This is a genomic window from Nitratireductor alexandrii (assembly GCF_004000215.1).
GTDB lineage: Bacteria > Pseudomonadota > Alphaproteobacteria > Rhizobiales > Rhizobiaceae > Mangrovimarina > Mangrovimarina alexandrii.
On the sequence record NZ_RBVY01000011.1, the window covers coordinates 1 to 57,671 of the forward strand.

Consider the following 57,671-nt stretch of genomic DNA (forward strand, 5'->3'; position numbering starts at 1 on the left):
GACTCTACCAAAATCTGGAGGAGATTCAGGGGCTCAGGTCAGGCGACGCCATGACGGCCAGGGAGGGCGAGCGGCTTTTCGTGGGAAGAGGTCAGGCCTCCTGCGAGGCGCGGATCTGCGCGACGGGCCCGCCCGGCGTCGACCTGGTCCCGGCCCTGGATTGCGCCCGTTTCGCGTCCGTCTCCGTCATCGCCCGGGTGACGGTCGACGCGATGTCCTCGATCCTCGGCGACTGCATGATGGAATAGTGGTCGGCATCCATTTCGACGATTTCGATCCCTGGAGCGAACGCTTTCCACTCGTCCCGCATGTTCCGGGCGTCGGGCCGCCGGGCCGCCGCAAATAGCAGGAGCCTTCCGCCGAGGGCGCGGGGCGTGTGGTTGTCGAGGGCCCTGGAGCCGGCGTTGAAAACCGCATAGACCGCCTTCATCGCGGCCGCGTCGGTCGGCACGCCGTTTTGTTCCAAGCGTTCCGTCAACCACACGATACGCTCGTCGGCGGATAACGGCTCCAATTCCTGTTTCTCGCCGCGAAGCGGCAGGCGGGCGACGGCAGCCAGGTCGTTCACGAAACCGGCGAAGCGTTCGGCCGGACCCGCCGCGGCGGGCGCGTCGGGCACGGCGCTGTCGATCATCGCGGCCAGGCCCTGGGTTTCGCCTTCGGCCTCGAGGCGGCGCGCCATCTCCTGCACGACCAAGCCTCCCAACGACCAGCCGATCAGATGGTAGGGACCGTCCGGCTGGACGGCCCGGATCTCCCTTATGTAGCGGACAGCCATGTCTGCAATCGAGTCCAGAGGCGCCTGCGTCGCGGAGGTCAGCCCCGGCGCGCGCAATCCGTAGACGGGGCGAGTGGAGCCCAGGGCCTGGGCGAGCCCGACGTAACACATGACGTTGCCGCCGATCGGGTGAACGCAGAACAGCGCGGGACCTTCACCGCCCTGCCGGATCGGTGTCAGGATCGCATCGGCGCGCTCATCGCCGTCGCCGCGCAGCAGATCGGCGATGCCCGCCACCGTGGGGTGGCTGACGAGCGTGGCGAAGGAAAACCGCCGCTTGAAACGCTGTTCGAGCTTGGCCATCAGACGCATGCCGGCGAAGGACGAACCGCCGAGCGCGAAGAAATCGTCTTCCCGTCCGATCCCGGACGTGCCGAACGTCTCGCGCCAGAGTTCGGCAACCGCCTGCTCCAGCGCGTCCCGTGGCGGCGCCGACGAACGCTTGGCGGTCTCGCGGACGCCGAAATCGGGTGCCGGCAGGGCCGAACGAACGACCTTGCCGTTGTCGCTGAGCGGCAAGCTGTCGAGAGACACGATATAGGTGGGCACCATATAGGCCGGCAGGACCGCGCGAAGCCGCTCCCGCAACCCGGCCGGTTCCACCTGCGTGCCGGCCGTTTTGGGCACGACGTAACCGGCGAGGTGTCGCGTCCCGGCGCTGTCGGTGACGGCCACCACCACCGCTGCGGCGACCTCGGGGATGGCGAGAAGAGCGGCCTCGACCTCGGCGCATTCCACGCGATAACCCTGAATCTTGACCTGAAAATCCTTGCGTCCCAGGAATTCGATCTCGCCGTCGGCGAGATAGCGCCCCATGTCGCCGGTGCGATAGAGGCGCTCGCCGGTGGTCGGGTGGCGAATGAAGCTGGCCGCCGTCTTGGCCTCGTCGCCCAGATAGCCGAGCGCGACCCCGATCCCGCCGATATAAAGATCGCCGGGCACCCATGGCGGGCACATGGCGAGATCGGCGTCCAGAACGTGGATGGACTGATGGTCCATCGCGTGGCCGTAGGGAACGGAACGCCATTCGGGATCGACGTCGCCGATCGGATAGAGAACCGACCAGATCGACGCCTCGGTGGCGCCGCCCAGGCTCCAGATCTCCGCCCCCGGTGCCGCCGGGCGGATCTGCTCGGGCAGGGTCAGCGGGATCCAGTCCCCGCTCAGCATGACCAGACGCAAGGACGGCATGACCGGGCCGCCCGCACCCTCGACCGCGAGCTGCATCAGCGCCGGGACCGAGTTCCAGACCGTGACGTCGTGGCGCCGCACAAGGTCGCGCCAATGCGAGGCATCCTTGGCCCGTTCGGCATCCGGCATGACGATCGTCGCGCCGGCGGCGAGCGTTCCGAAAATATCGTAAACCGAAAGATCGAAGCTGAGCGACGAAAGGGCGAGTATCCTGTCGGCGGGCTTCAGCGCAAAGCGGCCATTGAGATCGACGATCGTGTTCCACGCGCCGCGGTGATCGATCATGACGCCCTTGGGAACACCGGTGGAGCCCGACGTGAAGATCACGTAGGCGAGGTCGGTCGCCTTTGTCTCCGTGCGCCACGGCGCGTCCTGGCTGTCGTCGCGCACCAGATCGACGCAGACGCGCTGAACGTCCTGCGGCCAGGCAAGCGCGCGCTCAAGGGCGGTTCGCGTCAGGACGAATTTCGTCTTGCTTTGCGCGAACAGCACGTTGCGGCGTTCGGCCGGCAGGTCCGGATCGACCGGAACATAGGCGGCGCCCGCATAGAGGACGCCGAGAACGGCGACGATCTGTTCCCAGCCCTTGGGCAGCGAGATCGCGACCCGATCGCCGCGCGCAACGCCGCGCCGACGCAGCTCGCCGGCCGTCGCGACTGCCAGGCGCCGCAATTGCGCATAGGTGAGGCGCCGATCGGCGGCGATTACCGCGACGTTTTCGGGATGCTCGGCCGCCTGACGCTCGAACGCCGCTTCCAGCCGCTCGGGCGCGGCGGAAGGGACGATGGCCGCCGCCGGCGCCGCCGGCTGATATGGTTTGGGATCCCGTTCGTTCCACTGCGCCTCATCGTCTGCCAGTTTCAAGAACAGGTCGAGATGCGCCCGGCACAGTTCCTCCACGAAGCCGGCGGGGAAAATCTGTTCGACATAATCCCAGTTGAAGATCACCGATCCGTCGTCGCCGAAGTGCATCTGATGGTCGAGATAGACCTGCGGAACCTGGAGGCGCGCCGTGTCGTGATCGATGCGCACCCCGGGATGACCGGCGGTCTCCGGGTCGGCGGGGGGCGTGACCGCGGTGAAGGTGACCGGCACGCTCATGCCCGGCCCGGTTCCGGCGCGCTGCTGCATCGCGCGGGAGATGTCGATACCGCTGACTTCGATCCGCTCGGCATCGCGCCAGAACTGGCGCTGCAGGGCGCGCACGCGCTCGACAAACGAGCGGTTTCGCGAGGCGTCGACCTCAAGCAGGATGGTGGTCCCGAAATTGCCGAATGTGTTGGCGGCTTGCGGCAGGTGCCGGAAACGTCCGGAAGACAGAACGGTGATCGCGAAATGATCGCTGCCGGCGTAGCGGGAGAGCACTTCGGTATAGACGGCGCAGGCAAGCAGGCTGGGCGGAATCCGCAGCCGTGCGCAGATCTCGACGATTTTCGTCCAGTGCGGGCCCGACATGGTCCGAGTGAGATGCCGAAACCGGGGATGCCGGTCGCGGGATAGTCCTCTCGTCAGAGGCAGGGACGGCGGACCCGGGAAGTCGTCCAGGCGCGGTCGCCAGTAATCCCACGCGGCCTGCCAGCCCGGTCCCCGCCGGACACGGTTCTGCGCCTCAACATAGTCGGCGAAGGACATCTCGACCGGCGCAAGGGCGCCGGCGGGGTCGGCGCACAGGGCAAGCCATTCCCGCAGAAGAAGATGGAAGCTCCAGCCGTCCATCATCCACAGCGCGAAGCGCATGTGCAGGCGCAAGCCGGCCTCGTCCCGCGTCGCGCGGATGTCGAATTGCGGCCATATGTCCGGCGGCATCTGCCCGGCGTTGATGTCGGTCCGAAGCGCCTCGAGCCGCTCCCGCCGCCGCGCTGCGGGAAGGTCTCTCAGGTCGAGGGTTTCGATCTGGTAGGGCCCGACATCGTCGAGAATCCGTTGCTCGCCCGACGGCAGAATCACGGCCCGCAGCATGTCGTGTCGTCGAAGGATCCGCTGAAGGGCGGGCGTCAGTTCGGTTTTGAACCCTACCGGAACGTCCACTTCGACATAGTAGGTGGCGGGGGTGCTGAGGTCGAGTTCAGCGCCCTGTCCGACCCAATATGCCTGTTGAATGCCTTCCAGAAGAAACGGCGCTCGCTCACTCTTCACGCACTTCGCCGACGCCGCTGCTTCAACCATTCCATGCTCCTCCCGGTTCCGCATCGCCGACGCCGCGAGGGTTGGCGTCAGACCTTGATGGTTCTATTATATTAGTGTAACGCTGTCGAGGGAGGAAGGGTGGTTGGCACGCCGGAAGCCCACGGCAGCTCGCCCTTAGAAAGATCGACCGGTGCGGCGTCGCAAAGGTTGCAAGGACCGGCGGGCGTAGGCCGGGCGGTTGATCGCCAAGGGAGAGGTTTCTCGATGCGGAAAGGCCTGGACGCCGGCGAGCTTCAGACCGGTCCGTGCGCGGATGGCGGGTCTTATGTCGCCGAAGCGTTCGAAAAGACCGTTCACCGTGCGATCCAGCTTCATGGAGGCTATCCCGACAACTGGGTTCCCGAGCGGTCCGGCACCGACCACGATGTCGTCGTCGTCGGGGGCGGCCAGTCCGGCGTGGCGGTCGCTTTCGCGTTGCGACGCGCCGGGATAACGCGAACCGCCGTCATCGACGCGGCCGACGAGGGCGGGGAAGGCATCTGGCTCAATACGGCGCGCATGAACGCGCTGCGATCGCCCAAGCATCTGCCCGGGCCGGAACTGGGCATACCGGAATTGGGATTCCGGGCCTGGTACGAAGCGCGTCGCGGCGAGGCGGCCTATGCAGGGATGCAATCCATCTCACGGATCGACTGGGCCGACTACCTGCGCTGGTACCGCAAGATGGTTGGAGTATCGGTGCGGTTCGGGACGCGGCTGGAAGGTGTCGAGCCGGCGGAGCAGGGATTGCGGCTTCGTCTGTCGATCGGCGGCCGCCCCAAGGCGGAAGTCTGCCGCAAGCTCGTCCTGGCGACCGGCTTCGCCGGCAGCGGAAGCGTCAATATGCCTGGCTTCATCGCGCAATCGCTGCCGGCCGATCTTTATGCGCACGCGGAGGAGCCGATCGATTTCGGTGCGTTACGAGGGCAACGCGTCGCCGTATTCGGCGCGGCCTCGTCGGCGTTCGACGCCGCGGCGGCCGCGCTCGAAAAGGGCGCGGCTTCGGTGGACCTGTTCTGTCGCCATGACGACCTCGAACGCCTGTCTGTGATGCGGATGCTATATTATCCCGGTTCGGTGGAGCATTTCCGGCTCCTGCCCGATGCCGAGCGGTGGACGATCATGAGCGCGCTGTGCCGGCGCGCCCAGGGACCGGTGCCCGATACGGTGCGTCGCGCCGCGCGCTTCGACACGTTTCACCTCCATCTCGGCGCGTGCGATCCGATTCTCGATACGGATGGCGTCGCGGTCACGCTTCGACTTGGCGGGCACGACACGATTTTCGAATTCGACTTCGTCATCGCCGGAACGGGATACAGGGTCGATCTTTCCGCGCGTCCCGAATTGGCAAGCATCGTCGACCAGATCGCGCTATGGCGCGACCGCTACCAGCCACCGCCGGCAGAGGCGCATGACGATCTCGCGCGCCACCCCTATCTGTCGCCGGGCTTCGCTTTCACCGAGAAGCGGCCCGGCAGCGCGCCCTATCTCAAGGACATTCATTTCTTCGGCGCCGGCGCCCTTCTCAGCAACGGCCGCAATCCCGCAGAGGTCAGCGGATTTCGCCACGGCATACCACAGCTTGTTTCGGCGATCGGCGCGGACCTGTTCACGGCCGATGCCGCGCAGCACGTCGCGCGGGCTCTCGGTCCGTGTCAGCCCATACTCACCGGACAGGAATACCGCGATCGCATTTGGACCGGACGCGATTTGCGGGCGGCGAAACCGGCAAAAAACGCCGTCCAAGATCGTAGGTCGGAGGCGGACGAGTTTCGGCACGACGCAATGGAGCGATGACGATGAACGAGACCACGCGCGCAGATCAGGCGGTTTTGCAGGAGCGCGTCCTGGAACAGGCCCGCGCGATCCTCAAATGCGAGGACATCGGGCCGCAGAACTATTTCCTGGAGGTGGGCGGGGATTCTCTGGTCGCGCCGATCCTTGCCAACAAGATCGAGGCGGAGTTTGGCGTGCGGCCCCAGCTCGAAGACATCTTTACCAGATCGTTCGGCGAGTTGGCCGAACTCCTCCGCGCCGCGTAAAGCCGATCTGCTTGTCACGGACGTGCAGATCGGCTCCACCTTGTCGGCTTAGCGCATGTCTAAACGGCGGACCGGCTTCCGCTTCGCCTGGAAAGGCTCTGCAGCCGGTCGCAAGGCATCGGCCGCCGGCGCGCCAGCATCGACGGGCCCGCAGGGCCGCCGACGTGGCGCGTCAGGCATGCGCGCGTACGCTCTGCCGCTGCGCGCCCAGGCCCTCGATCCCGAGTTCCACCACGTCGCCGGGTTTCAGATAGCGCGGCGGTTTCAAACCCTGCCCGACACCGGGCGGGGTGCCGGTGGACACGACGTCTCCCGGGTGCAGGGTCATGAACTGTGACAGGTAGCTCACGAGATGAGCCACGCCATAGACCATGGTCGCCGACGATCCGTCCTGCATGGTCACTCCGTTGACCGTCAGCCACATCTTGAGCTGCTGCGGGTCGGGGACCTCGTCACGCGTAACAAGCCAGGGTCCTGTCGGACCGAAGCTGTCGCACGATTTGCCTTTGGTCCACTGGCCGGACCTCTTGTTCTGAAAATCGCGTTCCGAAACGTCGTTGACGACGCAATAGCCGGCGACATGGTCGAGCGCCTCGTCCTGCGACACATGTTTTGCGGGCTTGCCGATGACGACGCCGAGTTCGACCTCCCAATCGGTCGCGCCGGATCCCCTTGGAATGACGATATCGTCGTCCGGCCCAGACATCGCCGACGTGGCTTTCATGAAGATCACCGGTTCGGGAGGAACCTCCAGCCCCGCCTCCGCCGCATGGTCGGCGAAGTTGAGCCCGATGCAGATGAACTTGCCGGTGCCGGCCACGCACGGACCGAGCCTTTGCGGTTTCTCGACCACCGGCAGGCGGGCAATGGCGACGTCCCGCGTCCAGGCGAGGTCGGCGAGCCACCGGCCGCCGATGTCGTCGACCACGCCGCCAAGATCACGAATGTGGCCGTCGTCGTCCAACAGGCCGGGCCTTTCGGAGCCGGCGGGTCCGTAGCGAAGAAACTTCATTCTTTTGGCCTTTCAGTACGTCGTGCGTCCACCGGACAGGTCGAACGTCGCGGCGGTGGTGAAGCTGTTCTCCTTGGAGACGAGCCAGGCGACCATCGCGGCGGCTTCGTCGACTTCGAGAAGGCGACCCCGCGGGATGCGCGAACGCATATAGTCGATGTGTTCGGGGGTGAGCTGTTCAAGGATCCGCGTCTGCGCCGTCGCAGGCGAGATGCAGTTGACCGCGATGTCGTATTCGGCGAGTTCCTTGCCGAGCGACTTCGTCATTCCGATCACCGCCGCTTTCGAGGCCGAATAGGCGGCGGCGTTGGGATTGCCTTCCTTGCCGGCGACCGACGCGATGTTGACGATGCGCCCGTAATTGCGCGCCTTCATGCCCGGAACCACGGCGCGGTTGACGTAGAAAGTGCCGTTGACGTTGATGTCGATAACTTTCTTCCACATCGCGATGTCGTATACGTCGAGCGGGGCCGCCGCGCCCGCGATGCCGGCCGAATTGACCAGGACGGAAATCCCGCCCGCGGCGTCTTCCGTCCGGTCGCATGCCGCCTTGACCGCGTCCCAGTCGGCCACGTCCACGATCTGCGTCGACGCCGCGTCGCCGAGCTCTCGCCGCGCTGCCTCGAGCTGCGCCTCGTCGATGTCCCACAAGGTGACCGTGGCGCCGGATGCGACGAAGCGCCTGGCCATCGCCAAGCCCAGCCCTTGAGCGCCGCCGGTGACGACGGCATGCTGGCCGTTGAGATCGATCCTGTTCATGTCGATGGTTCACTCCGCTCGGTTCTGCCTGAAGATTGGACGATGCGCATGGGAGGCTTGGCGGTCGGCGGGCCTCTCGCGTAGCCTGCGATGGCTTGATTTGATCTATTATATTAGTGTAACAGAACCCACAAGTGCCGCAGCGGCAAAATAAGGCGATTGCAAGGAGGGGCAGGGTGAAAGCGAGCGAGACACGCACCGTCGGACGTACGGGCTTGGACGTAACCGCGCTTGGCATGGGGTGTGCGTCGCTGGGCGGCCTCTACGCGCCGGTCGACGACCGGACCTGTCTGGCCACGCTCAAGGCGACCTGGGACTGCGGAATCCGGTATTTCGACGCCGCCCCCATGTATGGGCTCGGCCGTGCCGAACACATGCTGGGCCATTTTTTGCGGGAGCGAGTTTCGGCATCGCAGCCGGTGGTCAGCACCAAGGTCGGCCGTCTCATGGCCCGCGAACGCCCGGGACGGGAGCTGCCGCAGGCTGCCGAGAAGAATCCGCTCGACGCGGGATGGCGAAACGGACTGCCTTTCCACGAGGTGTTCGACTATTCCTACGATGCGATCATGCGCAGCTTCGACGACAGCCAGCAGCGTATGGGACGCGAGCGGATCGACCTCCTCTTCGTCCATGATATAGGCAGGCTGACCCACGCGGAGCGTGCGGACGCGCACTGGACGGCGCTGACGTCGGGCGGGGGCTTTCGCGCCCTGGGCGCGCTGCGCGAGGCCGGCATCATCAAGGGCTTCGGCCTCGGTGTGAACGAGGCCGAAGTGGTGCTCGATGCCATGAACGAGGCCCAGCTCGATTGCACGCTGCTCGCCGGGCGCCATACACTTCTGGAACAAAACGCCAATTCGCTGCTGGACAAGGCTCTCGACTGCGGTATGTCGATCGTGATCGGCGGCGTGTTCAATTCCGGCATCCTGGCCGCCGGGCAGTCGGGCAACCGCAAGTTCAACTATCAGGACGCGCCCGAGGATATCGCCAGGAAGACGGACAGGCTGGCGGCGGCGTGCGAGGCGTTCGGCGTGCCGCTTGCCGCGGCCGCGATACAGTTCCCGTTCAGGCACAAGGCCGTGACCTCCGTCCTGATCGGGGCAAAACATCCCGACCACGTGGTGCAGAACGTCGAGTGGTTCGAAAGGCCGCTGCCGGACGCGCTTTGGGACGCGCTCCACAGCGACGGGCTGATCGACGAGAGGGCGCTTGCCTGAACGCGGATGATGTCCGTAGCCGGCGTCAGTCGCCGGTGCGGCGCCGTCAGTCGCGCTCCAGCAGCCTGTAGTCCCTTCTGAAATACAGAAGCGGTTCTTCGCCTTCACCGAAACGCAGGCCCGTAACCCTGCCGATGAGGATTCGATGCGTGGCGACGCTTCGAGCCGCCACGATCCGGCAGTCGAAAACGGCGATCGCTCCGGCAAGGGCCGGCGCGCCGCTCGAGATCGTCTCCCATTCGGCCGCGGCAAACCTGTCCGTCTGCGACAGGCCGGTCATGCCGGAGAAGGCCGCGGCGAGCGGCCGATGCTCGCTCGCGAGGGTATTGAGTGCGAAAACGCCATTCTCGGCGAAGCGGTCGTTGGACCGGTTCTCGCGGTTGAGGCAGACGAGTACCGTCGGCGGGGTGTCGGACACCGAGCAGGCGGCGATGACGGTGACGCCGCGCCGGCCCGCGACCCCGTCGGTGGTCACGACATGAACCGCGCCGGCGAAGTTGGCCATCGCATCCCGGTAGGAGCGCGGCTCGATCTCGCCTTTCTTCAACAATTTTCCACCCGGACCGCCTGTCGCGGTACGATCAAATCGTCCGCTCGCCGGCGGGAAAAAGCCGGACCGGGTCGACCGGCGGCATTGGCGCGCGCCGTGCGCGATCTACATCGTGGCACCGAGGCTCCAGGGCACGAACTCGTTGTCGCCATAGCCGAGCGATTCCGACTTGGTCGCCCCGCCCGATGCGACGCGAAGGATCTCGGCAAAGATCTCCTCGCCTTTGCGGGCGAGCGAGACGCCGTCCATGACGTCTCCGCAGTTGATATCCATGTCCTCGCGCATCTTCTCGAAAATGACGGAGTTGGACGCGAGCTTGAGGGAAGGCGTGGGCTTGCAGCCGAAAGCCGAGCCTCGCCCGGTGGTGAAACACAGCACATTCGCGCCGCCGGCAACCTGACCCGTCGCGGAGACGGGGTCGTAGCCGGGCGTATCCATGAAGACGAGGCCGCGTTCGCGGATCGGCTCGGCGTATTCCAAAACGGCGCGAAGATTGGTCGTGCCGCCCTTGGCCAGCGCGCCGAGCGATTTTTCCAAAATGGTTGTCAGACCGCCAAGCTTGTTGCCGGGGGACGGGTTGTTGTTCATCTCCATGTCGTGCTTGGCCGTATAGGCCTCCCACCAGCGGATCCGTTCGATCAGCTTTTCGCCCACCTCCCGGGTTTCGGCTCGGGAGGTAAGCAGATGCTCGGCGCCATAGATTTCCGGCGTCTCGGACAGGACGGCGGTGCCGCCTTGAGCGACCAGAAGATCCACCGCGGCGCCGAGGGCGGGATTGGCGCTGATGCCGGAATAGCCGTCCGATCCGCCGCATTGGAGAGCCAGGACAAGTTCGGAGGCGGGTTGTGTCGTTCGTTCGGCGGCGTTGACGATGGGCAGCATCTCGACGATCGCCTTGACGCCGGCTTCGACGGTTTTGCGGGTGCCGCCGGATTCCTGGATGGTCATGGCGCGAAACGTCGCATTCTCCTCGATGCCGTAGGATTTCATCCAGCGCGGAATCTGGAACGCCTCGCAGCCGAGACCGACCATCAGCACGCCGCCGACATTCGGATTGGTGGCAAAACCCCACTGCGTGCGCTTCAGGACGTCGTAGGCCGGGCCCTTGACGTCGATGCCGCAGCCGGTGCCGTGAACCAGCGAGATGACGCCGTCGACGTTTGGATAATCCGCGAGGATGCCGGAGCGGTTGACCTCGTCGGCGATGAAACGGGCAACGCTGGCCGAGCAGTTTACCGATGTCAGCGTCGCGATATAGTTTCGGGTGCCGACCTTGCCGTTCTGTCTCTTGAAACCCTGAAACGTCGCCCTGTCGTCTTCCCGAAGCATGCGGGTGGGGCGCGCATTGGTGCCAAACGCATGGTCGCGCTCGAAGTCGCGCAGATAGACGTTGTGCTCGTGTACCCAGTCGCCCGATGCGATGAGCTGTCGGGCAAAGCCGATTATCTGGCCGTATTTCACGACGGCCTCGTCGGCTGCGATATCGCGCAGGGCCATTTTGTGACCGCGCGGTATGCGTGTCGCAACGACCACGTCCCCCGCTTTCTCGCCAGCTTCCAGCGGGCTCACCGCAAGGAGGATGTTGTCGGCTTCAAACAATTTAATAAATCGCGTCATCAAATGAACTCGGATTGGGGCCGTTTCGACCGTCGGGACGAAAGGGTGACTGAAATTAGAATATTAATATAATAGTACGCAGCCGGTCAAGCGATCTCAGGTGGTGCGAGAAGCTCGGGCACCGGTCATCTCCGGCCTGTGGCGCTTCTATGGCGGCCGCCGGGAACCGAGAAGAAGAGCGGGGATCGTTGCGCCCTCAGAAAGCCCGCCTCCCGATGCCGTCGGGGTTGCGGCGGATGCGGCCGTGTCTGTCCGGCCCGTTGAACGGCGCCGCGCGGACGATTACGGCGCCCGGATTCAATCGAGGTGAAAGACCTCTTCCATAGCGGCCCACCATTCGCCCTTGGCCCGCGTCGGCAAGGGCTCCTGCATGGGGTCGCACAATTGCCACCACCTACGCATTGCCGGCGATTCGCCCATCTTGGCCGCGTCCTTCGCGAAATCGGAGCCGTGATACTCCCAATAGGCGAAGAGCAGGTTCTCCGGCTGCCGCAGGAATATGGAATAGTTCCTGATATTGGCCCGGCCGATGACATCGAGGACCTCGGGCCAGACCTCGGCGTGAACCCGCTTGTATTCCGCGACGGCCTCGGCCTTCAGGGAAATGCAAAGCCCCATCCTCTTCATGCCGCGCCTACTCTGCTTCGGTTGCCGTCGACGCCACCTTGGCGCCCAGCTCTCCGGCGACTTCGATCGCGTTGTGAAGCGACGTCTCGAGATGATGTTCCATCGCCAGCGCGGCACCCTCGGCGTCCTGGCGCTTCAGGGCGTCGAGGATCGCTTCGTGTTGCTCGATCGTCTGTTCGCCATAACCCGGCTTGGGGATCGCCAGGTAGCGGCCACGATCCATCTGCGCCTTCGAGATGTCGACGGCCTTCCAAATCATCGGGAAGCCGCTGGTTTCGGCAATCGTGCGGTGAAACACGTCGTCGAGCTGTATGGCGCTGGCATATTTTCCCCGCGAGATCGCGAGGCGGTGGGCGGCGATGTTGTCCTCCAGCGCCTCGGCCGCCGCGGCGGTGAATTTCGGCGCGGCCCGCCTGGCGCTTTCCATTTCCAGCGCGCGGCGGATCACATAGGCTTCCTCGAGGTCGGCCCGGCTTATGGGCGCGACATAGGTGCCGGTCTGCGCCAGAACATTGATGAGACCTTCGTCGCTGATGCGCTTGACCGCCTCGCGCACCGGGGTTCGGGAGATGCCCAGCGCTTCGGCGATGGCGACCTCGTTGATCGGGTCGCCCGGCTTCAGCCGTCCGACCGCGATCATGTTGCGAATCTTCTGATAGATCTGATCCCGGAGCGGGAGCGCCCGGTTCAGGGTTTTCGGGTCGAAGTCCATGAAACCATCCAAGTTGCCGTTCGTGGGCAATGATCACCCTTATACTAGCATGTCAAACATTTCGGGAGGACGGCCTGTGCCAGGTCGACGGCGCCCCGAAACGCCTCGACGCGAAATTCAGCTTGTCACGACTGTTATATTAGTGCAATAGAGGCGGCGCCGGGAACCGATGCGCTGCGCGTCGGCCTTTTTCGGCCGTGGGGACGCTTCTCAACAGACCGACGGACATTCAGGAAGAAGCAGCCGCTTGAAAGAACTGTTATACTAACATAACATGCACGCGGTCGTTGTGGAGGCAGCGACCGGTTCTGCCAGGGAGGAACCAAGCCGGACATGACAGACGCTCATTGCGCCTTGGACATGAAGGGGATCACCAAGACGTTTCCAGGCGTGAAGGCGCTGTCCAACGTCAACTTCTCCGTAAAGTTCGGCAGTGTCCATGCCGTCGTGGGAGAAAACGGCGCGGGCAAATCCACCCTGATGAAGGTTCTGAACGGGTCCTATCCGCCCACGAGCGGTACGATCAGGGTCGGCGGCACGGAGGTGCGCATGCGCCGTCCCGCCGACGCGCAGGCGCTCGGCGTGCGAATGGTCCACCAGGAAATCAACCTGGTCCCGGATCTCAGCGTTGCGGAAAACGTCTATCTCGGCCGCATGCCCGGCAAATGGACATTGCTGCGCCGGCGCGAGATGGTCGCCAAGGCGACGGCCGTTCTGGAGGAACTGGGCGCGGCGATAAATCCGCGCGAGCGGCTGGGCAATCTGTCGATCAGCCAGCAGCAACTGGTCGAGATCGCCAAAGCCTATGCCGCCGACCCCCGCATCATCGTGCTCGACGAGCCCACGTCCAGCCTGAGCGAGCACGAGACCGCCGCGCTTTTTTCGATCCTGCGCAAGATGCGCGACGACGGGATCGCCATCGTCTATATCAGCCACCGGCTCAAGGAGGTTCTGCAGATCGCCGACGAGGTGACCGTGCTGCGCGACGGCAGCATGATCGAGACCCGGCCGATCGAGGGCATAACCGCCGGCGAAATGATCAGCCTGATGGTCGGGCGGGAAGTGAGCAATGTCTTCCCGAAGAGTCCCGCGGCCATCGGCGCGCCGGTCCTCAGCGTCGAGAATATCAGCGACGGCAAACATTTCCGCGATGTGAGCTTCGACGTGCGGGCCGGCGAGATCCTCGGCCTGACCGGGCTGGTCGGGGCAGGGCGCACCGAAGTCGCGCGTGCCATCTTCGGCCTGTCCCAGTTGACCGGCGGCACCCTGCGGCTCGGCGGGCGCGAGCCGGGTATTCGATCGCCGTCCGATGCGGTGAAGGCCGGCATCGCCTATGTGCCGGAGGACCGCAAGGGCGACGGCATCGTTCCGGCGATGTGCGTGCGCGAGAACATCAGCCTGCCGATCCTGCGGCAGCTCAGCAAGCTCGGTTGCGTCAGCCATGGCGCCGACCGCGCGCTTGCCGGTCACTACGTGTCCCAGTTCGCGATTTCGCCGCCGGACGGCGAGCGCCGGATCAATCTCTTGTCGGGCGGCAACCAGCAGAAGGCGGTGATCGCCAAATGGCTGGCCGCCAAGCCGTCGGTGCTCATTCTGGATGAGCCGACGAGGGGCGTCGACGTCGGCGCGAAGGCGGAAATCCACAACATTATCGGCCAGTTGGTCGCCGAGGGCATGGCTGTCCTGATGATCTCGTCGGAACTGCCGGAGGTTCTCGGCGTGTGCGACCGGGTGGTGGTGATGCGAGACGGTCACGCCTCCGCCCCGATCGATCGCAAAGAGCTCAGCGAGGAGCGGATCATGGCATTGGCGACGGGCGAGGAGGTCGCATGACCGAGGGGGTTGTGGACATCGCACGCATGAAGCCCGGCGATCGTTTCACGCGCGGCAGCAAGGTCGTGGACGCGCTGTCCAAGGCCGGGCTCCTGATCGCGATCCTCGCCGTGATCCTGTACGGTTCGATCGCGAACGCGGCCTTTTTCTCCACCGGGAATTTCCTCAACGTTCTGACCTCGATGTCGATCGTCGGCATCGTCGTCGTCGGCATGACGTTCGTGCTCGTCGTGGGAGGGCTCGCGGACCTCTCGGTCCCGGCGACCATCGCCTGCGGCGCGATCCTTTCCCTCGGTCTTCAGCCGATGATCGGACCGGTTCCCTCGTTCATGGTCGCGGTCGCGCTGGCCGGGGCGATCGGGCTTTTGAACGGCGTTTTGGTGGGGTATTTCGGCGTCAATCCGATTATCGCCACGCTGGGGGTGGGAACGATCGGGCTGGGCATCGTCCAAGCCGCGGTCGGCGGGGTAATCGTCTACGGAACCAACCCGGCTTCCGCCGAACTGGTCAAGGGCAGGCTTTTCGGCATCCCCGTCGTCGCCATCATCTTCGCGGCGATCGCAATCCTCGGCCATATTATTCTCTCGCGCTCCTTCTGGGGCCGGTGGACCTTGGCGACCGGCGGCAACTACAGCGCCGCCGAGGCAAGCGCGGTGCCGGTTCGCGCGGTCAAGGCAGGCGCGTTCGTCATCACCGGTCTGGCGGCCGGCATCAGCGGCGGCCTGCTCGGGCTGACATTACAGAGCGCCCGTCCGCTGGTCGGCACCGGTTACGAGTTCAGCGCCATCACCGCGGTCGTGGTCGGCGGCGTCTCGATCATCGGCGGCTTCGGCTCCGTTCCCCGCGCCATCGCCGGCCTGGTCTTCGTGCAGCTCTTGACCAATGTGATGGTGCTGGAGGGGGTTCGCACGCCCGTGCAGGGTTTCGTGCTCGGCGCGCTGATCGTCTGCGCCGTCGGCATGGATGCGGCACTCCGAAAGAGGGGAGGCGCGTGATGCGGTACGTCTCGCTGGCTCTGCAATACAGGGTCCCGATCATTCTCGGCCTCACCCTGATCATCTCGGCGATGCTCGTCCCGGGCTATGTCAGCGCCACGACGCTCAGCCTCGGGCTCGACCGCGCCGCCACGATCGGTCTGATCGCCATCGGTCTCACGGTCCTGCTGATCGCCGGCCAGATCGACTTGTCGGCCGGTTCGGTGTTCGCGCTGGCCGGCATCGTGTCGATTATGCTGCAGCCGCAACTCGGCATCCTGCCGGCCGCTGCGGCGGGCGTCGTCGTGGGCATGGTGGCGGGTGCGATCAACGGCGCCCTGGTGGTCGGCCTGAAGGTGCATTCGCTCGTCCTCACGCTGGCCACGATGCTGATCTTCCGCTCCATCGCGCACTGGATCACCGACAGTCAGCCGGTGACGGGAACCGACATCATGTTCTCGCTCGCCCTGGCGCAGATCTATCTGGACGTGTTCACGGTTCGCAGCGCGCTGTTCGTGGCCTTCATCCTGCTGCTTCATTTCTGGCTGACGCGCACCATTCCGGGCCGCAACGTCTTCGCGGTCGGGTCGAACGCGGTGGCGGCCGAGGAAAGCGGCATCGCGTCCGGGCGCATCCTTTTCTTCGGCTTCGTCTTCGCCGGCACGCTGGCAGGCCTCGCCGGGGTACTGCAAAGCCTGGTGACCAACACCGGCTCGCCCGTGTTCGGCTCCACCCTGATCGTGACCGTGATCGCGGCCGTCGTCGTCGGGGGAACCAGGATCGAGGGCGGCAAGGGCTCCGCGCTCGGCACGCTGGGCGGCGTGCTCACCATCGGCGCGCTGACGGTGGCGATGGAGTTTCAGTCGGTGCCCGCCTACGTCCAACAGGTCGTCTCGGGGTTCATTCTGATCCTGCTCGTCGTGCTCGACCGTACCGTCAGCACCAGGCGGAAGGCTACGGCCAGCCGTCCTTCGCTCGTTCAAGGCAATCCAATCAAACAGGGAGGAAGCGCATGATTGGGAAGAGGAATTTATTGTACGTGGCCGCCGCCGCCATGCTGGCGTCGACCGGCTTGGCACAGGCAAAGACGGTTTGCTACGTGAACGCGGCCGACTCGCATGCCTATGCCACCCCGGCCAACGAGGCGCTTCAGGAGCGCGCTAAGGAGCTCAAGATCGAGATCCTGAGCCTCAGCCAGGACTTCGACGTCCAGAAAGGCACCGAGCAGCTCAACACCTGCGTGGCGCGCGGCGTCGACGGGATCATTCTTTGGCCGCTCGACCCGCAGGCCTACATCCCCGGGCTGGCGCGCGCCCAGCAGGCCGAGATTCCGGCCATTCTCATCAACTCGCCAATGGGCGAGGAGGCGAAGCCGTTCGTGACATCCTTTACCGGACCGGACGTCTATGAGGAGGGCGAGATGGCAGCGGACGCGCTCAACGAGGCACTCGGCGGCGAGGGCTCCGTGGTCATCATCGCCGGCCAGGCCGGCAACGGCACCACGATCGGCCGTGTCGGCGGCTTCGAGGATCGGCTCAAGGAAATCGGTTCGGGCATCAAGGTGCTCGACACGGTCAATGCCGATTTCGACCAGCAGAAGGCGCTGGTCGTGAGCCGCGACCTCATTACGCGTTTCGGCGACGAGCTGGACGGCGTCTACGCCAATGACGACACCATGGCGCGCGGCTTCATCGATGCCTGGAAGGAAGCCAATCCGTCCAAGCCGACCCCGCCGATCGTCGGCATCAACGGCCAGAAGGATGCCTTCGAGTCCATCCGCACCGGCGAGATGCACGCGACGATCGTCCAGTCGCCGGTCGAAGACGGCCGGCTGGCGATCGAGACGATGGCGCGCATCCTCGATGGCGAGGAGGTCAAGGATCGACTGCCGATCCCGCTGACCGTCGTGACCAAGGAGAACGTGGAGTCGGTCGAGCCGGCATTCTGACGCTCAAGCGGCCGGCCCGGACCGTCCGGGCCGGCCGCTGCTGCGGCATCGCGCGATGGTAAAGGCGCTTGCCGCGCCAGCGGGCGGCGAAGCAATCGGAGAGCGCCCATGAAGTTCAGCCTCATGTTCTTCTCGAATTCCTATCCCGAGGAGGCCGGCGGCGCCTACGCCGTCATCTCGGAGATCGCCCGCTACGGCGACCGGCACGGTTTCGAGGCGGTGTGGATACCGGAGCGCCATTTCCATACACTCGGCGGCATCTATCCCAATCCGGCCGTCGTCGCGGCCTATCTGGCGGCGGTGACGGAGACTATCCGCCTGCGCGCCGGCAGCGTCGTGGTGCCGTTGCATCACCCAGCCGAGATCGTCGAATCATGGTCCGTTGTCGATCAGCTTTCGAACGGGCGCGTCGACCTCGCGCTGGCAAGCGGCTGGAACGTCAACGACTTCGTGCTCTCGCCATCCTCCTACGCGGACCTGCGCAGCATCTGGCTCGAGCGCATCGACGAGATTCGCAGGCTTTGGCGCGGCGAACCGGTCGCCTATCCGAACGGAGACCAGGCGTCGACGGAAATCGTTACCTATCCCCGGCCCGTTCAGCCCGAGCCGAACCTGTGGCTGACGGCGTCCAAGCAGCCGGAAAGCTTCCGCAAGGCGGGCGCATTGGGGATGAACGTTCTCACCATGCTCGCCGGGATTTCGCTTGAGCAGCTCGCGGACAAGGTTCGGCTCTATCGCCAAGGTCGCGAGGAAGCCGGCCTCGATCCCGCCGGAGGCACGGTGACGCTGATGCTGCACACGTTCGTCCACGAGAACATCGACACCGTGCACGACGCGGTGCGGGGTCCTTTCCTGCAATACATCAAGACCAGCCTGTCGAGCCATCTCCAGGGCAAGGCCGTCGACGTCGGCCGGCAACTTTCTCCGGCGGAGATCGACGACATGGCCGAATATTCGTTCGAACGCTACTTCAACACCGCCGCGCTTTTCGGGACGGTCGGCGACACGCGGAAATTCGCCCTCTCGGCTGCCGCGGCGGGGGTGGACGAGATCGCGTGCCTGCTCGACTACGGTCCCTCCCTCTCCGACATCCGCGCGAATCTCCCCTACCTGGCCGAGCTCAAGAGAAGCTTCGAGCCGGTCGACGCGTAGGCTTGCGCCCGACATGCAGGCGGCTGCCGACCAAGCGCTTGGGGACAACATCGCGCCGCGCGGTGTCGCGGGTCGTGCGCGTTCGCCGATGGCGATCGTGGGCATGTCGTGCCGCTTCCCCGGCAGCCGGGGGGCGGAAGCGTATCACCGTTCCCTGATCGGCGGGGCCGACCTTTTTTCGCCACCGCCGCGCGAGCGATGGCCCTGGTGCGGCAACGACCGGATCGCCGTGCCCAAGGTGGGGGCGCTGGACGACGTCCTGGACTTCGACAACGGCCTGTTCCGCCTGTCTCCCCGCGAAGCCGAGACAATCGATCCGCATCAACGCGTGATGCTGGAGGAAGCCTGGCTCGCGATCGAGAACGCCGGATATGCGCCGGAGGAATTTCGGCGCCGCTCGACCGGCACGTTCGTGGCGATGTACAATCAGGACTTTCAATTCTACGCCCGTGCCGGGGACTGGGACGAGATTTCGCGGATCTATCTCGCCGCCGGCAGCGCCCGCTCGCTCGTGCCCAACCGGATTTCCTACGTCTTCGATTTCCGCGGGCCGAGCGAGATCGTCGACACCGCCTGCTCCAGCGCCCTCGTCGCCGTCCACCGCGCGGTCGAGGCGATCCGCAACGGCGAGTGCGAACAGGCCGTCGTCGGGGCCGTCAGCCTGCTCCTGGAACCGAGCAGACTCGTGATGCTGCAGGAACTCGGCCTGCTCAGCCCGTCGGGGGAATGCGCCCCGTTCGACCGCGATTCCGGCGGGCAGGTGCTGGGCGAGGGCGTGGCCGCGCTGGTGATCAAGCCACTGGAGGCGGCGCTGGACGACCGCGACACCATTCATGCCCTCATCCTGGCCAATGGCGTCAATCATCAGGGCGCCTCGTCCGGCGGCCTCACGCGGCCGGATGCCGCCGCCCAGGCCGATCTGGTCCGCCAAACCTATCGCCGCCACGGGCTCGATCCGCGGCAGGTGGCCTATGTCGAGGCGCATGGAAATGGCGGCGGCGGCGATCTCAGCGAGTTGCTGGCGTTTCAGGCGGTTTTTGCCGAGGGTGTCCGCATCGGCTCGGTGAAGGGCAATATCGGCTTCCTCGAGGCAGCCGGCGGCATGTCTCAAATCATCAAGATCGTCATGGCGATCAGGCGCGGGATGGTGCCGGGGACCCGCGGCCATCGAAGCATCGTGGAAGACACGGAGCTACGCCCCGGCGCTTGCCGTATCCTGTCCGAGAATATCGCGGTTCGAGAGCTTTCGGCGGGTATCGGGCAGGCTGCTTTCACGGCCGCCGTTCACGCTTACGGGCTGGGCGGATGCAATGCCCACATCGTTTTGAGCGAACCGCCGCCACCGCCCGCTGTCGACCCGGCGCCGGACCGTCTTCCCATTCTGCTTTCCGGCGACGAGGCGGACGATCTGCGCGAGCAGGCCGAGCGGCTGCTGCAATGGCTTGACCGCGAGGCACCTGAATCACTCGCCGACCTGGCCTTCACCCTCGCCGCCGGCAGGTCTCATCGCGCCTGCCGTAGAGCGTTTCTGGTTTCATCGAGGAGCGAACTCGCGCTGCGGCTCTGCGATCTCGCGCGGGGCGCGACGCAGCCGCAGCACGCCGGAGAAGACGGAGCCGGTCCGCCGGACGATCGGGTCGGGGCGGCGGCGAGGCGCTGGCTTGCCGGGGAAACGGTTGACTGGGGAGAGGTCCTGAAGGCGGGACGGCGCACGGCGATCGATCCAACGCCCCTGCGACGCCGCTACTTACCCCTGCCCAACGTCCGCGCCGAATAAACCGCCCCGTTCATGGCACTATCGAGCCACGCACCGGTGCCGCCGTGACCTCAATCGATTGATGTCAGCCCGTAAAATCGCACCGCATTGCGGGAGAATATCCTCGCATCCGCGCTCAGCTCCGCGGGCAGGGCGCGCATCGTCGCCGCAAGCACGTCTGCATATTCACCGGCAATCCGGCACACCGGCCAATCGCTGCCGAACATCAGCCTTTCCGGCCCGAAACAGGCGAGCGCGTGGTGAACATAAGGCTGCAGGTCGCGGACGCGCCAACTTCCCGGCTCCGCTTCGGTAACCAGGCCGGAGAGCTTGCAGTGCACGTTCTCGAAACGGGCCACGCGCTCGATTGCCGCCCGCCAGGGATCCAGTTCGCCGGAGCCGATCGGCGGCTTCGACAGATGGTCGATCACCGCCTTCAGCCCCGGTATTTGCTCGAGCACCGTGGCGACATGGCCGAGATGGCGCGGATAGGTGAGGAAGTCGAATGCGACCCCGGCTTCGGCGATCGCCTTGAGGCTGCGTATCACCTGCGGGCGCACAATCCAGTCGTCGTCGGGCAGATCCTGCAGCATCGGCCGTATTCCGACAAATTTCGGCCTGTTCCGGTAGATCGACAGCTGCGCCTCGAAGTCGTCGCTTTCCAGATCGAGCCAGCCGACCACGCCGGCAATGAAATCCGTGGTTTCGGCAAGGTCGAGCAGGAAGTCGGTTTCGGCCTGCGTTTGGGCTGCCTGCACGACGATGGTTTTCACCACGCCGAACCGCTGCAACACGGGTGCCAGATCGTCGGGAAGGTAGTCGCGCAACAGGATATCGGGTGCGCCGCGCATCCAGTCGTAATCGTTGCGCCCCGGCTTCCAAAGATGATGATGCGCATCAACGATCATTTGATGTCCTCGTTCTGGTGCCGCCCGATGACCCGACCGGGCGAAGCCGGGGGGCGATTTTTTGCCTGGGATCGGCTCGCTTGACCTGATCATTATACTAGTATTTTATTCTTTTGAACCGGTGATTTTCAATTCGTTCTCGAACGACCTCACGGGAGGAGGCGCGAAAATGGGCAGCGTCTCGCTTCGCAGGCTCGATGATCGCGGTCGTGCGGCGTCGCGCAGCAATCATTTGGGCATCGCCGGTGGTTCGCATGAGGACGACGATGCGGCGGCGGGCCGGCCTCGTATCGACCTGTGGTACGTGCCGCTCGACGATTTCTCGCCGGCGGAACAGGCAGACTGCCTGCAACTCCTGAGCCACGATGAGCGGCAGCGTCACGGGTCTTTCAAAGCGGAATCGGCCCGCCAACAATATCTCGCCGCGCGGGGCCTCGTGCGGACCAGCCTGTCGCGCTATCGCGACATCGCGCCGAAGGACTGGCGCTTCGCGACCAATCGCCATGGCCGCCCCTATATCGCCGATTGCCACGGCGTCAGCGATCTGCATTTCAGCCTCTCGCACACCCACGGCATGGTCGTCTGCGCGGTGGGCGGCGTCGCCGAACTGGGCGTCGATGTCGAACACCGCGCCCGCATGGGGCCTGTCGACGATCTGGCCAAAAGCGTCCTCGCGCCGCCGGAACAGGTGCGTTTCGATGCCTTGGCGGCGGATCGGCGTGGCGCGTTCTTCTTCACGCTGTGGACCCTGAAGGAAGCCTATCTGAAGGCGCGTGGGCTGGGGATGTCGCTGCCGGTGGAGGGCGTCTGGTTCGACGTCGACGACGTGCGGCCGATGGTGCATTTCACATGCGCCATCGCGGACGATCCCGCGCGCTGGGCGTTTCGCAGCCTTCGATTGATGGGCTATGCCCTCGGCATCGCGGTGTCGACATCCATCGAACCGCATCTCGTGCTCAGGCGGACGCGCCCCATCAACCTGCCCGCGGGGTGGGAGCGCGGGCAAACCGCGTCCGGCGCCGGCTGAGGGCAAAACAATGATCCGGGCCGTCCACCTTGTTCGACGCATTCTATTATATTAGGATAACAACCTTGAGGCGTATCAGCGAAATGAGGGCCTTTGCTTGGAGGAATGCCTCTCCAGCGCAAGAAAGTCGCAACGCTGCAAACGCCAAACACGAGCCGGCTGGTTTGCCGTGGCGACCGGGCGGAGGAGGGGAGGTCGCTCGAACATGGAAGCATTCATCTTTCCGGGGCAAGGCTCGCAGCATCGCGGCATGGGAGGCGCGTGGTTCGAGCAAGAGGAATTCCGGAGACTTGAGAGCGAAATCGACCAGATTCTCGGCTATTCCATTCGCGCTCTGTGCCTCGAGGATCAGGACGGCCGGCTGAGACAGACCCAGTTCACGCAGCCCGCGCTCTATGTCGTCAACGCGCTGCACCATTTCGGTGCGGTGCGCGAGAACGGGCTTCCGTCATACGTGGCGGGTCACAGCCTGGGCGAGTTCAACGCGCTTTTCGCCAGCGGCGTGTTCGATTTTCACACCGGGCTCAGGCTCGTCAAGAAGAGAGGCGAACTCATGGGCCAGGCGCGCGGCGGCGCCATGGCCGCGGTGATCGGTCCGGATGCCGAAACGCTCGCCGGGCTGATCGAGGATCATGCGTTGTGCACGATCGACATCGCCAACCACAATTCGCCAAGCCAAACCATCATCTCCGGTCCCGAACGGGATATCGACGCTGCCGAAACGGCGCTCAAGCCGCATGTCGACATGTTCATTCCGTTGCCGGTCAGCGCGGCTTTCCACTCGCGCTACATGAAAGATGCCGCCGACGCGTTCCGCCTTGCCCTGGCGGATTACTCTTTCAACGCACCCCGGCTCGGCGTGATATCGAACGTCACCGCGAAGCCCTATCCGGCCGAAAACAGTTCCGTCGCGATCAAGGATCTGTTGGCCAGACAGATCACCAGTCCGGTCCGGTGGCAGGACACGGTTCGGCATCTGAGAAATCTCGGCGTCACCAAATTCACGGAAGTCGGACCGGGAAACGTTCTGACGAAGCTCGTCGCACAGGTTCACTGACACGCTCCAGGCAAGTCGAGACCGCGGCCGGGCGACGGTTATGCCTTGGCGAAGTCGCATGGTGGGAGACGATGGCAAACACACCCAAAACGAAAATCCCCGAAACGCCGGCGCGGCTGCTGCTAGACCGATGCTTTCAGGATGGCGCGCCGAAATATATCGTCGACATCGGCTTCGGCGCGGGCACTTTATCGCGTCACCTGGAGCGGGTTCTGCGGTCCGAGTATCGCCACCTGCCGTCCGGTTCGCTGCCGATCCTGATCGGCTTGAACCCCAGTCCCGACATCGACCATGCCGGTTCCTCCGCTCGCGTTGTCCCCGGTCTCTGCGACAGCGGTGCGATGCTTGCCGAACAACTGGCCGCGCTCGGCGTTACGGATCTCGAAAACGCTGCCTATATCCATGCTCCGGCCGTGGATACGGAACCCGACGCGGCAGCGATGGCGGCGGCAAGCCTGCTCTTCGATGCCGGCTCGTTTGGCACGTCGCTGAAGCGGCACGGCCTGACCGTTCTGGCCCAGCAATCCGCTTTGGAGCCGTCTTGCGCGATCGCTTGGATGCGCGATCCGCAACGATTGTTGCTGGCGCTGGGGGGCGGCGGGGTTTTTCCCGATGCCGGTCCAGCGTTCGAATTGGGGCAGATGGCGGATACGGACGCGTTCTCGGCCGTGCGCTTCAGGCATCGCGACTACAGCGTTCGTCTTGCCGCCAAGGCCGACCTGCCGGCATTGGCGGCGTTGGAAAAATCATGTTGGGCGGTCGGCAGCCGTGCCTCCTCGGCAATGATCCGCGGCCGGTTGACCCGCCATCCGGCCGGCCAGCTCGTGCTTGAAAACGAACGCGGTCTCGTCGGCGCCGTCTACTCGCAACGTGTTGTCGATGACGATTTCGGCGATTCGACGATGTTCACGGTCGGCAAGCTACACGAGGCCGCCGGGCCGCTGGCGCTGCTGCTCGCGCTCAACGTCCTGCCGGAAATGCAGGACAGGAGCTATGGCGATCAGCTTCTGGAGTTCATGCTCCAATATTGCGCGGCCACGCCGGGCATAGAGGCCGTGATCGGCGTAACGCGCTGCAAGGATTACGCCAAGCACGACGGTGTGGACCTGTCGCGCTACATCAAACTGCGGAACGAGCAGGGACGGCTTGTCGATACGGTGCTTCGTTTTCACGAGATGCACGGCGCCCGGATCGAAAGGCTGGTTGCAAACTACCGGCCACGCGACGGCGAAAACGGCGGTTTCGGCGTTCTGGTCAGGTATGAAGGGCGCCGCCAGCGCAAGGAACTGTCGGTCGACGCCACCGCAACGGCTGTCCCGGTCGGCGCGGACGAAATCGAGCCCTTCCTCGCCACGACGGTGGCGGCGATCCTCGGCGCTGGCGATGGCGCGCAGGTCGACGTCGCGCGCCCCCTGTTCGAGCTCGGCATGGATTCGGCTGACCTGCTCGATCTGCGGGAGCGTATTCGCGCGACGTTCGGCGTGCGGCTGGAGGCGACGTTCTTCGCGGAGTACGGCACGTGCGAGCATATCGCGAAGCACCTGGCGGAACGGTTTGCGCAGCCATCCGCCGGCCAGGATGGCGCCGGCGCGAAGCCGGCGCAGACGAACGCTTCGTCGGCTGCCGGCTCCCCGCCAGCCGAAAGACGCAAGACACCCGCGCCGAAAGGCGACGCGATCGCGATCGTGGGCATGGCGTGCAGGCTGCCGGGGGGGATCGAGGACCGGCACAGCTTCTGGAACGCGCTGCGCGACGGCAAGGACATGGTCGGTCGGATGCCTGCGGACAGATGGACGTGGCCCGCCGGGATCGACCCGGGCGGCAAGCATCGCGGTATCGACCGGGGCGGCTTTATCCACGGCGTCGACGAGTTCGACCCGTTGTTCTTCCGCATCTCTCCGAAGGATGCCGCGCTCCTCGATCCCCAACAGCGACTGATGCTGCAACTGGCCTGGTCGTGCATCGAAGATGCCGGGTATTCGGCGCACGCGCTCACCGGGACCAAGACGGGCGTTTATGTCGGGGCCAGCGGTTCGGACTATCAGTTGCGTCTCTACAGCGAACAGGCCGACCATATAGACGGGCATTTCGGACTCTCGACGTCCGTCGCCCTGCTTGCCAACCGCATCTCCTATTTCTTCGACTGGAACGGACCCAGCATCCAGATCGATACGGCCTGTTCCAGCTCGCTTGTCGCGGTCCACGAGGCGGTCTCGGCCATCAAGAGCGGCATGTGCGACCAAGCCGTGGCGGGCGGCGTCAACATCATGTGCCATCCGGCCAACAGCGTGGCCTTCTATTCGGCCGGCATGCTGTCCAAGGACGGGCGATGCAAGACCTTCGGCCGCGCCGCAGACGGTTATGTCCGCAGCGAGGGCGGCGTGGTGTTCCTGCTCAAGCCGCTGGACGCGGCTGTGGATGCGGGCGACCGCATTCACGGGCTTATTGCCGGGACGGCGGTCAACCATGGCGGTCAGACCGCGGGGCTGACCGTGCCGAGCAATGTCAGGCAGGCGGCGCTCATAAGACAGGCTCTTGCGCGCGCCGACGTACCGGCCGACACCATCACCTATGTCGAGGCCCACGGCACCGGAACGGCACTGGGCGACCCCACCGAGGTCAGGGGGCTTGCCGAAGCCTTCGCGGGCAGCCGCCGCGACATGGGGCAGCCCTATTGCGGGCTGGGCTCCGTGAAGACGAATATCGGACATCTGGAGGCGGCGGCCGGCGCGGCGGGCCTGTTCAAGGTGTTGCTCCAATTGCAGCATCAAACGCTGGTCCGGAGCCTGCATTGCGACCAACTCAATCCGCATATCCGGCTCGACGAGGGCCCGTTCTACGTCGTGCGCGACAGCCGGCCCTGGACCCCGTTGCAAGACGAGGACGGCGATGCGCTGCCGCGGCGGGCCGGCATCAGCTCGTTCGGCAGCGGCGGGGCAAACGCCCATCTCATCGTCGAGGAATATGTCGCGGAACTGGCTGGCGCAGCCGACCTTTCAGCAGGCACCGGAGCGCCGGCCATGGTGGTGCTCTCGGCCAAGACCGAGCAGCGTCTGGCGGAGCGCGCGCGGCAGTTGCTCGATGCGATCGCGACCTACCCGCTGGGCGACGAGCAGCTGGCGGCCGTCGCGTACACGTTGCAAGTGGGGCGACAGCCGATGGACGTGCGCCTGGGCTTCCTCGCGACCTCGATATCCGAACTCGAAGCAACCCTGCGCGCTTATCTGGCAGGCGATGCCGCGATCGAGGGCCTTCATCGCGGCAAGGCCGCCCGCAACGCGGATGCCCCGGGCGGTGCCGCAGCCGACAGTCGGGAAAACCTGGCGAAATGGGTCGAGAACGGCGAGCAGGCGAGGCTGCTCGAACTGTGGGTGAAGGGCGGGACGTTCGACTGGGCCGCGCTTTATCCAGAAAACAAGCCAGCCCGCCTCGCGCTGCCGACCTATCCGTTCGCCAGGGAGCGCTATTGGTTGCCGCCGAAACCGAACGCGGTCCAGGCGCGACCCGCCGCGGACGCGCCGGAGGCCGCGCGCGCCGATTTTTCGCACCCGCTTGTGCAGGCGCATGCGTCCGAGCTGGCGGAGCGGCGCTTCCTGACACGCTTTGGCGGCGACGAGTTCTTCCTCTCCGATCATGTGGTGCAAGGGCGGCGCGTGCTTCCGGCCGTTGCCTATTTGGAGATGGCGCGCGCCGCCGTGGCGCAGTCGGGCACAGAGACGTCGTGGCGGGCGGGGATCGAACTGAAGGACGTGGTGTGGGCGCAGTCGATTACGGTCGACGCCGCCGCGCTCGACGTCGCGATCGACCTCTCCGCGCGGGACGGTGCGGTCATGGCGTGGATGGTGTCGACCCAAGCTGCCGGGGGGCGGGACGACGAACGCATCGTGCATTGCCAGGGGCGGGCCGCGCCTTTGGCCGAACGCGAAGCCCCGGTCGTCGACATAGCGGCGCTGCAGGCGCAATGCCGGTCGACATCGATCCCGGCAGATGCGTGTTACGAGCGTTTCCGACGAATCGGCCTGGACTACGGCGCGGCGCAACGCAGCGTCGCCGAACTGTCCGTCGGGACCGATCGGCATGGACGCAGGCAGGTCCTGGCGCGGCTGAACTTGCCCGATCCGGTGCGGGACGACGCGGCGCTCTATGTGCTTCATCCGAGCATTCTGGACGGTGCCTTGCAGGCGGCGCTCGGTCTGGAACTCGCGCGGGCCCAGCAGGACGGCCTGTCGCTACCCTTCGCGGCCGAAGCGGTCGCCGTGTTCGGCCCGAGTCCGTCCAGCGGCTGGGCTTGGGTGCGCGATAGCGCCGGCGGCGATGCGTCGCGCACGCTGCGCAAATTGGACATCGATATTTGCGACGACGACGGGCGAACCAGCGTGGCGCTGCGCGGCTTCACCATGCGGGCGGCGCCTCAGGGCGAGGAACAGCGCCCCGCGACGATGCCGAGCGATAGCGATGCGGTGACGCTGACGCCGGCGTGGGAGGCGACCGATCCCGCGTGGGGCGACATATGGCCGGCGACCGCGGACATGGTGGCCGTTATCGGCGGCAGCGCCGCGCGCCAGGCCGAATTTCGCGCCGCCTATCCGCAAGCGCGCCTAATCGAGCTCGACCAGGCATCCGGCATGGAGGCGATCGAGGACCGACTTCGCGAGGCGGGCGCCATCGATCACGTCGTCTGGCTTGCGCCGGACGATCCGTCGTCCCTGTCCTTGGGTGAGGGGATGATCGAAGGCCAGCGGCGCGGCGTTCTGCAGTGTTTTCGCCTCATCAAGGCACTGCTCAAGCTTGGATATGGCGACAGGCCGCTGGGATGGACGGTGGTCACGACGCAATCCCTGCCGGTCGAGCGCGGCGAGGACCTGAACCCCACCCACGCCGGTGTGCACGGTCTGATAGGCTCGATGGCGAAGGAATATCCGACCTGGCGGGTTCGTCTTCTCGATATGCCCCGCGACGAAGGCTGGCCTGTCGCCGATGTGTTCCGCTTGCCTGCGGACAGGCACGGCAACCCGTTGGGATACCGGCACGGCGAGTGGTATCGCCGCGTCCTCCTACCCACCCGGCTCGACGGTTCCGGCCCGAGCCCGTATCGGCGCGGTGGCGTCTATGTCGTGCTAGGGGGCGCCGGCGGCATCGGCGAGGTCTGGACCGAGTACATGATCCGCGCCTATCGGGCGCAGGTGGTGTGGATCGGCCGGCGCGCCAAGAATGCCGAAATCCAATCGAAGATCGATCGCCTTTCCGCGCTCGGTCCGGCACCGGACTATCATGTTGCCGACGCGTCGGACGAAGCGGCCCTCGCGCGGGTACGCGATTTGATCAGGCACGCGCACGGCCAGGTCCATGGCGTGGTCCATTCGGCGATCGTCCTCAACGATTCCAGCTTGGCCAGAATGGAGGAAGCGGCCTTCCTGGAGGCACTTTCGGTCAAGGTCGACGGTAGCGTACACCTGGCGCGGGTCTTCGGTCGCGACCCTCTCGACTTCGCCCTGTTCTTCTCGTCGATGCTGAGTTTCAAGGCTCCGCCGGGACAAAGCAACTACGCCGCCGGCTGCGCCTTCAAGGATGCGTTCGCGCATCGTCTGGCTCAAGATCTGCCATGCGCCGTCAAGGTGATGAACTGGGGGTATTGGGGGTCCGTAGGCATCGTCGCCTCACAGGCGTATCGCGAGCGCATGGCGCGGCTCGGGCAAGGCTCGCTGGAGCCCGAGGAAAGCATGGCCGGGCTGGAACTGCTTTTGCGTGCAGGGCAGGATCAGGTCGTGTTGCTGAAGCCGACACGGCCGTTCGCCGACGAAGATGGAGTCGCCTCGGACGAGGTGAGCGTCCATCCGGCACCGTATCCGTCGACGCTTGCGGGGCTGCAAGCCTCGGTCGCGACACGGGCGCAAGAGATGCGGCCAGAAAGGGCGGCGGGTTTTGAAGAGATCGAGCGGTTGCTGCGCCGGCTGCTCTGGGCCCAACTGTGCACGCTCGGATTTCCGGCCTCGCCCACGGACTTTGCCGGGATCAAGGCTGCCTTGGGACTTCGCGATCTCTACGACCGATGGCTGGCGGAGAGCCTGACCGCTCTCACCGACGCCAACTACCTTGCGTACGACGGGACGGTCTATTGGCGGCTGGCATGTCCCGAGGCAGACGAGGCGGCGGCCTGGCGGGAGTGGGAGGCGCGTCGGAGCCTCTGGCTGTCGGAACCGGCCATGGCGGCCAATGTCACACTCCTCGACAAGACCATGCGCGCCCTGCCCGATATTCTAAGCGGCGCGACGCGGGCGACGGACATCCTCTTTCCGAACGCCTCGATGGCGCTGGTCGAGGGATTTTACAAGGACAATCCCGTCGCCGACTACTTCAACGAGATCGTGGCGACCACGGTCGTCGGCTTCATCGAGCAGCGGGCCGCGCAGGACCCGATGGCGCGCATCCGCATTCTGGAAGTCGGCGCCGGCACCGGCGGCACCAGCGCGCGTATCCTGGAGCGGCTGAAGGGGTATCGGGACCGTATCGACGACTATTGCTATACCGACCTTTCACGGGCCTTCCTCGTGCATGGCGAACGCGTTTTCGGGGCGGAGAATCCGTATTTTCGGACCCGGATCTTCGATGTCGAAAAGCCGATCGCCGATCAGGGCTTCGATGGCGGTCAGTACGATCTCGTCGTCGGGACCAACGTTCTGCACGCCACCCGCAACATCCGACGGACCTTGCGCAATGCCAAGGCCCTCCTGCGCGGCAACGGCCTGTTGTTGCTCAACGAGATCGTCGAGACATCGCTGTTCCTGCATCTCACCTTCGGCCTTCTCGAGGGTTGGTGGCTGTCGGAAGACAAGAGCGTAAGGCTGAAGGGCTCGCCCTGCCTGTCCGCGGATGCCTGGCGGCGCGTTCTCAAGGGCGAGGGCTTCAAGGCGGTGCTCTTTCCCACATCGCAGGCGGTCGGGCTGGGGCAGCAAGTGGTGGTCGCTGAGAGCGATGGGCTTGTGCGCCAGCAGCGGCACGAGCCTGCCGGTGGCGCAGAGGTGGCGCCGGTCCCGCCGCCCCCGGCGTCCCGCCCGCCGCAGGAGAGACCGAACGAAAGCCATGTCCGCGAGATAGTGGTCGATAAGATCGCGCAATCGCTGGGTATGGCACGCGCGCGGATCGAGAGCGACCGGCCGTTTTCGGAATACGGGTTCGATTCGATCGTCTCCGTCGGATTGGTCAACGAGCTCAACCAGGCGCTCCATATCGATCTGCCGACGATCGCGATCTTTGATTTCAATACGGTCGATCGTTTGTGCGAGAAGATTTGCACCGACTTCGCCGACACACTCCGGCCCGAGACCGCGGCCGCCGAAGATCGGAGGCGCGCCGATCCTGAGGCAGCGATGCAGGACGCGGCGATCGGAATGCCGGCCGCTGCCCCGTCCCGAGCGGGCGGCGATATGCAGGCGGACCATGTCCGCGACGTGGTGCTCGACAAGGTCGCGCAATCGCTGGGCATGGCGCGCGAGCGCATCGAGAGCGACCGGCCGTTTTCGGAATACGGGTTCGATTCGATCGTTTCGGTGGGGCTGGTGAACGACATCAACCAGGCGCTGGGTATCGATCTGCCGACGATCGCGGTCTTCGATTTCAACACGGTCGACAGGCTTTGCGCGAAAATCTGCGCGGATTTCGGTCAATCGATCGCGGTATCCGCCGGCGACGCCGCACCAGCGGCCGAGCCGGCGGCTCAAAATGTCCAGTCGTCCCCCAGCACCGTCGTCGAGTTGAAGAACATCCTCGCGCGTGGTCGCAAATCCAAACACGCCGACGCGCCGCGACCGGCGCTCTCCGTGGCGGTGAGTCTGCCGAAATTCCATCACGTCCTTCTGACGAATCCCGGTCGGATCGACGATATCCGCCTGGTCGAGGGCACCCTGCCGGACCTCGAGCCGGATCAGGTCCGGGTTGCCGTCCACGCATTTTCTTTGAATTTCGGAGACTTGCTGTGCGTCTCAGGCATGTACCCCACCATGCCCAGCTATCCCTTTACGCCCGGTTTCGAGGCGAGCGGTGTCGTCGCGTCGGTCGGCAGTGCGGTCACGGCGGTCGCGGCGGGCGACCCGGTGATCGCCGTGATGGGAGAACGGCTCGGCGGGCAGGGAAGCGTCGTCACCTGCCGCGAGACGCAGCTGCTCCGCAAGCCGGACACGGTCAGCTTCGAGGAGGCCAGCGCGTTCCCGATCGTCACATCGACGATGGTCGGCGCTTTCAGCAAGGCGGAACTGCGCAAGGGGGAACGGATCCTGATCCAGTCCGCCGCCGGCGGGACCGGCCTCGTCGCCGTACAGATGGCGAAGCATCGAGACGCGGAGATATTCGCCACTGTCGGCTCCGACCGGAAGATCGCGTATCTGAAGGAACTCGGCGTCCATCACGTGTTCAACTATCGCGCCAACGATTTCGAGGACGAGATCGGGCGGCGCACCGCCGGCAGGGGGGTCGACGTGGTGATCAACACATTGCCGGCAGATGCCCTGCAAAAAGGCATCAGATGCCTGTCGCTCGGCGGGCGCTACGTCGAACTCGCCATGACGGCGCTGCGGTCGGCGAAGTCGGTGGACCTTTCCATCATGAACAACAATCAGAGCTTTCACAGTCTCGATTTGAGGCGCTTGCTGCTTGATAATCCGGCGGCTGCGATGGCCTATATGAAAGACGGTCTCGACCTGCTTGCGAACCGAACCGTGTCGCCAACGATCGGAAAAATCTTCGAGCTCGAGGAAATCGTCGCGGCCTACCGGCATCTGGCCTCGCGCGAAAGCGTCGGCAAGATCGTTGTCCGTGTCCCGGATTCTTATCGGCAGGGCGAGCTCGGGCCGCACGGCGTTGCGATGTTCGACGCGGGCACCCGGTCCGCGTAACGGCGTTGACAAGCAGGCGTCGAGGCGAGGCCATCCTCCGGCCGCAGTGACGACGAGGGAGGCTTTCCGGGCGGCGGAGGAACCGGTTCGCCGTCCGGAAAACCTTCAAACCAATAAGCCGGAACCGATCCGCGCTTCGGTGAAATGCCGGCCGGCTCGAGGGCGGCCGGCACGGCGGTCAAGCGGTCAGTGCCCGCCGGTCCGAAGGCTCCGCCACCGGTCGGTTCTCTGTCGACCTGATATGTGCCGCAAGCTCGGCGACCGTCTGGTGCTTGAGCAGTTCCTTGGGCGACAACGATTTCGACAGACGCTGCTCGATGAGCATGATCAGCCGGACGGCCATGACGGAATCGAGCCCCACGGACGGCAGCGGCGTGCGCGGGTCNCGATTTCGACAGACGCTGCTCGATGAGCATGATCAGCCGGACGGCCATGACGGAATCGAGCCCCACGGACGGCAGCGGCGTGCGCGGGTCGAGCTCGTCGAGCTTGAGCAACTCCCGGACGATCGCGACGAGATCGCCTTCCAGGCCTTCATCTTGGCTTCGGCCAGGTGGCGTCGCAGGCTGACGATCCGGAGTTGCGGCAACCGCCTCGCCACCGGATCGGCTCGAAAGCAATCCGCTCACGAGATCGAGATGTTGCATGATCCGGTTGCGGTCGCCGTGCATGGCCAGGATATCCGTGACGGGCTGGGCCATGACATTGCGCAAGGCGCGCACGCCGGTGTCCGCATCCATGAATTGGTAACCGAGCGACTGGAACCACGCGTCGACGGTTTCGGTGACGTATTTGTCCCATTTCCAGCGCGACCAGCTGACGGCGTAGCTGCGCCCGCGCCGGCGTCCGGCCGCGACCTCGCGATTGCGCCAGTTGGCGAAGGCATTCTGGAATGCGCATGCGTAGGCATAGTCCGCTCCCCCGGCAAAACCCAACGCGGCGAGCGAGGAGAAGGCGACGATAAAATCGAGGTCCAGTTCGGCGGTGGCCAGGTCCAGATTGACGCTGCCCACCACTTTGGACGCGATCACCGCGGAAAAATCCTCCCAGCGCTTGTTGTAGATGTAGGCGTCGTTGTGCGCGGTGACCAAATTGACGATGCCGTTCAAGCGTCCGTGGCGGCCGACGATGTCGGTTACCAACGCTTGCGTCTGCGCGAGGTCCGCTATGTCGCATGGGACATAGACCAGGCGGTCGGAGCGGCCTGCCTTGCGTGCCAGCGCGTCAACGCGATCCTTGACGACGCCGGCGAGCGGTGAACGGCCTGTGATGACGAAGGTCGCATCGACCTCGCGCAGCAGCCTCTCAACCAGCCGACAGCCCAGTTCGCCGGCACCGCCCGGGCAAAGATAGACGCCGTCGTCGCGGAACCACAGGCCGTCTTCCGGCCGTCGCTCGGGTACGGATGCGGGCTGAAGGCCGTAGACCTGGCGCACGCCGTCGAAGCGGACGGTCTGCGGCGACGCCGCAGGCACAGCAACGAGCTCGAGGGCGACGAGGCGCCGCCAGTCCTGTCCATTGAGATCGCCGAAATAGAGCGAATGGAGCTTCAGCCGTTCGTTTTCGAGGAAGGCGGACTTGGCGAGCGCGGGAAGAGCATCGTCCGCGGGATTGGCGCCGAAGTCGCGGCCGGCGACATGGAAGATGTCGATCTGTCGACCGAAGGAGCGTTCCATCAGCTCCTTCGTCAGTTCGAACAGGATATGAACCTCGTCGGCACGCGCTGCAACGTCCGCCGCTGCAGGCAGAAGCACGATCAGGTCCGGGGCGTTGTCCCCGGCGTTCCAGCTTTCGAGCGACGGTTGGGGCACGACCGCGCGCCCGTCGATCAGCGAGGTGACCAGTTTCGCCGTCGACGGAAGCACGCTGCGCAGGATCGGCGCGAACGTGGCGATCTGTTCGTTGTCGCGGCCGATCACCCAGATGGATTTTCCGTCGAGCCGCCGCGAAGGCCCCGCGGCCGCCTCGCGCCAGCCGGGCTGCAGGTAGATCATCCCGGCCGGTTCGTCGCTGTCGTCGTCGGCCGGCCGCGCTTCGAACCAGCAGCTTCGCTCCGGCCATGGCGAAACCGGCAGCGGCAGCCGCCGCGCCTCGGGAATGTCCGGCCAGTCGACGCTGCCGCCGTCCAGCCACTGCCCGACATGTGCCGGCCAGGTTCGGCATGCCGCCGAGCCCTTGATCGCGACGGTTGCGGGCAGCGGCTGGCCGGAGGCGATGGCCTCGAGCCCGCGCAGCAGTTCGGATCGTGACGACGCGCGCACGACGGCGCGGGCAGGGCGGGTTTCGTTTCTTTGCTGCAGGGTGAAGGCGACATCGCAGAGCTCGGCGTCCATGCCGCCCGCGTGCTCGGGCGCGCGAACGATCCGCGCCAATGCTGCGGCATAGGCCTTCAGGCGATCGGGGTCGGACGCCGCGACCGGAACGAAGACCTCTGCGGCAAGCTCCCGGTTTGGCGCGGGCGCGACATGCTGCTGCACGACGACGGAAGCATTCGCGCCGCCGAAGCCGAAGGAATTGACGATGGCGGCGCGGGCTCCGCCGGAGGCGTTTACGGGCCAGGGACCGGTTTCGGCCTGGAGAACGAAACCGTCGTCGAGCACGACGCGCGGATTGAGGCTGCGGAAGTTGGAAAGCCCGGGTAAAGCCCCGTGTTTCAGCGAAAGCAGCACGTTGATGACCCCGGCAATCCCCGCCGCTGGTTCCAGATGGCCGATATTCGTCTTCACCGAACCAACCGCGCAGGCAGACGGTTGCTGGCCGCGTTGTCTCCTCAAGCTGCGGAAAGCCTCCTTCACGCCCTCCATCTCGATCGGGTCGCCGAGTTCCGTGCCGGTTCCATGCATCTCGACATAGGATATGTCGTCCGGCGAGAGTTTTGCGTCGTTGAGTGCGCGCATGACGAGGTCGGCCTGCGCCGGGCTGTTCGGAGCGGTGAGGGAAGCCGCCTTGCCGCCATGATTGACCGCCGTGCCTTTGACGACGCCGTAAATGTGGTCGCGGTCGCGCAACGCCGCCTCGAACGGCTTCAGCAGCACAACGCCGACGCCTTCCGCCCGCACGTAGCCATCCGCATCGGCATCGAAGGTGCGACATTGCCCGGTCGGAGACAACACGCCGAGCTGCCGGCCCATCACAAACAGATCCGGCGTCAGGAGGAGGTTGACGCCGCCGGCCAAGGCAAGGTCGCATTCGCCGTTGCGGATGGCCCGAACGGCATTGTGAAGCGCGACGAGGCTGCTCGAGCAGGCTGTATCGACCGCCTCGCTGGGACCATGCACGTCCAGGAGAAACGATACCCGGTTGGCAACCATTGCATGGGCGCTGCCGGTCAACACTTGTGCGCTCGACATGCCCTTCTGGTCGAGAAGCTTCTGGTAGTCCTGGAACTGGACGCCGGCGAAAACGCCGACCGATCCGCCGGCCTGCCCATTCGGGTCGTAGCCCGCATCCCAGAGCGCCTCCCATGCCGTCTTCAGGAACAGGCGATGCTGCGGGTCCATGAGTTCGGCCTCATAGACCGAGATGCCAAAGAACTCGGGCGCGAAAAGGTCCTCGCCGTCGATGAAGCCGCCCCATCTGACGTCGGTGCGGCCGGGATCGCGCAGCGGATCGCCCGACAGGGCCCGCCAGTCCCAGCGCCGCTTCGGAACTTCGCGGATGCAATTCCTGGCGCCGAGCTGGTTGGCCCAGAACTCCTCCTTCGACGCCGCGCCCGGCAGCCGGCACGCCAGGCCGATAACGGCGATGTCGCGGCTGCGGTCGGTTTGCGGCGCGGCGGGCCCGGCGCTCGCTTGTACCGGCAATTCCAGGCTTTCCGAACGGGGGTCTTGTTCGGCGATATGCGCGCTCAGCGCCTGCAGCGTCGGGTGGGCAAAAAGCGACACGGCATCGATCCGCATGCCGAAGCGATCCGAAAGCCGCGCTGAAAACAGCTTGAGCGCGGCGGAATCGAAGCCGAGATTTCCGAGCGCCTCATCCGGGTCGAGATCGTCGGCCGATATGTCCAGTATCGCGGCCGCCACCGCTTTCACCGCTTCCAGATAGTCGCGACTTTCCCGGCCGGCGCCGTTTCCTTCCACTGCGTTCATTGCTTCGCCTCGTCATCGGTTTTCGAACCTATCGACCCCTGCCGCAGCCCTTGCCCGTCAAGCCACGGGCTGCAATCTCGAGCGGAACCAGATACGCGAGCGCGCGAAAGGATAGCCGGGTGCGGAGACACGCCGTCGCTGGCCGCGAGTGTAAAGGCTGGCGAAATCCACTTTTTCGCCATCCACCCACTGTTGAGCGAAGCGCACCGTCGATTCCGTGAGTTCGTCGCGCGGTGCGACGGCGGGCAGCGGAGCGCGCCCCTTGCGCAGGATGTCGGAATCCTCGTCGCCGGCCTCCAGCCGGGCGAGCAGGTCTTCAAGGCTTGGCCAGTCTTGTGCGACAAGCGCCAGCCGGACCGGGAACGGGGTGCGTCCGACTTGAAACGTGTAGACGAAATCGTCGAAGTGAGGCCTGCGGTCGCCTGTCTCGCCTCGGCTTTCGGCCAGCGATTTCACGAACCGGTGCAGCCTTTGCGCATAGCGGCGCAGGCCGGCCTCGTCCTTGGCCGACAGTGGCAGAACCGGGAGCGCTGACGAGACCTGATTGTCGGCGCCCGCGTTCGTTTGCCGGCGTTCCTCGAGCACCGCATGTCCCAGGGCCCCGCCGAAGCCAAAGGAATTGATTGCCGCGCGGCGGGGAACCGCGCTGCCGTCCGGGCCGCGCGGCGTCTGCCAGTCTTCGGTTTCGCGTACGAAGCGAAAGGGCGTGCCGTCGGTCTCGCACATCGGGTTGACGGTGGTCAGATGGGGATTGCCGGGGATCTTCCCGTGCTGCATCGCCAACAGCACCTTGATCACACCGGCCAGGCCGGAGGCCGTTTCCACGTGGCCGATATTGGCTTTGACCGAGCCGATACGGCAATGCGGCTGCCCGTCTTGCGCCTGGCCGGCGGTCAACGCGCCGTAAGCCTGGCTGATGGCATTGAACTCGATGGCATCGCCCAGGGGCGTGCCCGTGCCGTGCGCCTCGATGTAGCTCACCGAGCGCGGATCGACACCCGCGCGTCGCCAGGCCTTCACCATGAGCTGTTTTTGGGCGACCGCGTTCGGCGCGGTCAGCCAGTTGGCGCGGCCGCCATGGCTGATCGCAGAACCGATCAGCAGCCCGTAGATGTGGTCTCCGTCGGCTTCGGCGTCGTCGAGCCTTTTCAAAAGCAACGATGCCGCCCCCTCGCCGCGGGCATAGCCGTTACCGGCCGCGTCGAAGCTTTTCGTGCGGCATTCGGGGCTCAGGGCGCCCTCTTCCTTGAGCGACAGCGACAGCGTGGAGTGAAGAATGAGATTCACCGCGCCGACGATCGCAGCCGTGCAATCGCCGTTGCGCAGCGCCTGCGCGGCCAGGTGCAGGGCCGCCAGCGACCCGGAACAGGCGGTGTCGACGGCGAGGCTGGGACCGGTCAGGCCGAGCGCGAAGGACACCCGGTTGGACACGATCGAGGTGGCGACGCCCGTCGCCAGTTTGGCGTGGGCGGCGGTTCCGTCACGGTAGAGAAGTTCCTCGTAGTCGGACTTGCCCGCCGCAAAGAACACGCCCGTTTCGTCGCGGCCCAGATCGGCCGCCCGGTAGCCGGCATCCTCGACGCAATGCCAGGCGGACTCCAGCGCCAGACGCTGGAGAGGGTCCATCAGCCTGGCTTCTTCCTCCTGGATGCCGAAAAAAGCGGCGTCGAATGCATCGACGTCGCGGATGAAACCGCCTTCGCGAACGCCGGCCGCCTCCGCCTGCCCGGCCGCATTGGCCGGCCAAAACCGGTCGTCGGGAGGCGGGCCGACGCAGTCGCGACAGTCGATCAGGTTTTGCCAGTATTCGTCGAGCGTTTCGCAGGCGGATCCCGGAAAGCGTGCGTGGATGCCGACCACGGCGACCGGGTCGAGCCAATGCTGGTCCCTGTTCGGCGTCGGCACGCCATGATGCTGGCTGCCGGTTGCGAAGCCGCCGTCGGGTGCGGTCCCCTTCACCCGTGTCGTCCCTTCGGACTTCCGCTCACCAGTGCCATGCGAAACACCTCGTCTCCAGATGGATGGGAACGCGCCAGCGGGCATGGCGCGATGCTGTACGTGCCGGTCGAGTGCCCCACGTCGGTCGGACCGGAAGGGGTCGGGCTCCGCGAGCCGCGACGCGTTGCGAAAACCCGGCGTCACGCGGGACATTTACCTGAATTACACTAATATAACAGAAGTGGCGATGTAAACCCGCCAATCGTCCACCGAGCGCGGGGTTGGGGCACCGTGGCGGGGAGGCGCCGGACGCGTCATCCGGGCCGGACAGCTCTCCACGGCGCCGCGGGGGGGCTGAATTGGTTATGGCGAAGCGCTCCAGCAGAGCCTCGCGGTCCGCCGACGCGCGCGACGCCGTTTTCCGGCCGAAGGGCCCTATCGCGGCCCGCAAAACGCCGTGTGCAGCGCTTCCACGATCGTCAGCACCTCGGGGCGCGTGATGCGATAATGGACGGTCGTGCCGTCGCGCCTGGCCTCGACCAGCCCGGCCCCTCTCAGCCGCATCAGCTGTTGCGACATCGGCACCTGGGCGATGTCCAGTTCGGCGCGCAGTTGGGCGACGGATTTCTCCTCCGCGCCCAATGCGCAAAGCACCAGGAGCCGCTGAGGATGCGACAGGCTGCGCATGAGCTCTGCGGCGTCATGCGAGGCGGGGATCATTTCTTTTACATTCATAATCTTGAATTTATAATGTTTGAATGTTATATGCAAGCATGACGACGTCGTTCGTTCGGAGCGTTTGCCTCCGCGGACATGCCGGAGCCCCGGATGCTCGCGCAATGCGAGATTTGAGCCGGATCAAAGCACCGCCGTGTCACGGGTGGCAGACATAGCAAAATTTCGGCGCTTTCGCCTGGAGGAAGAGCTCATGTCGCATATCGTCATTCTCGGTGCCGGCCTGGGCGGCGTCATCATGGCCTATGAGATGAGGGAGAAGTTGGGTCCGTCGGACGAACTGACGGTTGTCAATCTCGGCGCTACCTATTCCTTCGTGCCTTCCAATCCCTGGGTGGCGGTTGGTTGGCGCAAGCCGGAAGAGATAACCGTCGCGTTGGAACCGATCTTCAAGCAGAAGGGGATCGTGCTCAAACCGCAGGGCGCCCGGCGCGTGCTTGCGCCCGAAAACCGGGTCGAGCTCAATGACGGCACTGTCGTCGACTACGACTATCTGATCATTGCCACCGGCCCCGATCTCGCCTTCGACGAGGTGCCGGGGCTGGGTCCCGACCACCATACCCAGTCCGTCTGCCAGACCGATCACGCGGTGGAGGCCAAGAAGGCCTTCGATGCGCTCGTGGTGCGGCCGGGGCCGATCGTGGTCGGCGCCGTGCAGGGCGCCTCCTGCTTCGGCCCAGCATACGAATTCGCCTTCATCCTGGACACGGCGCTTCGCCGGGCCAAAAAACGTGACCAGGTGCCGATCACCTTCGTCACGCCCGAGCCCTATATCGGCCATCTCGGGCTCGACGGGGTGGGCGACACGAAGGGCTTGCTCGAAAGCGCCATGCGCGAGCGCCACATCAAATGGATTACAAACGCCAAGGTGACCAGGGTTGAGTCGGATCGGATGTATGTCGAGGAGGTCGACGAGGCCGGCGCGACGCGGACGAAACACGAACTTCCCTTCGCCTTTTCGATGATGCTTCCCGCGTTTCGCGGCGTGCCCGCCGTTTACGGCATCGAAGGGCTCGTCAATGCGCGCGGCTTCGTCACCGTCGACAAATATCAGCGCAACGAGGCCTATCCCAACGTCTTTGCCATCGGCGTGGGCGTGGCGATCCCGCCGGTCGGCAAGACGCCGCTTCCCGTCGGCGTGCCCAAGACCGGCTTCATGATCGAATCCATGGTCACCGCGACGGCGGAAAACATCGCCGCGCTTGTCAGGGGAGAAAAGCCGAGTGCGGTCGCCTCCTGGAACGCGGTGTGTCTGGCTGATTTCGGCGACGAGGGCATTGCCTTCGTGGCGCAGCCGCAGCTTCCGCCGCGCAACGTCAACTGGTCCTCGCAGGGCCGGTGGGTGCATGCGGCCAAGATCGGCTTCGAGAAATACTTCCTGCACAAGGTCCGGCAAGGCAAGGCGGAAACCCTTTACGAGAACCTTGCTCTGCACATGCTGGGCATCGACAAGCTCAAGGAAATCGAACTCGAGCCGGGCGAATGAACGCGCGGCCCAATCCAAGGAGAATGACTATGACCCTCGATCGTATCGTCATGATGTTTGCCGGCTTCATGGTGCTCGCCTCCCTGGCGCTCGGCTTTTATGTCTCGCCCTACTGGTATCTGCTGACCGCCTTCGTCGGCCTCAACCTGATGCAGGCGTCGCTCACTGGTTTCTGTCCGGCCGCCATGGTCTTCAAGAAACTCGGCGTGAAGCCGGGCGTGTCGTTCAAATAGGGCGGCATCCATGTCGCGATCCCGCCCTCCTGTCCTCGCCGTTTTGATGCTTTTCGTCGGCGCCACGACCGCCGCCGCCGACGAGTTCTCGGTCGAGACCCTGTCGATCCCGGAAATGAAGGCCGTGTTCGGCCAGGTAAAGAGCCGCACCGTGGTGCCGGCGCGGTCGCGGACCGGCGGCACGATCCGCGCGATCCATGTCACCGAGGGCAGCGAAGTCGAAGAGGGGCAGGTCGTCGCCATCGTCGTCGACGAAAAGATCACGCTCGAGCTCGACGCCGCCCAGGCAAGGATCAAGGAGGTCGCCTCGCAACTCGACAACGCCAGGACGGAGCTGGAGCGGGCCGAACAGCTCTTCGCCCGCGGCGTCGTCTCCCAGGGGCGTGTCGATTCGGCCAGGACGCAGTTCGACGTGGCGACCAATCAGTTGACGGCCGCCGAGGCGGCGCGGGCGGTCATCGAACAGCAGGCCCGCGAGGGAGAGGTGCTTGCGCCGGCAACCGGCCGCGTGCTCACCGTTCCGGTGACGTCGGGCTCGGTCGTGCTTCCGGGCGAGGCGGTCGCGCGCGTCGCCACCGGCCGCTACTACCTCCGGCTCTCCCTGCCGGAACGGCATGCCGCCACCATCGCGCAGGGCAGCACCGTCCTGCTCGGCCGGCGCGGCTTCGGCGATGCGTCCGAGGCGGAGGCGGAGAGGCAAGGCCGCATTGCCAAGGTCTATCCGGAAATATCGGAAGGCCGTGTCATCGCCGATGTCGAGGTCGAAGGCCTCGGCGACTATTTCGTCAACGAGCGCACGCTCGTGCGTATCCCGGTCGGCCGCCGCAGCGCCGTCGCCGTACCGCCGGCGGCGGTCACCACCCGCCACGGCATCGACTATGTCGCGCTTTCGACCGCCGACGGCGTCGTCGAGGTCGCCGTCATCCTCGGCGAGACCTTTTTGGGCGATGATGGACCGCGCGTGGAAATTCTCACAGGCCTGCGCGACGGCGACAAGGTGCTCCTCCCATGAAGCTCGGTATCGCCGGCTTGCTGACGCGGGCGTTCATCGCCTCGCCGCTCACGCCGCTCTTCCTCATCACCGCGTTTGCGCTCGGCCTCGTCGCCCTCTTCACGCTGCCGCGCGAGGAGGAGCCGCAAATCTCCGTGCCCATGGTCGACATCCATGTGGAGGCCAACGGGCTCAAGGCGGAAGATGCCGTCAAACTTGTCACCGAACCGCTGGAATCGATCGTCAAGAGCATCGACGGCGTCGAGCACGTCTACTCGCAGACCAGGGACGACGGTGCGGTCGTCACCGCCCGCTTTCTGGTCGGCACCAGCGCTGACGCGGCCATCCTGCGCGTGCACGACAGGGTGCGGGCAAACATGGACCGTATTCCCTACGGTATCCCCGAACCGCTGATCGTCGGCCGCGGCATTGATGATGTCGCGATCGTCGTCGTCACGCTGACGCCGACGCCCGAGGCCGCCGGACGCTGGACGACCAATGGGTTGTCGCGCCTTGCACGCGAACTCCAGGTGGAGGTCGCCAAGCTCCCGGACATCGGCCTCACCTATATTGTCGGTGAGCAGCCGGAGGAGGTCCGCGTCGAGGCGGACCCGGAAAAGCTCTCGCTCTACGGCGTCACGCTGCAACAGCTTGCGGGCAAGGTGGAGGGCGCCAACCGCTCGTTCCAGGCCGCCCTCGTGCGCGAGGATGGAAAGCAGCGCACGCTGCTCGCCGGCCAGACGCTGCAGACACAAAGCGAAATCGGCAACCTGCTTCTCACCGCCCGCGATGGCCGGCCGGTCTATGTGCGCGACGTGGCCGACATCGTGCTCGCCACGGAGCCGAACGAAACCCGCGTGAGCGAGCTGCGCAAAACGGGAGAAGGGCTTCAGCGCCTGCCTGCCGTCTCGCTCGCCATCGCCAAAAGGCCGGGCACCAACGCGGTGAGCATCGCCGAGAGTATCATCCATCGGCTGGAGCAGGTGCGCGGTCAGATCTTCCCCGACGACGTGGATATGACGATCACGCGCGACTATGGCGAGACGGCCAACGAGAAGGCCAACGAGCTTCTTTTCCACCTCGGGCTCGCCACGGTCTCCATCGTGCTCCTCGTCGCTTTCGCGATCGGCTGGCGCGAGGCGCTGGTGGTGGCGGTGGTAATCCCCACGACCATCCTGCTCACCCTCTTTGCCTCCAACGTCATGGGCTACACGCTCAACCGCGTGAGCCTGTTCGCGCTCATCTTTTCCATCGGCATCCTGGTGGACGACGCCATCGTGGTGATCGAGAACATCGCCCGCCACTGGGGCATGAACACCGGTCGCTCGCGCGCGCTCGATGCCATCCTCGCCGTGGCCGAGGTCGGCAACCCGACCATCGTCGCCACGCTTACGGTGGTGGCGGCGCTGCTGCCGATGCTGTTCGTTTCCGGCCTGATGGGCCCCTATATGAGTCCGATCCCGGCCAACGCCTCGGCCGCGATGGTCTTTTCCTTCTTCGTCGCCGTCATGCTGACGCCCTGGCTGATGCTGAAATTCGTGGGTCGGGCCGAAATCTCGGAACATGACGGCCAGGGCGGACGTCTGGGCCGGGCCTATGTCGCGGTGGCCCGGCCCATCCTGAAATCGCGCTTCCGAGCCTGGACCTTCATCATCATCGTGGGCATCGCCACGCTCGCCTCGCTCGGGCTCTTCTACACCAAGGACGTGACGGTGAAGCTGCTGCCCTTCGACAACAAGGCGGAGCTTCAGGTGGTCGTCGACCTGCCGGAGGGCGCCTCGGTGGAGGATACGGACCGCGTGCTCCAGCAGGTGGCGGTGAGGCTGGCCTCCATTCCGGAGGCCGTCTCGTTCCAGACCTATGCCGGTACCGCCGCTCCGTTCAACTTCAACGGGCTGGTGCGCCACTATTATCTGCGCGCCTCGCCGGAACTGGGCGACGTCCAGGTCAATCTGCTGCCCAAGGACAAGCGCGAACGGGAGAGCCACGCCATCGCGCTCGACATGCGCGCGCGTCTGGCGGGGCTCGACATGCCGCAGGGGACGGCGCTGAAGGTGGTCGAGCCGCCGCCCGGACCACCGGTGCTGGGCACGTTGCTGGCCGAGGTCTATGGCCCCGATCCCGAGGTGCGGCGGGCGGTCGCGGCCAAAGTGCGCGAGGCTTTCGAGAGCGTGCCCTTTATCGTCGATGTGGACGATTCCTATGGCGTTCGCCAGGAGCGCGTGCGGATATCGATCGACCAGGACAATCTCGAATATCACCGCGTCGAGCAGGCGGATGTCTATGACACGATCCGCTCGCTTTATGCGGGCTCGACCGTCGGCTATTCGCATCGCGGCGGCGGGCGGTCGCCGATCCCCATCAAGGTGGCGCTCGCCAAGGGCGACAGGATCGTGAACGAGCGGGCGCTCGCCACGCCGGTGCCCGCCAATGCCCTGCCTGGCGAGCGCGGCGTCATCGAGCTCGGCGACGTGGTGACGGTGACACGCGAGCCCGCCTCCTATCCCATCTTCCGCCACAACGGGCGGGCGGCCGAAATGGTGACGGCGGAACTGGCCGGTGCCTTCGAGGCGCCGGTCTATGGCATGATGGCCGTCGGCGAGGCGATCGAACAGGCCGATTGGGGCGACGTGCCGAAGCCGGTGATCGCTCTCAACGGCCAGCCCGACGACGAGGCGCATCCCACACTGTTGTGGGACGGCGAGTGGGAAGTCACCTGGGTCACCTTCCGCGACATGGGCGCGGCCTTCATGGTGGCGATCCTCGGCATCTATATTCTCGTGGTCGCCCAGTTCGGCTCCTTCAAGTTGCCGCTGGTCATCCTGACGCCGATCCCGCTCACCTTTATCGGCATTATGGTGGGGCACTGGCTGTTCGGCGCGCCGTTCTCGGCCACCTCGATGATCGGCTTCATCGCCCTCGCCGGCATCATCGTGCGCAACTCCATCCTGCTGGTCGATTTCATCCGCCATGCCCGCGCGCCCGAGCGGCCCCTGCTCGACGTGCTTCTGGAAGCCGGCGCCATCCGCTTCAAGCCGATCCTGCTGACCGCCGTCGCCGCGATGATCGGCGCGGCGGTCATCCTCGCCGATCCGATCTTCCAGGGGCTCGCCATTTCCCTGCTTTTCGGGCTTGCCTCCTCGACCGCGCTCACCCTGCTCGTCATCCCGGCGATCTATGTGGCGCTCAGGGGCGGGCAGAAAGGCGAGTCCGCACGGCAAGACGCAAGCTCGGCCGGAGATCTTCCGCCCACCGGCCAAGAGGCCTCCGAGCCGGCCTGAAACCTATACCGGCATGAGGCGATAGACGCCGTAACCCACCACCAAGGCCAGGAGGGTAAAGCCGGCGAGGGCAAGGGAGAAGCGGGGCGGCGCGACTGCGGCTGCCAGTGCCACGCGGGTAATCGCATTGGCTGCCAGCGCAGCCAACACCGCCTGTCCCGCAACCGTGGCGTCGATCGAACCTCCCACCAGGCGGATCGCGCCGAGTACGGCCACGTCGACGTCAAGCGCGCCGGAAAGCGAGGAGGTGGCAACGAGACCGCTGATGCCGGAAATTTTGGAGAGAGCCGCGCCCGCGGTCGCCACCATTCCGAAGAACAGGGCAAACAGCAACAGTGGCGCCAGGTCGAATGGATTGCGTGCTGGCGCATCGCCCATCTTGCCGCCTTTGCGGAACAGCAGCATGCCGCAGGCGCCGAAGCTCAGCGCCGCCGCCAGCGCCGGTGCGGCGACTGTCGGAAAGACGCTGGGCTCGATCAGCGTAATCACCAGCGCCACGCGCAGGATGGAAACCATCGCCGCGAGCGAGGCGGCACCGGCCAGCGGCATCGGCCTGGCGCCCTCCTTGGCCGCGCTGCGTGCGATTGCGACCGTCATTGCCGTGGAGGAAACGACTGCGCCGGCCAGTGTGCTGACGAGAAGGCCGCGGGCTTCGCCGAACAGGCGTATGGCGATGTAGCCGAGGAAGGAAATGGCAGCGACAAGGACGGTGAAGAGCCAGATTTCCCAAAGGTTCAGACCGCCCCACGGATCGATCGTCCTGTTGGGAAGAAGCGGCAGGACGACCGCCGTCATGACCGCGAGGATGAGCGCGGAGCGCAGTTCGATCCAGGTCAGTCGCCGCAAGAGCCCGTGCAGCACCTCACGACTGGCAAGCACGCCGGCAAGCGCCGCGCCGCCCGCCGCCGCGGCGCGATAATCGCCTGCAACCGCAAGGGCCCCCAGGGCGAAGACGCCGAGCCCGGCGACGACACTGGTGACGCTGTAGTCCTCGTCGTGAACCGATTCGCGGGCCTTGTACCATGCAAGGATGAAGGCAAAGCCGATGAAGCCGGCGACGAGGACGGCGTTCGAGCCCGACGCCGCGGACAAGGCGGCGAAGACGCCGCCCAAGAGGCCGAAAATCCCGAAAGTGCGGATTCCCGCGGTGCGGCTGTGGTCCGGCGCGTCGCGTTCCCGCCAGCCCCGTTCCAGCCCGACCAGAAGGCCGATGGCAAGGGCCAGTCCAAATTTCGCGATCAGGGGATCCATCGAACCGCTCAGGCGGCCGGCGACAGCCGGTCGTGGACCCAGCGCACGATCTGGGCGGTGGACATGGCGCCAGACGTGCGGGCCACTTCCCGCCCGCCGCGGAACAGGATCATGGTGGGAATGCCGCGGATGCCGAGTTTCGCCGCCACCGCCTGCTCCGCGTCGGAATTAAGCTTGATCAGCCGCACCCGCGGCTCCAGCTCGGACGCGGCCGCCTCATAGGCGGGCGCCATCATCTTGCACGGTCCGCACCAGGGCGCCCAGACGTCGACCAGCACGGGGATGGTGCCGCGGGTGAGCTGGCGCTCGAAGACATCTGCGCTCACGTCCATCGGACGGGCAGTGAAAAGCCTTGTCCCGCACTTGCCGCATTTCGCTTCAAGCGCCGGTCGCGAACCGGGCACGCGGTTCACCCCGCCGCATTCGCTGCACACGACGAGTTTCTCGCTCATTGCGAGGCTCCTCCTCTGCCTGAGATGAGTGACGCAAACCCATCATAACGGGCGCTGGTCGTCTTGGCGCCGAACTGCGCGGCAACCCCGCCGGGTTCGCGGGCGGCATCGTCGACAACGGCGAATAATACCCCGTCGTGCCCTGACATGGTTTGATCCTGGTCAACGGCAGCGTATCAAAGCGCTACGGCGGGTGTCTCTCCGCTCCGCTCGGGCAGGTCCGTGACGGGATGCCGGGGCTGAACTGGGCGCGAGAGTGCGGTAGACACGCAAATCCGACGCGGCGTGAGCCGTCGTTGGGCCGAAGCGTTCGCGCAGAGGCTTGCGTTCGCCGGTCCGCGCCGCGCGCGGCAGCGGTCGGGAAAACCGGGCGTTCCCGCAGCGTATGTTTGAGGCTATCGATGGCCGCGGCCTTGTCGTGGCGCTCCGTCTCCGGTGTATCCAAAAAACTATGCGTTCAGAAACAGGTCTTTTTCGAACATGAGGATTTTGCACACTGCCGACCTGCATCTCGGGCGCCAGTTCAACGGGATCGCGCTCGATACCGATTGCGCGGCCGTCCTCGACCAGATCGTGTCGGCGGTCATTGCCCGTCAAGCCGATGTGCTTGTTATCGCGGGCGATATCTTCGATCGTGCGTCCCCGCCCGCGTCGGCGGTTCGCCAGCTTAACGGGTTCCTGTCCCGCGTCGCCTCCGAGACCGAGGCGGCCGTTGTCATGATCGCCGGCAACCACGATTCGGGGGATCGGATCGCGGCGATGTCGATCATGACCGACACCCGGCGAGCCCTGATACGCGGGCCGATCAGTTCGGACGAAAGACCGCTCGTGCTGGCGGACGCGCACGGTCCCGTGGCCTTTTCCGCTTTGCCCTTCGCCCATGAATACGCGGCGCGCGCATGTTTTGCCGACGAGAGCCTGCAGTCGCCTCAGGATGTCCTCGCCGCCCAGCTCGCCTGCGCGCGGCGGCATCTTCCCGATGGCGCGCGCTGGGTGGTCGTTGCCCATGCCTTCGTTGCCGGCGCATGGGGGAGCGACAGCGAACGGCCTTTGACGCGGGTCGGCGGGATCGAGACCGTCGATCCCGGAATTTTCGACGGCGCCCACTACGTGGCGCTCGGGCATCTGCATCGACCGCAGGCGGTCGGCGCGTCCCACATACGCTATTCGGGCGCGCCGCTCGCCTTCGGGTTCGACGAAACCGATTGCGCCAAGTCGATGAGCCTGGTCGAGCTCGATGCGGCGGGCCGGGCGACAGTCGAGGTGATCCCGTTCGAACCGCGGCGTCGTGTGCGCGTTCTGCGGGGAAAACACGCCGAACTCCTCCAGGCGGAACCGTCGGAGGATTTCGTCAAGCTGGTGCTCACCGATGACGTGCCGGTTATCGACGCGATGAAACGCATTCGCCAGGTATTTCCCAACGCCTGCGAACTCGCCTACGAGCACCGGCAGCGCGCACCGGAGCTGAAATCGCTCGCGGGACGCTCTGTCGCGGTTGCGGATCCGGTCGACATCATCGGCGATTTTCTCGAACACGTCCGGGATGACCGGCTGTCGAAGCGCGAACGGGCGGTCGTGGCCTCGGCTCTCGGCCGGCTTGGCGAAAAGGAGCAGCGCGAATGAGACCGGTCCGGCTCACCCTGCAGGCGTTCGGCCCCTATCCGCAGCGGGTCGTCATCGATTTCCGTGATGCGGTCGAGGCCGGACTGTTCGGCATTTACGGCCAGACCGGATCGGGAAAATCGACCATTTTCAGCGCCATGACCTTCGCGCTCTTCGGGGAACCGGCGAACGCCGAGCAGGACGCCCCGTCGCTGCGCTCGGATCATGCCGATCCCGATGTTCAGACCGAGGTCGAATTCGTGTTCGACGTCGGCGATCGGCGCTACGTCGTTGTGCGGCGCCCGGACCAGATGCGCCCCAAGGCGCGCGGCGACGGCGAGACGCGCAGCGCGCACGAGGCCTATCTTTTCGATGCGACCGGGATGGCGCCCGACGCGATAACCGACGCGCAACGCGGCAGGATCGTCGCCGAAAAGAAGGTGCGCGAGGTTGATACCGCGATCGCGGAGATGCTCGGCTACGGGGCGCAGCAATTCCGGCAGATCGTCCTTTTGCCGCAGGGACGTTTCGAAAAATTCCTGTCGGCCAAAACGAGGGAGCGCCTGGAGATCCTGCGCGAGCTTTTCGACGTCTCGCGCTACGAGGCGCTGATGGCCGATCTCAAATTCGAGGCCGACGCTGCCGAACGGCATGTTCAGGAGGAACGCGCCTTGTGTGCCCGGCAGTTGTCGGCGGAGGGGTTCGAGAGCGCCGATGCGCTGATTGCCGGCATCGCGGCGGCGGAAACACGCTTAGCCGAGTTCCTGCAAGCCGAAAAGATCGCGCAATCCAGGGCGCAGGCGGCCGAGAAGGCGGTGCGGCAGGCCGAGACCGTCGAGGAGAAGTTCGTGGCGGCCGAAAAGACCCAGCGGCAGCTTGCGGAACTGGAGACGCGCAGGCAGGACATCGAAGCCCGTGCCGAGCAAGTTCGGCAAGCCGAACGCGCGCGTTCGCTGCTCGACGCGGAAGCCCGCGTCAGCGAGGCCGCCTGCGAGGTCGGCGACGCCGAAGCGGCGGTTGAAAAGGCGCGCGCGGCGGCCGAGCAGGCCACACAGAGCGCCGAGGCTGCCGCCACGACGCTGCGGAACGAGGAAGAACGTGCCGCCGAACAAGACGCCCTGCGCCGGAAGAAGGACGAACTGGAACGGTTCGGACAGGTCTTCGAAGCGGCCGCAGGTATCGAGCAGGCGGTCGAGACTGCGCTGGCGGCGCAGCGCGGGGCCGGTGCCGCGTTCGAGGATGCCAATGCGCGGCTGACGGAAGCGCGCGCAATCCGCGCTGCCAAAGGCGAAGCCCTGAAAGCCGCGCGCGAAGCGGAGGCGCGGCGTGCCGAGATCGCCGGCCGGCGCGCGACCCTGGCCGCGCGGCACGTCCTCGCCGAGACCTGGGCGAAGGCCAAGCAGGATGTTCATGTGGCACAGGCCGAGCTCGAACGGCAGACGCGCGTTGCGGATGCGGCTTGCGAACGCGCCGGGAACGCGCGCTCGCTTTTGGAGGCGGCCGAGCAAAACCTTGCTGCCGCGCAGGCGCTGCACCTGGCCACCAAGCTGAAGGCCGGGTCGCCCTGTCCGGTGTGCGGGGCGCGCGAGCATCCCAACCCCGCGACAGGCGATCTCGACAATGCGGGTCGCGACACGAGGTTCCGGGAGGCCAGGAAAGCCTGGCAGGCGGCCGATCTGGAGTCCCGCCAGGCAGCCGAAACGCTGGCCGGACTGCAGGCCAGGCTCGCCGACCGCACGCAGCGGCTGTCCGGTCTGGCCCGGCCCGAGGAGACCGCAGAAGCCCTGGGCGCGACGATCGCGGGTCAGGACAAGGCCCTCGCGGCGCTGGGTCCGCAAATCGATATCGTCGCGGCAGAGGCGGAAATCGAAGACTTGGATGTGCGGATCGCCAAACTGGAACGGGACCGCGACCAGTCGCGCGATCGCTTCGAGGAATGCCGCAACGAAGCGACACAGGCCACGACCGCGCGTGCTGCCAAGCTGGCGGAAGTGCCGGAGGACCTGAGAAACACCGCGGCACTCGCTGCCGCCCTGACGACGATATCGCGGTTGCTGGAGGAGCGCGTCGCGGCCAAGGCTGCGGCGGATCAGGCGTTGAGAACCGCGCGCGAAACGGCTCTCGGCGCCGCCAAGGACCGCGAGAACGCCGACAAGGCTCTCGCGGCCTGCCGGGAACGCCATCGGAACGCGAAGCAAACGTTCCACACCCGCCTTCGCGGGCTCGGCCTTGGCGAGGAAGCCTTCCAGGCTCTCAAGCCGGCCATCGAGACGCTGGAGTCGGACCGGGAGGCCGTCGAGGTGTTTTGGCGCGCGCACAAGAGCGCCGAGGACGCGGCGAGGACGGCAGCGTCCGCCGTTGCGGGCACGGCCCGACCTGACCTGGAGGCGCTGCGGCAAGCGCATGCCGCCATGCTGGAGGCGCTGGGCCGGGCGACGGAGGAGCGCGTCGGAGCGAAAAACCGTGTCGAGCATCTGACGAGGCTCAAGACCGGGCTGGACGATACGCTGCGCCGGCTCGACGAGGCCGAGGCCGCCTCCGGTCCCCTGCGCGGACTGGCTGCGCTCGTGAACGGGCACAACACGCAGCGATTGACCCTGGAGACCTTCGCGATCGGCGCCATGTTCGATCAGGTGCTGGAAGCGGCCAATCTGCGGCTCGGCCCGATGACCGCCGGCCGCTACCGGATGGAACGCGATCTGGTCGGGACGGGCCGCGGCAGTCGCGGCCTGGGTATCCAGGTGTTCGATATTCACACCGGCAAGTCGCGGGCCACGAACACGTTGTCGGGCGGCGAGACGTTCATCGCGGCGCTTGCGCTTGCGCTGGGGCTTGCCGACGTGGTTGAAGGCGCCAGCGGAAAGGTGCGGCTCGACACGATCTTCATCGACGAGGGGTTCGGAAGCCTGGACACGGAGAACGGGTCGGGCACGCTCGACCAGGTTCTTCATGTCCTGAACGCCCTTGTCCGACAGAACCGCGCCGTGGGACTGATCTCCCATGTGCCGCTCGTTCAAGAAGCGATCCCCAACGGGTTCTATGTCCGCAAAGGCCTTGCGGGTAGCCGCGTGGAAGAACGACAGCCGACCTGAGCGCGCCGCGCCGGCTCGCACGGCGCGCGAAAAATGGTCCGTCGCCCCTTCGCCGCCCTGTCGCTCTGCCGACAATCGTGGAACGCTTGATCAGGAGGTGTTGGTATAAACTAATGGTAATGTTTTCCTCCGTTTAATGTAAGTTGACTTATTCCTTGATCAGCCTATCAATTTTGTAAGCGCACCAAGAAGAGGGCGCAGCGGGATCACAACCCGATCTGGGGTCGGCATTCCACGGCGACGATAGCAACCAGATTTCCTGGACGAAGGGCTTGGCGCTTCCGTCGAGGCGGCTGGTCGAAAAGAGTGAGCAGAATGCCCGCAAAGAACATTCTTTTCGTGATGTACGATCAGTTGCGCTTCGACTATCTGGGCTGCGCAGGCCATCCCCACCTGAAAACGCCGAACTTCGATCGCGTCGCCCGAAAAGGTGTCCGGTTCACGCATGCCTATGCCCAGTCGACGATCTGCGGCAGTTCGCGCATGTCCTTTTATACCGGGCGTTATGTGCATTCGCATGGCGCTGCCTGGAACGAATTTCCGCTGCGTGTGGGCGAGATGACGCTGGGGGATCATCTGCGCAAGCAGGGAATGGAATGCTGGCTGATCGGCAAGACCCACATGCGCCCGGACAGCGAGGGGCTTGCGCGGCTGGGGATCGAGGTCGACAGCGTGATCGGCGCCCGTCAGGCCGAATGCGGGTTCGATGTTTTCGTGCGCGAAGACGGCCTCATCGCGCAGGGGCCGGAGGGCTTCTACAGCGACCAGCAGCCCTATAACGACTATCTTCGCGCCAAAGGCTACGAGGGCGAAAACCCTTGGGCCGATTTTGCCAATGCGGGTTTCGAGGATGGCATGACGGCCAGCGGCTGGTTCATGCGCAACGCCGCCAAGCCGGCAAATATCGAAGAAAAGGACAGCGAGACCCCTTGGCTGACGCGAGAAGCGATCGCCTTCATGGAGGGCGCGCGCCAAAAGGGCGGCAAGCCGTGGTGCGCGCATCTTTCCTACATCAAGCCGCACTGGCCCTATATCGTTCCGGCGCCCTATCACGACCTCTACGGCCCCGAACACGTCGTTGATCCGGTGCGCTCGGAGGCGGAGCGCGACAATCCCCATCCGCTTTTCAAGGCCTTCCAGCAGCAAGGATTTTCGCAGGCGTTCTCGCGCGACGAAGTTCGCCAGGCGGTCGTGCCCGCCTATATGGGGCTGATTGCGCAATGCGACACCGAGCTGGGGCGCATACTCGACTATCTCGCCGAAACCGGACAGGACCGCGACACGGTCATCGTCCTGACGTCCGACCATGGCGATTATCTGGGCGACCACTGGCTCGGCGAAAAGGACATGTTCCACGACTGCTCCGTTCGGATTCCGATGATCGTCTACGACCCGTCGCCGGAGGCGGATGCGACGCGCGGGACGAGCTGCGATGCGTTGATCGAGGCGATCGATCTCGTCGCCACCTTCATCGAGATCGCCGGCGGAAAGGTCCCGGCGCATATCGTCGAGGGGCGTTCCTTGCTGCCCTTGCTTCACGGTGAAATCCCCGACGACTGGCGCCGGTTCGCCATCAGCGAATACAACTACGCACAGCAGCCCGTGCGCACGCGTCTGGGGGTAAGCCAGAAAGATGCGCATATGTTCATGGTGGTCGACCATGACTGGAAACTGATCCACGCCGAGGGCGGTTTCCGCCCGATGCTCTTCGATCTCAGAAACGACCCGGGCGAGCTTGTCGATCTGGGCGCCGACCCGGACAAGGCCGACATCGTCGCCATGATGTATGAGCGGCTCGCGCGGTGGGCGCGGCGCGACGCGCAGCGCGTCACGATGCCGGACGATCTGGTCGAGGCGCGTTTCGCCGAAGGGCCGCGGAAAAAGGGCATCCTGCTCGGACTCTTCGACGAAGACGAGGCGCCCGAGGAATACCGATCGTTCTACGTCAAGCCGATTTCGGCCAAGGCGGGCTGAGTTGTCCGCCGCATCGCCCGTCGAAACCCGGTTCTAGACCATCGACACCAACCCCAAAACCAAAAGAAAGGGAACGAAAGATGATCGGGGAGAAACTCAAGACGTCACTTGCGGTCTTCACATTGGCAATGGCCACGTTGAATGTGTCGGCGGCGGCCGCGGAAACGAAGTTGTTGTTCTCGACCTTTTTTCCGATGACCCATCCGCTGGTCGCCGACGTTCTCAAGCCCTGGGCCGATGCGGTGGAGGAGGAGACCAAGGGCGAGGTCGTCATCGAATTTTCCGCTGCAAGTCTCGCGCCGCCTCCCGAGCAGTTGGATATGGTGCAGAACGGGGTCGCCGACATTACGGTGCAATATTCGTCCGTGGTGCCCAACCGGCTCACCTCGCTGATGATGACGGAGTTGCCGAACCCGCACAAGACGACGGACGCGACGTCTGTGGCGCTGTGGCGAACCTACGAGAAGTACTTTTCCGCGGCCGACGAGATGAAGGGCGTGAAGCTGCTGTCGCTGTTCACGCTCGCGCCGCAGGCATTGTTCAGCCTGAGCGAAACGCCGCCGCAGAGCGTGGAAGAACTCAAGGCGCTGAAACTCGCCACGACGCCCGGCATGGCGGCGACCGCCTGGGGCTCGATCACGCCCGGTGTCGTGGCCGGGCCTGCGTTCAGATATTTCGAAGTCGTGTCCAAGGGCATGGTGGATGCCTATGTGGCCTTCACCCCGATCGAGGTCATCAGCTTCAACCTGTCGCGCTATACGAAATCGATCGCGGGGCTGGGCGAACTGACGACGGCCGGCAGCTTCGCACTGGTGATGAATGAACGCGCCTGGCGCCGCCTGTCCGAGGAAAATCGTGCCGCGCTCGAATCGCTGTCGGGCGAGGCGTTTTCGCGCAGGCTCGCAGCCGTGGAAGCGGCAAACAACCGGGTGATCGAGGACCTGAAGAAGGACGGGGTGGTCTTTTCGACGATTTCCGACGAGTTCTCGGCCGATCTCGGCGAAGCGTTCCAGTTTCTCCAGGAGGACTGGATCCAGAAGGTTTCGGACAAGGGCATCGATGGCGCTGCGGCGATCGAATATTATCGCGATCTCCTGAAGTCCCTGTGACCGGCCGTTGACATCCAGCGGTCTCGATGGAGGGGCAGACCGATCGCGCCCCTCCTGCGGTGGTCGTCGACCTCCGATTGGCCGCCTGAACGCAACGCCCTCCGTCAAGCATGTCCCCCCTCAACGCTAAGGCGACGTCATGTCTCTACCTCTCGATCCTCGATGCGATATCTTCCAGCACTATCGCGGCCGGTGCGCACGGCCCGGGATGCCGGCGGGATGCGCGGTGTCATGAGTTCGCCGATGCCGTTTTCCTTCGCGCGCAAGGCACAGAGCCTGGCGCGTCTGCTCCTGATCGGTTCGGGTGGATGCCTGCTGATCATGATCGCCATTACCGTGATCGATGTGATCGGGCGTTATGTCTTCCACCGGTCCTTGCCGGGAGCGGTGGAGCTGGTCAGTTTTTCGCTCGCCGTCGCCGTGTCGCTGTCGCTTCCCGCAGTGACCCTGCGCCGTGGCCATATCATGCTGACCCTGTTCGAAGGGCCGCCGACCAGCCTGCGCGAACGGATCAGGATGGTCGTCGTTTCGCTGGTGTCGGCCGTGGTGGCGGGCGTGCTGGCGTTGTTGATGTGGCGACACGCGACGGAGGCGGCCGAATTCGAGGATGTGATCGGCTATCTCGAACTCCCGGTCGCGCCGATCGTCTATGTTTTCTCCCTCACGAGCGGTGCCATGGCCGCAATCTTCCTGGCAGCGACGCTGCGCGCCTTGGGCAACGGTGAGGCCGTCGACGCCGAGGCCGAACCTGCCGGGGAGACGCCGGCATGACCGCTTCCCTCATCGGGTTCGCAGCCCTTTTCGTACTCAGTTTCATCGGCGTTCCCCTTGCCGTCGCGCTGTTGCTCGTAGGAACGGTCGGATTTGCCTATTTTCGCGGCTGGGAGGCCTCCAGCGCCGTCGTCGGCACGCAGCTCACCGACGCGATTTCGAGCTACGGCTTTTCGGTCATTCCGTTGTTTGTGCTGATGGGCGCCTTCATCTACCGCGCCGGGCTGGCGGGCGATCTTTTCGCGGCGGCGCGCGCGTGGCTCGGACATTATCGCGGAGGGATCGCCCACGCCACGATCGGCGCCAGCGGTGCGTTCTCGGCCGTCTCGGGCAGCTCGGTCGCCACCGCCGCCACGATCTCGCGCGTGTCGCTGCCCGAACTCAAGCGCTACGGCTATCGCGACAGCTTTGCCTGCGCAGCGGTCGCGGCGGGCGGTACGCTGGGTATCCTGATTCCGCCGAGCGTGCCGCTGGTGCTGTACGGGATCATCACCGAAAACGACATCGCCGCGCTTTTCATGGCGGCTTTGGTCCCTGGCCTCATGCTGGCGCTGCTTTACATGCTCGCCGCCTGGCTGATGGTATATTTCCGTCCCGACATGGGCCGCCCGGCGGAAGCCTTGCCGATGCGCGACAAGGCCCGGAGCCTGAAAAAGACCTGGATGGTCGCCGCACTGTTCCTGCTTGTGCTGGGGGGCATGTATTCCGGCGTCTTCACACCCACCGAAGCCGCAGGTTGCGGCGCGGCGGGCGCGCTGGTGATGATGGCGATCCGCGGTTGCGCAAACCGCACCCAGATTGGAGAGGCGCTGGTCGACACGATGATGACCACCGGCTCGCTGCTTCTGGTCATGGGGGCCGCGCTTGTCTTCAACAATTTCCTCACCATCGCCGGGCTGACGGCGCAGCTCGTGCAATGGATCCAGGCGCTGAACGTTCCGCCGGTCGGCGTGATCGTCGGCATCTGCGTGATCTATATCCTGCTCGGCTGCGTTTTCGACAGTCTTGCCGCGATGGTGCTGACGGTTCCGGTGTTCACGCCGCTGGTGGTGGGGCTCGGCTACGATCCCATCTGGTTCGGCGTGATCGTCGCGCTGGTGGTAGAACTCGGCCTGATCACGCCGCCACTGGGCATGAACGTGTTCATCGTCCAACGTCTGGCGCCCGGCCGGGTGACGATCTGGCAGGTCTTCGGGGCGATGACGATTTTCGTGGCGGCGAACTTGGTTGCCGTCGTCTTGCTGATATTGTTCCCGCCGCTGGCGACGTTCTTGCCGGATATCCTGAACTGAACCGGCACGGCGGTCGGCCGTTGCAAAAACGGCCCCGCCGGCCGGTCAATCCCGGCGCGGCTCGACGTTGGCGCCACGCCGCGTCGGCGCGAATTCCTCCCGCACCTGCCTGGTATGGGCACCCAGGGCCGGCACGCGCCCGAAATCGGGCACCTTCCCGTCGACGACGGCGCCCGGCGCCAGAAGACGGACCGGGCCGGTGGGGGTCTCGGCCTCGACGTAGCGGTTCTGCGGATGCCGGACCAGGTCTTCCATCGCGTTGACCAGGCCGCTGGCAATGCCGGCCTGGCGCAGCAGGTCCGAAAGCGCGTGCGCGCCATGACGGGAGAACACGCCTTCGATGATCTCGTTCAAGGCGGCCCGGTTGGCGACCCGGTTGGAATTGGTGTCGAAACGAGGGTCGCTGGCCAGGTCCGGCCACTCCAGCACGGTTTCGCAGAACTTCGCCCATTCGCGCTCGTTCTGGATCGAGAACAGGACTTCCTTCCCGTCGGCGCCGGCATAGGCGCCGTAAGGTGCGATCGTGGGATGGTTCAGGCCGTTTCTGTCCGGCGATTTGCCGCCATAGGCATATTGCAGGTAAGGCACGTTCATCCAGTCGGCCAAGGCGTGGAACAGGCTGACGGAGATGTGGCGCCCCTTGCCGGTGCGGTGGCGGGCGATCAGCGCCTGCAGCACCGCCTGGTGCGCCGTCATCCCGCAGGCAATGTCACAGACCGAAACGCCGACCCTGGCCGGGCCCGCCTGGTTGCCGGTAATCGACGAAAGGCCGCTTTCGGCCTGAACCAGGAGGTCGTAGGCCTTGCGCTGCCTGTAGGGGCCTTCTTCGCCGTAGCCGGAAATGGAGACGGTGATCAGGCGCGGGTTTTCGGTCCGCAGCCGTTCGGGCGCGAAACCCAGACGGTCGATCGCCCCCGGCGCCAGGTTCTGTATGAAGACGTCCGCTTTTTGCACCACGGCTTCCAGAACGGTCTTGTCCGCCTCGTTGCGCAGGTCGAGGCAAACCGATTCCTTGCCCCTGTTGAGCCAGACGAAATAGGCGCTTTCGCCATGGACGAGATGGTCGTACTCGCGCGCGAAATCACCCTCGGGACGTTCGACCTTGATCACTCTCGCGCCGGCTTCGGCCAAACGGCCCGACAGGTACGGCGCCGCGACGGCT

Annotated in this window: 36 protein-coding genes and 1 pseudogene (1 of these 37 running past the window's edge); 23 read left to right on the forward strand and 14 right to left on the reverse strand. The window is 65.4% G+C overall.

Going from position 1 to position 57,671, the window contains the following annotated elements:
- Positions 1–91: 91 nt before the first annotated feature.
- Positions 92–4,105, reverse strand: a complete 4,014-nt coding sequence (locus EP380_RS20610; RefSeq protein ID WP_164749931.1) for a non-ribosomal peptide synthetase — start codon at positions 4,103–4,105, stop codon at positions 92–94.
- Between the two features lie 255 nt (positions 4,106–4,360).
- Between EP380_RS20610 and EP380_RS20615 the strand changes: the two genes are divergently transcribed.
- Both EP380_RS20615 and EP380_RS20620 read left to right on the forward strand, forming a co-directional pair.
- Positions 4,361–5,932 carry an NAD(P)-binding domain-containing protein gene (locus EP380_RS20615; RefSeq protein ID WP_127600451.1) on the forward strand — a complete coding sequence of 524 codons (1,572 nt, stop codon included), beginning with the start codon at positions 4,361–4,363 and terminating at the stop codon, positions 5,930–5,932.
- A gap of 2 nt (positions 5,933–5,934) precedes the next feature.
- Positions 5,935–6,177 (forward strand): acyl carrier protein, encoded by a 243-nt coding sequence (locus tag EP380_RS20620; protein ID WP_158264435.1) that lies wholly within the window; start codon positions 5,935–5,937, stop codon positions 6,175–6,177.
- A gap of 172 nt (positions 6,178–6,349) precedes the next feature.
- Here the strand turns inward: EP380_RS20620 and EP380_RS20625 are convergent, their stop codons facing one another.
- Entirely contained in the window at positions 6,350–7,189 is an 840-nt protein-coding gene (locus EP380_RS20625; RefSeq protein ID WP_106573147.1) for a fumarylacetoacetate hydrolase family protein, read from the reverse strand.
- A gap of 12 nt (positions 7,190–7,201) precedes the next feature.
- Positions 7,202–7,948: an SDR family NAD(P)-dependent oxidoreductase gene (locus EP380_RS20630; protein ID WP_127600454.1), complete on the reverse strand. Its 747-nt coding sequence runs from the start codon at positions 7,946–7,948 to the stop codon at positions 7,202–7,204.
- 236 nt (positions 7,949–8,184) lie between these two features.
- Here EP380_RS20630 and EP380_RS20635 point away from each other — a divergent pair, with 236 nt between their 5' ends.
- Positions 8,185–9,165: an aldo/keto reductase gene (locus EP380_RS20635; protein WP_164749938.1), complete on the forward strand. Its 981-nt coding sequence runs from the start codon at positions 8,185–8,187 to the stop codon at positions 9,163–9,165.
- Between the two features lie 46 nt (positions 9,166–9,211).
- On the opposite strand, the gene EP380_RS20640 is transcribed toward EP380_RS20635, so the two are convergent.
- From EP380_RS20640 to EP380_RS20655, 4 genes are all read right to left on the reverse strand, one after another.
- Positions 9,212–9,715 (reverse strand): flavin reductase, encoded by a 504-nt coding sequence (locus EP380_RS20640; RefSeq protein WP_106573144.1) that lies wholly within the window; start codon positions 9,713–9,715, stop codon positions 9,212–9,214.
- A 105-nt stretch (positions 9,716–9,820) separates the two neighbouring features.
- Entirely contained in the window at positions 9,821–11,332 is a 1,512-nt protein-coding gene (locus tag EP380_RS20645) for a UxaA family hydrolase (protein WP_127600458.1), read from the reverse strand.
- Positions 11,333–11,629: 297 nt separating this feature from the next.
- Positions 11,630–11,959, reverse strand: coding sequence for an L-rhamnose mutarotase (locus EP380_RS20650; RefSeq protein ID WP_106573142.1), 330 nt, complete (start codon positions 11,957–11,959; stop codon positions 11,630–11,632).
- A gap of 7 nt (positions 11,960–11,966) precedes the next feature.
- Positions 11,967–12,671, reverse strand: coding sequence for a GntR family transcriptional regulator (locus tag EP380_RS20655; RefSeq protein WP_106573141.1), 705 nt, complete (start codon positions 12,669–12,671; stop codon positions 11,967–11,969).
- Positions 12,672–13,004: 333 nt separating this feature from the next.
- Between EP380_RS20655 and EP380_RS20660 the strand changes: the two genes are divergently transcribed.
- From EP380_RS20660 to EP380_RS20685, 6 genes are all read left to right on the forward strand, one after another.
- Entirely contained in the window at positions 13,005–14,504 is a 1,500-nt protein-coding gene (locus EP380_RS20660; protein ID WP_106573140.1) for a sugar ABC transporter ATP-binding protein, read from the forward strand.
- Complete coding sequence (locus tag EP380_RS20665; protein WP_164749932.1) at positions 14,501–15,499, forward strand: ABC transporter permease; 999 nt, start codon at positions 14,501–14,503, stop codon at positions 15,497–15,499. Before EP380_RS20660 ends, EP380_RS20665 begins: the two co-directional genes overlap by 4 nt.
- Positions 15,499–16,494 (forward strand): ABC transporter permease, encoded by a 996-nt coding sequence (locus EP380_RS20670; protein WP_127600460.1) that lies wholly within the window; start codon positions 15,499–15,501, stop codon positions 16,492–16,494. Before EP380_RS20665 ends, EP380_RS20670 begins: the two co-directional genes overlap by 1 nt.
- Entirely contained in the window at positions 16,491–17,426 is a 936-nt protein-coding gene (locus EP380_RS20675; RefSeq protein ID WP_106573138.1) for a sugar ABC transporter substrate-binding protein, read from the forward strand. The genes EP380_RS20670 and EP380_RS20675 overlap by 4 nt, the downstream gene beginning before the upstream one ends.
- Before the next feature lie 108 nt (positions 17,427–17,534).
- On the forward strand, positions 17,535–18,578 hold the full coding sequence (locus EP380_RS20680) for a MupA/Atu3671 family FMN-dependent luciferase-like monooxygenase (RefSeq protein WP_106573137.1): 1,044 nt from the start codon (positions 17,535–17,537) through the stop codon (positions 18,576–18,578).
- A gap of 13 nt (positions 18,579–18,591) precedes the next feature.
- A complete protein-coding gene (locus EP380_RS20685; RefSeq protein ID WP_127600462.1) occupies positions 18,592–20,355 on the forward strand; it encodes a beta-ketoacyl synthase N-terminal-like domain-containing protein in 1,764 nt (587 codons plus the stop codon).
- A 50-nt stretch (positions 20,356–20,405) separates the two neighbouring features.
- On the opposite strand, the gene EP380_RS20690 is transcribed toward EP380_RS20685, so the two are convergent.
- Positions 20,406–21,242, reverse strand: a complete 837-nt coding sequence (locus EP380_RS20690; RefSeq protein ID WP_127600464.1) for an amidohydrolase family protein — start codon at positions 21,240–21,242, stop codon at positions 20,406–20,408.
- A gap of 169 nt (positions 21,243–21,411) precedes the next feature.
- Between EP380_RS20690 and EP380_RS20695 the strand changes: the two genes are divergently transcribed.
- The 3 genes from EP380_RS20695 to EP380_RS20705 all read left to right on the forward strand — a co-directional run bounded on the left by EP380_RS20695 (position 21,412) and on the right by EP380_RS20705 (position 32,214).
- A complete protein-coding gene (locus tag EP380_RS20695; protein ID WP_106573134.1) occupies positions 21,412–22,269 on the forward strand; it encodes a 4'-phosphopantetheinyl transferase family protein in 858 nt (285 codons plus the stop codon).
- Positions 22,270–22,474: 205 nt separating this feature from the next.
- Entirely contained in the window at positions 22,475–23,326 is an 852-nt protein-coding gene (gene fabD / locus EP380_RS20700) for an ACP S-malonyltransferase (protein WP_127600466.1), read from the forward strand.
- Positions 23,224–32,214 carry an SDR family NAD(P)-dependent oxidoreductase gene (locus EP380_RS20705; RefSeq protein ID WP_127600467.1) on the forward strand — a complete coding sequence of 2,997 codons (8,991 nt, stop codon included), beginning with the start codon at positions 23,224–23,226 and terminating at the stop codon, positions 32,212–32,214. The genes fabD and EP380_RS20705 overlap by 103 nt, the downstream gene beginning before the upstream one ends.
- Here the strand turns inward: EP380_RS20705 and EP380_RS20710 are convergent.
- From EP380_RS20710 to EP380_RS20720, 3 genes are all read right to left on the reverse strand, one after another.
- Positions 32,148–36,302, reverse strand: a complete 4,155-nt coding sequence (locus tag EP380_RS20710) for an SDR family oxidoreductase (RefSeq protein WP_127600469.1) — start codon at positions 36,300–36,302, stop codon at positions 32,148–32,150. The genes EP380_RS20705 and EP380_RS20710 overlap by 67 nt on opposite strands.
- Before the next feature lie 57 nt (positions 36,303–36,359).
- Positions 36,360–38,261 carry a beta-ketoacyl synthase N-terminal-like domain-containing protein gene (locus tag EP380_RS20715; RefSeq protein WP_164749934.1) on the reverse strand — a complete coding sequence of 634 codons (1,902 nt, stop codon included), beginning with the start codon at positions 38,259–38,261 and terminating at the stop codon, positions 36,360–36,362.
- Between the two features lie 414 nt (positions 38,262–38,675).
- A complete protein-coding gene (locus EP380_RS20720) occupies positions 38,676–38,975 on the reverse strand; it encodes an ArsR/SmtB family transcription factor (RefSeq protein WP_127600473.1) in 300 nt (99 codons plus the stop codon).
- Positions 38,976–39,168: 193 nt separating this feature from the next.
- On the opposite strand from EP380_RS20720, the gene EP380_RS20725 reads away from it, so the two are divergent.
- From EP380_RS20725 to EP380_RS20740, 4 genes are read left to right on the forward strand one after another with little or no spacing between them, the layout of a single operon-like run.
- Complete coding sequence (locus EP380_RS20725) at positions 39,169–40,461, forward strand: NAD(P)/FAD-dependent oxidoreductase (protein WP_127600475.1); 1,293 nt, start codon at positions 39,169–39,171, stop codon at positions 40,459–40,461.
- A gap of 29 nt (positions 40,462–40,490) precedes the next feature.
- Complete coding sequence (locus tag EP380_RS20730; RefSeq protein ID WP_106573128.1) at positions 40,491–40,694, forward strand: YgaP family membrane protein; 204 nt, start codon at positions 40,491–40,493, stop codon at positions 40,692–40,694.
- A 10-nt stretch (positions 40,695–40,704) separates the two neighbouring features.
- On the forward strand, positions 40,705–41,706 hold the full coding sequence (locus EP380_RS20735) for an efflux RND transporter periplasmic adaptor subunit (RefSeq protein ID WP_106573127.1): 1,002 nt from the start codon (positions 40,705–40,707) through the stop codon (positions 41,704–41,706).
- Complete coding sequence (locus EP380_RS20740; RefSeq protein WP_127600477.1) at positions 41,703–44,966, forward strand: efflux RND transporter permease subunit; 3,264 nt, start codon at positions 41,703–41,705, stop codon at positions 44,964–44,966. Before EP380_RS20735 ends, EP380_RS20740 begins: the two co-directional genes overlap by 4 nt.
- A 3-nt stretch (positions 44,967–44,969) precedes the next feature.
- Here the strand turns inward: EP380_RS20740 and EP380_RS20745 are convergent, their stop codons facing one another.
- Positions 44,970–46,217, reverse strand: a complete 1,248-nt coding sequence (locus EP380_RS20745; RefSeq protein ID WP_127600479.1) for an MgtC/SapB family protein — start codon at positions 46,215–46,217, stop codon at positions 44,970–44,972.
- Positions 46,218–46,225: 8 nt separating this feature from the next.
- The gene (trxC, locus tag EP380_RS20750) at positions 46,226–46,669 is read right to left on the reverse strand and encodes a thioredoxin TrxC (RefSeq protein ID WP_106573124.1); all 444 of its coding nucleotides are present in this window, start codon (positions 46,667–46,669) and stop codon (positions 46,226–46,228) included.
- A 480-nt stretch (positions 46,670–47,149) separates the two neighbouring features.
- Here trxC and EP380_RS20755 point away from each other — a divergent pair, with 480 nt between their 5' ends.
- The 7 genes and pseudogenes from EP380_RS20755 (at position 47,150) to EP380_RS20780 (ending at position 56,509) form a co-directional block, all read left to right on the forward strand.
- Complete coding sequence (locus EP380_RS20755; protein ID WP_127600481.1) at positions 47,150–48,292, forward strand: exonuclease SbcCD subunit D; 1,143 nt, start codon at positions 47,150–47,152, stop codon at positions 48,290–48,292.
- A pseudogene (locus tag EP380_RS24050) lies at positions 48,289–48,846 on the forward strand (AAA family ATPase); the annotation flags it as partial. The gene EP380_RS20755 and the pseudogene EP380_RS24050, both read left to right, overlap by 4 nt.
- Before the next feature lie 36 nt (positions 48,847–48,882).
- Positions 48,883–51,363 (forward strand): SbcC/MukB-like Walker B domain-containing protein, encoded by a 2,481-nt coding sequence (locus EP380_RS20760; RefSeq protein WP_420845889.1) that lies wholly within the window; start codon positions 48,883–48,885, stop codon positions 51,361–51,363.
- Positions 51,364–51,678: 315 nt separating this feature from the next.
- The gene (locus EP380_RS20765; RefSeq protein ID WP_127600485.1) at positions 51,679–53,337 is read left to right on the forward strand and encodes a sulfatase-like hydrolase/transferase; all 1,659 of its coding nucleotides are present in this window, start codon (positions 51,679–51,681) and stop codon (positions 53,335–53,337) included.
- 80 nt (positions 53,338–53,417) lie between these two features.
- Positions 53,418–54,446 carry a TRAP transporter substrate-binding protein DctP gene (gene dctP, locus EP380_RS20770; protein WP_106573120.1) on the forward strand — a complete coding sequence of 343 codons (1,029 nt, stop codon included), beginning with the start codon at positions 53,418–53,420 and terminating at the stop codon, positions 54,444–54,446.
- 231 nt (positions 54,447–54,677) lie between these two features.
- Positions 54,678–55,217 carry a TRAP transporter small permease gene (locus EP380_RS20775; RefSeq protein ID WP_164749935.1) on the forward strand — a complete coding sequence of 180 codons (540 nt, stop codon included), beginning with the start codon at positions 54,678–54,680 and terminating at the stop codon, positions 55,215–55,217.
- Positions 55,214–56,509 carry a TRAP transporter large permease gene (locus EP380_RS20780; protein ID WP_106573118.1) on the forward strand — a complete coding sequence of 432 codons (1,296 nt, stop codon included), beginning with the start codon at positions 55,214–55,216 and terminating at the stop codon, positions 56,507–56,509. The genes EP380_RS20775 and EP380_RS20780 overlap by 4 nt, the downstream gene beginning before the upstream one ends.
- A 45-nt stretch (positions 56,510–56,554) precedes the next feature.
- Here the strand turns inward: EP380_RS20780 and EP380_RS20785 are convergent, their stop codons facing one another.
- Positions 56,555–57,671, reverse strand: partial view of a CaiB/BaiF CoA transferase family protein gene (locus EP380_RS20785; RefSeq protein ID WP_127600489.1) — the 3' portion only. 44 nt of this gene lie beyond the right edge of the window; the window shows 1,117 of its 1,161 coding nt (coding positions 45–1,161); the start codon falls outside the window, past its right edge; its stop codon occupies positions 56,555–56,557.

Excerpts from the sequence above, each read along its gene's own strand:
- EP380_RS20670 (WP_127600460.1), top strand. The coding sequence starts at position 15,499 with ATGCGGTACGTCTCGCTGGCTCTGCAATACAGGGTCCCGATCATTCTC.
- EP380_RS20740 (WP_127600477.1), top strand. The coding sequence starts at position 41,703 with ATGAAGCTCGGTATCGCCGGCTTGCTGACGCGGGCGTTCATCGCCTCG.
- EP380_RS20765 (WP_127600485.1), top strand. The coding sequence starts at position 51,679 with ATGCCCGCAAAGAACATTCTTTTCGTGATGTACGATCAGTTGCGCTTC.
- EP380_RS20665 (WP_164749932.1), top strand. The coding sequence starts at position 14,501 with ATGACCGAGGGGGTTGTGGACATCGCACGCATGAAGCCCGGCGATCGT.
- EP380_RS20775 (WP_164749935.1), top strand. The coding sequence starts at position 54,678 with ATGAGTTCGCCGATGCCGTTTTCCTTCGCGCGCAAGGCACAGAGCCTG.
- EP380_RS20655 (WP_106573141.1), bottom strand. The coding sequence starts at position 12,671 with ATGGACTTCGACCCGAAAACCCTGAACCGGGCGCTCCCGCTCCGGGAT.
- EP380_RS20745 (WP_127600479.1), bottom strand. The coding sequence starts at position 46,217 with ATGGATCCCCTGATCGCGAAATTTGGACTGGCCCTTGCCATCGGCCTT.
- EP380_RS20760 (WP_420845889.1), top strand. The coding sequence starts at position 48,883 with ATGGCCGATCTCAAATTCGAGGCCGACGCTGCCGAACGGCATGTTCAG.
- EP380_RS20625 (WP_106573147.1), bottom strand. The coding sequence starts at position 7,189 with ATGAAGTTTCTTCGCTACGGACCCGCCGGCTCCGAAAGGCCCGGCCTG.
- EP380_RS20675 (WP_106573138.1), top strand. The coding sequence starts at position 16,491 with ATGATTGGGAAGAGGAATTTATTGTACGTGGCCGCCGCCGCCATGCTG.
- EP380_RS20780 (WP_106573118.1), top strand. The coding sequence starts at position 55,214 with ATGACCGCTTCCCTCATCGGGTTCGCAGCCCTTTTCGTACTCAGTTTC.
- EP380_RS20690 (WP_127600464.1), bottom strand. The coding sequence starts at position 21,242 with ATGATCGTTGATGCGCATCATCATCTTTGGAAGCCGGGGCGCAACGAT.
- trxC (WP_106573124.1), bottom strand. The coding sequence starts at position 46,669 with ATGAGCGAGAAACTCGTCGTGTGCAGCGAATGCGGCGGGGTGAACCGC.
- EP380_RS20620 (WP_158264435.1), top strand. The coding sequence starts at position 5,935 with ATGAACGAGACCACGCGCGCAGATCAGGCGGTTTTGCAGGAGCGCGTC.
- EP380_RS20695 (WP_106573134.1), top strand. The coding sequence starts at position 21,412 with ATGGGCAGCGTCTCGCTTCGCAGGCTCGATGATCGCGGTCGTGCGGCG.
- EP380_RS20755 (WP_127600481.1), top strand. The coding sequence starts at position 47,150 with ATGAGGATTTTGCACACTGCCGACCTGCATCTCGGGCGCCAGTTCAAC.
- EP380_RS20615 (WP_127600451.1), top strand. The coding sequence starts at position 4,361 with ATGCGGAAAGGCCTGGACGCCGGCGAGCTTCAGACCGGTCCGTGCGCG.
- EP380_RS20685 (WP_127600462.1), top strand. The coding sequence starts at position 18,592 with ATGCAGGCGGCTGCCGACCAAGCGCTTGGGGACAACATCGCGCCGCGC.
- EP380_RS20645 (WP_127600458.1), bottom strand. The coding sequence starts at position 11,332 with ATGACGCGATTTATTAAATTGTTTGAAGCCGACAACATCCTCCTTGCG.
- EP380_RS20735 (WP_106573127.1), top strand. The coding sequence starts at position 40,705 with ATGTCGCGATCCCGCCCTCCTGTCCTCGCCGTTTTGATGCTTTTCGTC.
- EP380_RS20720 (WP_127600473.1), bottom strand. The coding sequence starts at position 38,975 with ATGAATGTAAAAGAAATGATCCCCGCCTCGCATGACGCCGCAGAGCTC.
- EP380_RS20680 (WP_106573137.1), top strand. The coding sequence starts at position 17,535 with ATGAAGTTCAGCCTCATGTTCTTCTCGAATTCCTATCCCGAGGAGGCC.
- EP380_RS20660 (WP_106573140.1), top strand. The coding sequence starts at position 13,005 with ATGACAGACGCTCATTGCGCCTTGGACATGAAGGGGATCACCAAGACG.
- fabD (WP_127600466.1), top strand. The coding sequence starts at position 22,475 with ATGGAAGCATTCATCTTTCCGGGGCAAGGCTCGCAGCATCGCGGCATG.
- dctP (WP_106573120.1), top strand. The coding sequence starts at position 53,418 with ATGATCGGGGAGAAACTCAAGACGTCACTTGCGGTCTTCACATTGGCA.
- EP380_RS20730 (WP_106573128.1), top strand. The coding sequence starts at position 40,491 with ATGACCCTCGATCGTATCGTCATGATGTTTGCCGGCTTCATGGTGCTC.
- EP380_RS20635 (WP_164749938.1), top strand. The coding sequence starts at position 8,185 with ATGGGGTGTGCGTCGCTGGGCGGCCTCTACGCGCCGGTCGACGACCGG.
- EP380_RS20630 (WP_127600454.1), bottom strand. The coding sequence starts at position 7,948 with ATGAACAGGATCGATCTCAACGGCCAGCATGCCGTCGTCACCGGCGGC.
- EP380_RS20725 (WP_127600475.1), top strand. The coding sequence starts at position 39,169 with ATGTCGCATATCGTCATTCTCGGTGCCGGCCTGGGCGGCGTCATCATG.
- EP380_RS20650 (WP_106573142.1), bottom strand. The coding sequence starts at position 11,959 with ATGAAGAGGATGGGGCTTTGCATTTCCCTGAAGGCCGAGGCCGTCGCG.